This window comes from Rhodanobacter sp. FW101-FHT13A11, from assembly GCF_058790335.1.
The window spans coordinates 1-56973 of record NZ_JBYTCN010000010.1; the positions used below are offsets into that span (position 1 = coordinate 1).

50 protein-coding genes and 2 pseudogenes (1 of these 52 only partly in view) are annotated in these 56973 nt (G+C 67.7%); 17 read left to right on the top strand and 35 right to left on the bottom strand.

Annotated elements, in window-relative coordinates:
- Positions 1-400: 400 nt before the first annotated feature.
- The 7 genes and pseudogenes from AC3WRN_RS12020 to AC3WRN_RS12050 all read right to left on the bottom strand — a co-directional run.
- Positions 401-806 (bottom strand): annotated as a pseudogene (locus tag AC3WRN_RS12020) (methylmalonyl-CoA mutase family protein); the annotation flags it as partial.
- Between the two features lie 5 nt (positions 807-811).
- Positions 812-1102 (bottom strand): HigA family addiction module antitoxin, encoded by a 291-nt coding sequence (locus tag AC3WRN_RS12025; protein ID WP_492623132.1) that lies wholly within the window; start codon positions 1100-1102, stop codon positions 812-814.
- 16 nt (positions 1103-1118) lie between these two features.
- Positions 1119-1400: a type II toxin-antitoxin system RelE/ParE family toxin gene (locus tag AC3WRN_RS12030; RefSeq protein WP_492623133.1), complete on the bottom strand. Its 282-nt coding sequence runs from the start codon at positions 1398-1400 to the stop codon at positions 1119-1121.
- A 97-nt stretch (positions 1401-1497) separates the two neighbouring features.
- Entirely contained in the window at positions 1498-1704 is a 207-nt protein-coding gene (locus AC3WRN_RS12035) for a hypothetical protein (RefSeq protein ID WP_492623134.1), read from the bottom strand.
- A gap of 132 nt (positions 1705-1836) precedes the next feature.
- On the bottom strand, positions 1837-5397 hold the full coding sequence (locus tag AC3WRN_RS12040) for a methylmalonyl-CoA mutase family protein (RefSeq protein WP_492623135.1): 3561 nt from the start codon (positions 5395-5397) through the stop codon (positions 1837-1839).
- 117 nt (positions 5398-5514) lie between these two features.
- A complete protein-coding gene (locus AC3WRN_RS12045) occupies positions 5515-6432 on the bottom strand; it encodes an alpha/beta fold hydrolase (RefSeq protein WP_492623136.1) in 918 nt (305 codons plus the stop codon).
- A gap of 27 nt (positions 6433-6459) precedes the next feature.
- Entirely contained in the window at positions 6460-7062 is a 603-nt protein-coding gene (locus AC3WRN_RS12050) for a TetR/AcrR family transcriptional regulator (RefSeq protein ID WP_492623137.1), read from the bottom strand.
- A gap of 109 nt (positions 7063-7171) precedes the next feature.
- Between AC3WRN_RS12050 and AC3WRN_RS12055 the strand changes: the two genes are divergently transcribed.
- The 4 genes from AC3WRN_RS12055 (at position 7172) to AC3WRN_RS12070 (ending at position 11018) form a co-directional block, all read left to right on the top strand.
- Entirely contained in the window at positions 7172-7969 is a 798-nt protein-coding gene (locus tag AC3WRN_RS12055; protein WP_068095659.1) for a M48 family metallopeptidase, read from the top strand.
- 110 nt (positions 7970-8079) lie between these two features.
- Positions 8080-8406 carry a YXWGXW repeat-containing protein gene (locus AC3WRN_RS12060; protein WP_068095660.1) on the top strand — a complete coding sequence of 109 codons (327 nt, stop codon included), beginning with the start codon at positions 8080-8082 and terminating at the stop codon, positions 8404-8406.
- A gap of 228 nt (positions 8407-8634) precedes the next feature.
- Entirely contained in the window at positions 8635-9738 is a 1104-nt protein-coding gene (locus AC3WRN_RS12065) for a Glu/Leu/Phe/Val dehydrogenase dimerization domain-containing protein (RefSeq protein ID WP_492623138.1), read from the top strand.
- Between the two features lie 122 nt (positions 9739-9860).
- A complete protein-coding gene (locus AC3WRN_RS12070) occupies positions 9861-11018 on the top strand; it encodes an isovaleryl-CoA dehydrogenase (RefSeq protein WP_068095662.1) in 1158 nt (385 codons plus the stop codon).
- A gap of 5 nt (positions 11019-11023) precedes the next feature.
- Here AC3WRN_RS12070 and AC3WRN_RS12075 read toward each other — a convergent pair whose 3' ends face one another.
- The 6 genes from AC3WRN_RS12075 to AC3WRN_RS12100 all read right to left on the bottom strand — a co-directional run bounded on the left by AC3WRN_RS12075 (position 11024) and on the right by AC3WRN_RS12100 (position 21616).
- Positions 11024-12895, bottom strand: coding sequence for a beta-galactosidase (locus AC3WRN_RS12075; RefSeq protein ID WP_492623139.1), 1872 nt, complete (start codon positions 12893-12895; stop codon positions 11024-11026).
- Positions 12896-12985: 90 nt separating this feature from the next.
- Complete coding sequence (locus AC3WRN_RS12080) at positions 12986-14944, bottom strand: alpha-galactosidase (RefSeq protein WP_492623140.1); 1959 nt, start codon at positions 14942-14944, stop codon at positions 12986-12988.
- A gap of 246 nt (positions 14945-15190) precedes the next feature.
- Positions 15191-18334 carry a TonB-dependent receptor gene (locus tag AC3WRN_RS12085; protein WP_492623141.1) on the bottom strand — a complete coding sequence of 1048 codons (3144 nt, stop codon included), beginning with the start codon at positions 18332-18334 and terminating at the stop codon, positions 15191-15193.
- A gap of 143 nt (positions 18335-18477) precedes the next feature.
- Entirely contained in the window at positions 18478-19407 is a 930-nt protein-coding gene (locus AC3WRN_RS12090) for a 1-phosphofructokinase family hexose kinase (RefSeq protein ID WP_492623142.1), read from the bottom strand.
- Positions 19404-20327, bottom strand: coding sequence for a carbohydrate kinase family protein (locus AC3WRN_RS12095; protein WP_492623143.1), 924 nt, complete (start codon positions 20325-20327; stop codon positions 19404-19406). Before AC3WRN_RS12095 ends, AC3WRN_RS12090 begins: the two co-directional genes overlap by 4 nt.
- Positions 20324-21616, bottom strand: coding sequence for an SIS domain-containing protein (locus AC3WRN_RS12100; RefSeq protein WP_492623144.1), 1293 nt, complete (start codon positions 21614-21616; stop codon positions 20324-20326). The genes AC3WRN_RS12095 and AC3WRN_RS12100 overlap by 4 nt, the downstream gene beginning before the upstream one ends.
- Here AC3WRN_RS12100 and AC3WRN_RS12105 point away from each other — a divergent pair.
- The 3 genes from AC3WRN_RS12105 to agaR all read left to right on the top strand — a co-directional run bounded on the left by AC3WRN_RS12105 (position 21608) and on the right by agaR (position 24643).
- Positions 21608-22525 (top strand): class I fructose-bisphosphate aldolase, encoded by a 918-nt coding sequence (locus tag AC3WRN_RS12105; RefSeq protein ID WP_492623145.1) that lies wholly within the window; start codon positions 21608-21610, stop codon positions 22523-22525. The two genes, AC3WRN_RS12100 and AC3WRN_RS12105, sit on opposite strands and share 9 nt — an antisense overlap.
- Positions 22526-22637: 112 nt before the next feature.
- Positions 22638-23849, top strand: coding sequence for an amidohydrolase family protein (locus AC3WRN_RS12110; RefSeq protein WP_492623146.1), 1212 nt, complete (start codon positions 22638-22640; stop codon positions 23847-23849).
- Entirely contained in the window at positions 23846-24643 is a 798-nt protein-coding gene (gene agaR / locus AC3WRN_RS12115; protein ID WP_492623147.1) for a transcriptional repressor AgaR, read from the top strand. The genes AC3WRN_RS12110 and agaR overlap by 4 nt, the downstream gene beginning before the upstream one ends.
- 24 nt (positions 24644-24667) lie before the next feature.
- Here the strand turns inward: agaR and AC3WRN_RS12120 are convergent, their stop codons facing one another.
- Positions 24668-27490 carry a S8 family serine peptidase gene (locus AC3WRN_RS12120; protein ID WP_492623148.1) on the bottom strand — a complete coding sequence of 941 codons (2823 nt, stop codon included), beginning with the start codon at positions 27488-27490 and terminating at the stop codon, positions 24668-24670.
- 223 nt (positions 27491-27713) lie between these two features.
- On the opposite strand from AC3WRN_RS12120, the gene AC3WRN_RS12125 reads away from it, so the two are divergent.
- The 3 genes from AC3WRN_RS12125 (at position 27714) to AC3WRN_RS12135 (ending at position 31182) form a co-directional block, all read left to right on the top strand.
- Entirely contained in the window at positions 27714-28898 is a 1185-nt protein-coding gene (locus AC3WRN_RS12125) for a thiolase family protein (protein WP_492623149.1), read from the top strand.
- 162 nt (positions 28899-29060) lie between these two features.
- A complete protein-coding gene (locus AC3WRN_RS12130; protein WP_492623150.1) occupies positions 29061-29420 on the top strand; it encodes a hypothetical protein in 360 nt (119 codons plus the stop codon).
- 154 nt (positions 29421-29574) lie between these two features.
- Entirely contained in the window at positions 29575-31182 is a 1608-nt protein-coding gene (locus AC3WRN_RS12135) for a carboxyl transferase domain-containing protein (protein WP_068095669.1), read from the top strand.
- Position 31183: 1 nt separating this feature from the next.
- On the opposite strand, the gene AC3WRN_RS12140 is transcribed toward AC3WRN_RS12135, so the two are convergent.
- The 6 genes from AC3WRN_RS12140 to AC3WRN_RS12165 all read right to left on the bottom strand — a co-directional run bounded on the left by AC3WRN_RS12140 (position 31184) and on the right by AC3WRN_RS12165 (position 35095).
- Positions 31184-31984: an FTR1 family iron permease gene (locus AC3WRN_RS12140; RefSeq protein ID WP_492623151.1), complete on the bottom strand. Its 801-nt coding sequence runs from the start codon at positions 31982-31984 to the stop codon at positions 31184-31186.
- A 4-nt stretch (positions 31985-31988) separates the two neighbouring features.
- Positions 31989-32312: a cupredoxin domain-containing protein gene (locus AC3WRN_RS12145; protein WP_068095672.1), complete on the bottom strand. Its 324-nt coding sequence runs from the start codon at positions 32310-32312 to the stop codon at positions 31989-31991.
- Between the two features lie 190 nt (positions 32313-32502).
- Positions 32503-33582: an Obg family GTPase CgtA gene (gene cgtA / locus AC3WRN_RS12150; protein WP_492623152.1), complete on the bottom strand. Its 1080-nt coding sequence runs from the start codon at positions 33580-33582 to the stop codon at positions 32503-32505.
- Positions 33583-33759: 177 nt separating this feature from the next.
- On the bottom strand, positions 33760-34017 hold the full coding sequence (gene rpmA, locus AC3WRN_RS12155) for a 50S ribosomal protein L27 (protein ID WP_068095676.1): 258 nt from the start codon (positions 34015-34017) through the stop codon (positions 33760-33762).
- A 19-nt stretch (positions 34018-34036) separates the two neighbouring features.
- A complete protein-coding gene (rplU, locus tag AC3WRN_RS12160) occupies positions 34037-34351 on the bottom strand; it encodes a 50S ribosomal protein L21 (protein ID WP_068095677.1) in 315 nt (104 codons plus the stop codon).
- A gap of 18 nt (positions 34352-34369) precedes the next feature.
- Positions 34370-35095: a DUF2059 domain-containing protein gene (locus AC3WRN_RS12165; RefSeq protein WP_492623153.1), complete on the bottom strand. Its 726-nt coding sequence runs from the start codon at positions 35093-35095 to the stop codon at positions 34370-34372.
- 148 nt (positions 35096-35243) lie between these two features.
- On the opposite strand from AC3WRN_RS12165, the gene uvrA reads away from it, so the two are divergent.
- Genes uvrA through AC3WRN_RS12180 form a run of 3 tightly spaced genes read left to right on the top strand, consistent with a single transcriptional unit; the run spans position 35244 to position 39307 of the window.
- Positions 35244-38204: an excinuclease ABC subunit UvrA gene (gene uvrA / locus AC3WRN_RS12170; RefSeq protein WP_492623154.1), complete on the top strand. Its 2961-nt coding sequence runs from the start codon at positions 35244-35246 to the stop codon at positions 38202-38204.
- Complete coding sequence (locus tag AC3WRN_RS12175) at positions 38201-38662, top strand: acyl-CoA thioesterase (protein ID WP_492623155.1); 462 nt, start codon at positions 38201-38203, stop codon at positions 38660-38662. Before uvrA ends, AC3WRN_RS12175 begins: the two co-directional genes overlap by 4 nt.
- A 6-nt stretch (positions 38663-38668) precedes the next feature.
- Positions 38669-39307 carry a helix-turn-helix domain-containing protein gene (locus tag AC3WRN_RS12180; RefSeq protein ID WP_492623156.1) on the top strand — a complete coding sequence of 213 codons (639 nt, stop codon included), beginning with the start codon at positions 38669-38671 and terminating at the stop codon, positions 39305-39307.
- On the opposite strand, the gene AC3WRN_RS12185 is transcribed toward AC3WRN_RS12180, so the two are convergent.
- A complete protein-coding gene (locus tag AC3WRN_RS12185) occupies positions 39304-39804 on the bottom strand; it encodes a GNAT family N-acetyltransferase (protein WP_492623157.1) in 501 nt (166 codons plus the stop codon). The genes AC3WRN_RS12180 and AC3WRN_RS12185 overlap by 4 nt on opposite strands.
- 194 nt (positions 39805-39998) lie before the next feature.
- On the opposite strand from AC3WRN_RS12185, the gene AC3WRN_RS12190 reads away from it, so the two are divergent.
- Together AC3WRN_RS12190 and AC3WRN_RS12195 are read left to right on the top strand one after the other, a co-directional pair.
- Positions 39999-41462 carry a DUF4139 domain-containing protein gene (locus AC3WRN_RS12190; RefSeq protein WP_492623158.1) on the top strand — a complete coding sequence of 488 codons (1464 nt, stop codon included), beginning with the start codon at positions 39999-40001 and terminating at the stop codon, positions 41460-41462.
- Positions 41463-41480: 18 nt separating this feature from the next.
- Positions 41481-42239: an enoyl-CoA hydratase/isomerase family protein gene (locus AC3WRN_RS12195; protein ID WP_492623159.1), complete on the top strand. Its 759-nt coding sequence runs from the start codon at positions 41481-41483 to the stop codon at positions 42237-42239.
- Between the two features lie 88 nt (positions 42240-42327).
- On the opposite strand, the gene AC3WRN_RS12200 is transcribed toward AC3WRN_RS12195, so the two are convergent.
- From AC3WRN_RS12200 to bamJ, 3 genes and pseudogenes are all read right to left on the bottom strand, one after another.
- On the bottom strand, positions 42328-43176 hold the full coding sequence (locus tag AC3WRN_RS12200) for a sulfurtransferase (RefSeq protein ID WP_492623160.1): 849 nt from the start codon (positions 43174-43176) through the stop codon (positions 42328-42330).
- Positions 43173-43954 (bottom strand): annotated as a pseudogene (locus tag AC3WRN_RS12205) (NUDIX hydrolase). Before AC3WRN_RS12205 ends, AC3WRN_RS12200 begins: the two are co-directional and overlap by 4 nt.
- A 26-nt stretch (positions 43955-43980) precedes the next feature.
- Positions 43981-44709, bottom strand: a complete 729-nt coding sequence (gene bamJ, locus AC3WRN_RS12210; protein WP_492623161.1) for a BamJ family beta-barrel-assembly machinery protein — start codon at positions 44707-44709, stop codon at positions 43981-43983.
- A 167-nt stretch (positions 44710-44876) separates the two neighbouring features.
- On the opposite strand from bamJ, the gene AC3WRN_RS12215 reads away from it, so the two are divergent.
- Positions 44877-45659, top strand: a complete 783-nt coding sequence (locus tag AC3WRN_RS12215) for an enoyl-CoA hydratase-related protein (RefSeq protein WP_492623162.1) — start codon at positions 44877-44879, stop codon at positions 45657-45659.
- Between the two features lie 75 nt (positions 45660-45734).
- On the opposite strand, the gene AC3WRN_RS12220 is transcribed toward AC3WRN_RS12215, so the two are convergent.
- From AC3WRN_RS12220 to AC3WRN_RS12245, 6 genes are all read right to left on the bottom strand, one after another.
- Positions 45735-46646 carry a DUF1684 domain-containing protein gene (locus tag AC3WRN_RS12220; protein ID WP_492623163.1) on the bottom strand — a complete coding sequence of 304 codons (912 nt, stop codon included), beginning with the start codon at positions 46644-46646 and terminating at the stop codon, positions 45735-45737.
- Positions 46630-47535, bottom strand: coding sequence for a DUF1684 domain-containing protein (locus tag AC3WRN_RS12225; RefSeq protein ID WP_492623164.1), 906 nt, complete (start codon positions 47533-47535; stop codon positions 46630-46632). The genes AC3WRN_RS12220 and AC3WRN_RS12225 overlap by 17 nt, the downstream gene beginning before the upstream one ends.
- A gap of 32 nt (positions 47536-47567) precedes the next feature.
- Positions 47568-49364 carry a DNA mismatch repair endonuclease MutL gene (mutL, locus tag AC3WRN_RS12230; RefSeq protein ID WP_492623165.1) on the bottom strand — a complete coding sequence of 599 codons (1797 nt, stop codon included), beginning with the start codon at positions 49362-49364 and terminating at the stop codon, positions 47568-47570.
- A gap of 44 nt (positions 49365-49408) precedes the next feature.
- A complete protein-coding gene (locus AC3WRN_RS12235; RefSeq protein ID WP_492623166.1) occupies positions 49409-50920 on the bottom strand; it encodes an N-acetylmuramoyl-L-alanine amidase in 1512 nt (503 codons plus the stop codon).
- 164 nt (positions 50921-51084) lie between these two features.
- On the bottom strand, positions 51085-51558 hold the full coding sequence (tsaE, locus tag AC3WRN_RS12240; protein WP_492623167.1) for a tRNA (adenosine(37)-N6)-threonylcarbamoyltransferase complex ATPase subunit type 1 TsaE: 474 nt from the start codon (positions 51556-51558) through the stop codon (positions 51085-51087).
- Complete coding sequence (locus AC3WRN_RS12245) at positions 51551-53050, bottom strand: NAD(P)H-hydrate dehydratase (RefSeq protein ID WP_492623168.1); 1500 nt, start codon at positions 53048-53050, stop codon at positions 51551-51553. The genes tsaE and AC3WRN_RS12245 overlap by 8 nt, the downstream gene beginning before the upstream one ends.
- Positions 53051-53065: 15 nt before the next feature.
- Between AC3WRN_RS12245 and queG the strand changes: the two genes are divergently transcribed.
- Positions 53066-54160, top strand: a complete 1095-nt coding sequence (queG, locus tag AC3WRN_RS12250; protein ID WP_492623169.1) for a tRNA epoxyqueuosine(34) reductase QueG — start codon at positions 53066-53068, stop codon at positions 54158-54160.
- A 17-nt stretch (positions 54161-54177) separates the two neighbouring features.
- Here queG and panD read toward each other — a convergent pair whose 3' ends face one another.
- From panD to pcnB, 5 genes are all read right to left on the bottom strand, one after another.
- Positions 54178-54570 (bottom strand): aspartate 1-decarboxylase, encoded by a 393-nt coding sequence (panD, locus tag AC3WRN_RS12255; protein WP_492623170.1) that lies wholly within the window; start codon positions 54568-54570, stop codon positions 54178-54180.
- A gap of 102 nt (positions 54571-54672) precedes the next feature.
- Entirely contained in the window at positions 54673-55518 is an 846-nt protein-coding gene (panC, locus tag AC3WRN_RS12260; RefSeq protein WP_068096703.1) for a pantoate--beta-alanine ligase, read from the bottom strand.
- A gap of 16 nt (positions 55519-55534) precedes the next feature.
- A complete protein-coding gene (gene panB, locus AC3WRN_RS12265) occupies positions 55535-56365 on the bottom strand; it encodes a 3-methyl-2-oxobutanoate hydroxymethyltransferase (protein ID WP_492623171.1) in 831 nt (276 codons plus the stop codon).
- A 56-nt stretch (positions 56366-56421) separates the two neighbouring features.
- Positions 56422-56901, bottom strand: a complete 480-nt coding sequence (folK, locus tag AC3WRN_RS12270) for a 2-amino-4-hydroxy-6-hydroxymethyldihydropteridine diphosphokinase (protein ID WP_492623172.1) — start codon at positions 56899-56901, stop codon at positions 56422-56424.
- Positions 56898-56973, bottom strand: the final stretch of a protein-coding gene (pcnB, locus tag AC3WRN_RS12275) for a polynucleotide adenylyltransferase PcnB (RefSeq protein ID WP_492623173.1). Its footprint extends 1280 nt past the window's final position; 76 of the gene's 1356 nt are visible here — the last part of the coding sequence; its start codon lies off the right edge, out of view; it ends in the stop codon at positions 56898-56900. The genes folK and pcnB overlap by 4 nt, the downstream gene beginning before the upstream one ends.

The following is a 56973-nucleotide window of genomic DNA, read 5'->3' on the forward strand; positions in this document are numbered from 1 at the left end:
AACAAAAGCGTGCGTTTGGCGTGTGCCGGGCTCAGTCGCATGCCGAAGTGGCTGGACGGCGATTGATCAGATGATCCCTAGGGTCCATAGGATCGAACATGCGCTCGGAGATAGATGCGATCGGGGACCAGTATTTGCAGGAATCTGGCATCAATGTCGAAACACTAGGACTGGAGACAATTCTTCGCGATGGCCAGCTCTACGCTGCGCGCATGGAGTTTATCCCGTAGCGCCAATTTTAGGATTTCCGCACAACCGGAACAAACGCAGCGTAACCGGAACCTCACGAAACGCGACAGAGCCAGAAATTAAACGAGCCTGGAAACCGCGCTTACCTTACCCACGCCATCATTGAAACAGCCCGTATCATCGGACACTCCATTTTGCCTATAGGCTTTGATTACATATTCCTCCGATACTCCCCCCGCCTCATACAACGCATGACTGATCTGCCCCAACGAGTTGTACTTCACCGCCTCGATCAGCTGCTCGAACACGTTGCGCCGGTCGCGCGCCGTCACCTGCAGCACCTTGAGGCTGTCTGAGGCCAGCGCATTCCGCGCCTCCCCATACCGCTTCACGTTGGCGATCTGCTGCCCCTTCTCTCCCTCCGTCGACCGGATCAGCTCGATCTCGGTAGCAATCTCCCCACCATGATCCTTCGGCAGGAACGTATTGACCCCGATCAGCGGCAGCGAACCGTCGTGCTTCTTGTGCTCGTAGTACATCCACTCTTCCTGGATCTTGCCGCGCTGGTACATGGTGTCCATCGCGCCGAGCACGCCGCCGCGCTCGTTAGCGGCCTGAATTCTCAAGCCGCAATCCGCTCAATCTTGTCAGCGGCCTTGCCAAGCACGCGATGTGCCTCTTCCAGATCGTAGTCTGCCTGGAGCCCCAGCCAGAAGCGCTCGCTCGTCCCCAGAGCAGCAGCCAGACGCACCGCGGTATCCGCCGTGACACCACGCTTGCCAAGCACGATCTCGTTGATACGGCGCGGCGGCACGCCAGCAGCGCGCGCCAAGGCATTCTGGCTGATGCCCATCGGCGTCAGAAATTCCTCAAGCAGCACTTCGCCGGGATGGATGTTGGGCAGGCTCTTCATGATCGACTCGCTCGCGTCAGTGGTAATCGACGATTTCCACGTCGTGGGCGTCACCGTCGATCCATCGAAAGCAGATACGCCATTGATCGTTGATCCGGATGCTGTACTGGCCTTTGCGATCGCCCTTGAGGGCTTCGAGCCGATTGGCCGGCGGAACGCGCAGATCATCCAGCACGGAAGCGTTGCCAAGCATGCGCAATTTGCGGCGCGCCACGGATTGGATATCGGCGGGCAAGTGCCGGGATGGCGTTCCGCCCCAGATCTTTTCCGCTTCCTTGTCGGCAAAGTTCCTGATCACAAAGAGACCATAACGCGTTCCGTCATATGACGCAAGTCGTCATAAAGACAGGCCAGGGCTTCGATCAGTTCCGCAGCGTCCATGTCGCGTGGAAGTTTCATGCGGCGAGGACTTCATCCTTGACGTAGTGCAGCCGGATCATGGTCGGGCGTTCGCTGGCGTCGAAATGGCACCGCACGGCATCGCGCACCTGCTGGCGCAATTGATCGTAGCTGTCGGCATCTGTGTGGATGGAATGCCCGAGGGCGCGCGCCACCAGACCGCCTTCGACGGCATCTTCAACAAGGAATACGATTTTGCTCATGGGGTTACCTCAGCTTTGTGTTGATAGCACGGCCAAAGGCGGAACAACCCAAGCTATCTCTTCCAAGGTTTCCCGAACGCCAACCCCTCACCCTGCCCTCTCCCCGGCGGGGAGAGGGTTCAAGAGCGTGGCTTACATGTTGCGACGGTATTCGCCGCCGACTTCATACAGCGCATGCGAGATCTGCCCCAGCGAGTTGTACTTCACCGCCTCGATCAACTGCTCGAACACGTTGCGCCGGTCGCGCGCCGTCACCTGCAGCACCTTGAGGCTGTCCGAGGCCAGCGCATTCCGCGCCTCCCCATACCGCTTCACATTGGAGATCTGCTGCCCCTTCTCTTCTTCGGTCGACCGAATCAACTCGATCTCGGTAGCGATCTCCCCGCCATGATCCTTCGGCAGGAACGTATTGACCCCGATCAGCGGCAGCGAGCCGTCGTGCTTCTTGTGCTCGTAGTACATCGACTCTTCCTGGATCTTGCCACGCTGGTACATGGTGTCCATCGCGCCGAGCACGCCGCCGCGCTCGCTGATCGCCTCGAACTCCTTGTACACGGCTTCCTCGACCAGGTCGGTGAGGGTGTCGACGACGTAGCTGCCCTGCCACGGGTTCTCGTTGAAGTTGAGGCCGAGTTCCTTGTTGATGATCATCTGGATCGCCACGGCGCGGCGCACGCTTTCTTCGGTGGGCGTGGTGATGGCTTCGTCGTAGGCGTTGGTGTGCAGGCTGTTGCAGTTGTCGAACAGCGCGTACATCGCCTGCAGTGTGGTGCGGATGTCGTTGAACTGGATTTCCTGGGCGTGCAGCGAGCGGCCGGAGGTCTGGATGTGGTACTTCATCATCTGGCTGCGGCTGCTGGCGCCGTAGCGCTCGCGCATGGCGCGGGCCCAGATGCGGCGCGCGACGCGGCCGATCACGGTGTATTCCGGGTCCATGCCGTTGGAGAAGAAGAAGCTGAGGTTCGGCGCGAAGTCGTCCACCTTCATGCCGCGGGCGAGGTAGTACTCGACGATGGTGAAGCCGTTGCTCAGGGTGAAGGCGAGCTGGCTGATCGGGTTGGCGCCGGCTTCGGCAATGTGGTAACCGCTGATCGACACCGAGTAGAAGTTACGCACCTTGTGGTCGACGAAGTACTGCTGGATGTCGCCCATCATGCGCAGCGCGAATTCGGTGCTGAAGATGCAGGTGTTCTGCGCCTGGTCCTCCTTCAGGATGTCGGCCTGCACGGTGCCGCGCACCTTGGTGAGGGTGTCGGCCTTGATGCGGGCGTAGGTTTCCGCGTCGACCAGTTCGTCGCCGCAGACGCCGAGCAAGCCGAGGCCCAGCCCGTCGTTACCCTTGGGCAGCTCGCCGTGGTACTGCGGGCGCGGCACGTTCTTGTAGAGCTTGTCGATGTACTGCTGCGCAATGGCCCAGCGCTGGTCGTCTTCCTTCAGGTACTTCTCGACGTTCTGGTCGATGGCGGTGTTCATGAACATCGCCAGGATCATCGGCGCGGGGCCGTTGATGGTCATGGAGACCGAGGTGCTGGGCGCGCTGAGGTCGAAGCCGGAGTACAGCTTCTTCATGTCGTCCAGGGTGGCGATGTTGACGCCGGAGTTGCCGATCTTGCCGTAGATGTCCGGGCGCGGCGCGGGGTCTTCGCCGTACAGGGTGACCGAGTCGAACGCGGTGGACAGGCGCGTGGCGGCGCCGCCCTGGCTGAGGTAGTGGAAGCGGCGGTTGGTGCGCTCGGGCGTGCCCTCGCCGGCGAACATGCGGGTGGGGTCTTCGCCGCTGCGACGGTACGGATACACGCCGCCGGTGTACGGGTAGTGGCCCGGCAGGTTCTCGCGACCGAGGAAGCTGACCAGTTCGCCCCAGTCCTTCGACTTCGGCGGCGCCACCTTGGGCACCTTCTGGTGGCTCAGCGATTCGCGATAGTTCTCGACGCGGATAACCTTGTCGCGCACCTTGTATTCGTTGACGTCGGCGGTGACGGATTGGTACAGCGCCGGCCATTCGCGCAGCTGGTGGATCGCTTCGTGGCTGAGCTCCTTCAGCGCGGCGTTGTAGCGCTGGCGCAGCAGGAGGATGGAGCGGTCGACGTGGTGCGGCGCTTCGACTGCGCCCTGCGGGCTACGCTCAGCGTGATCGGGTGAGGAGGCGTGCAAGTCGGCGCTGCTGTACAAATCCAGCGGACGCGGCAGTTTCGGATCGCTCAGCTCCTTCAGCGCTTCGTAATAGTGCTGCGCCTTGCTGGCGAACTCGGCCTGGCGCGCGATGGCGCTGTTGATGGCGCGGCCCTGTTCGGCGATCTCGGCGAGGTAGCGCACGCGGCTGCCGGGGATCAGCACGGTGGCGCGCGGCTCCTTCAGGGTGGTGTCGAGCTGGGGTTTCCAGTCGCAAGGTACGGCAAGAGCGACCCCACCCTGCCCTCCCCTTGAAGGGGAGGGTTCAAGGTGGAGTTTTTCGCGCATCAGCCGGCACAGGTTGGTGAACATCCAGGTCACGCCCGGGTCGTTGAACTGGCTGGCGATGGTCGGGTAGACCGGCACGTCCTCGTCGGCCACCTTGAACGCGGTGTGGTTGCGCTTCCACTGCTTGCGCACGTCGCGCAGCGCGTCCTCGGCGCCGCGCTTGTCGAACTTGTTCAGCACCACCAGGTCGGCGAAGTCGATCATGTCGATCTTCTCCAGCTGGCTGGCGGCGCCGTAGTCGCTGGTCATCACGTAGACCGGGAAGTCGACCAGGTCGACGATTTCCGAATCGCTCTGGCCGATGCCGGCGGTCTCGACGATCACCAGGTCGTAGGGCTGGCTCTTCAGGAAGTCGATGCAGTCGTGCAGCACCACGCTGGTGGCGGCGTGCTGGCGGCGGGTGGCCATCGAGCGCATGTAGACGCGATGGCTCCGCAGCGAGTTCATGCGGATGCGGTCGCCCAGCAGCGCGCCGCCGGAGCGGCGGCGGGTGGGATCGACCGCGAGCACGGCGATGCGCATGGCGGGGAAGGCATGCAGGAAGCGCAGCAGCAGCTCGTCCACCACCGACGACTTGCCGGCGCCGCCGGTGCCGGTGAGGCCGAGCACCGGGGTGTGCTTGCCGGCCAGCTTCCACTGCTTGCGCTGGTGCTCGAGTTCGCCGTCGCTGAGCTTGCCTTCCTCGATCGCCGAGAGCATGTGGCCGATCGAGATCTCGTCGTCGATGTCGACCTTGGGCAGCGCGTTGGTTTCGGACTCGGCGCGCTTCGCGGCGGCGCTGCCGGCGCGCTGCATCACGTCCTCGATCATCTCGACCAGGCCGAGCTTCATGCCGTCGTTCGGATGGTAGATGCGCTCGACGCCGTAGGCCTGCAGCTCGCGGATTTCTTCCGGCGTGATGGTGCCGCCGCCGCCGCCGAACACGCGCACGTGGCCGGCGCCGCGCTCGCGCAGCATGTCGACCATGTACTTGAAGTACTCCACGTGGCCGCCCTGGTAGGACGACAGCGCGATCGCGTCGGCGTCTTCCTGCAGCGCGGCGCGCACCACGTCCTCGACCGAGCGGTTGTGGCCGAGGTGGATCACCTCCGCGCCCTGCGACTGGATGATCCGCCGCATGATGTTGATCGCCGCGTCGTGGCCGTCGAACAGGCTGGCCGCGGTGACGAAACGCAGTGGGGTGGTTTCCGTCTGCGGGGCGCTGGCGGGGACGTGCTTGGCGGGGGAACTCATGGCGACTCCGGACATCGTGTGCTTGAACCCGCCAATTCTAGTGCGATGCAGTGCACAAACGCTGGTGCGCCGCGACATACGGGCATGAATGTCCGCGCGCGGCCTTTGCGCGCCGCCTCAGGCCACGCCGTACGGCAGGTTGGGCGAGCCCACCACGCGTTCGCCCACCGGCTCGCCGCGCGCGAAGGCGAGCGCGGCCTCGACCACCTCGGGCGCGTCGAGCACGCGGCGATGGCCCAGCCCCTGCGTGGTGTACAGCCGCGCACCGGGCCAGCAGCGGGCGTAGCGCTCGCCCTCGCCCCACGGTACGTCCTCGTCGTCGAGATCGTGCACGATCAGCGCGGGCAGGCCCAGCGCCGGCAGGTGACGATGCACCTGCAACTGCTCGACCGAGACGCCGGTGCGTCGCAGCAGCCAGTCGTAGAAGGTCTCGCGCAGGTGCTCGCCCAGGCGCACGAGGCGGAAGTAGCGGCCGGCCGCGTCGGCCATGTCGGCGGCGGGCGCCACCAGCACCAGGCGTCGCGCATGCCAGTCCTCGTCCTGGGCCAGCGTCAGCGCGGCGCCGCCCAGCGAGTGCCCCACCGCCAGCGCGGCCTCGCCGTAATGGCGGCCCACCGCACGGAGGGTGGCGGTGAATTCGGGCAGCGTGCACAACCGGCCGCTGCTGCGGCCGTGGCCGGGCTGGTCGAACGTCACCACCGCGTAGCCCAGCGCGCGCAGGCCTTCCACCCACGGCAGGAAACGCAGGCCGAAGCTGGACCAGCCATGCGCCAGCAGCGCGTAGGGCTGGCTGGCGGGGTCGCCCCAAACGTAGGTGGCGATGGTCTCGCCGCCGATGCGCAGTTCGCCGCGCTGCATCGCCGTGTCGTCCGGTGCCGCCAGCGCACGGCTGCGGCTGCTGGCGAACGGCGTGGCGAACAGGCGCGCAGCGCGGTCGGCGGTGTGTTTCGGCGCCAGCCGGCCGCCCAGCACGAAACTGGCGCGCAGCGCACCGAGGCGCAGGCGGGTGGAAACAGAAGCGGCATGCAGGGACATGGGATGCTCCTCGGATCTCAAGTGGGGTCAGGGCTGCCAGCTGCGCCACAGGCGCTCGAACGCGGCGGCGGCATGGCGCTGGGCCTCGGGGTAGCCGAACAGCCCGCCATCGTGGTGCAGGCCGAGCAGCAGGGCGTAGATCTCGAAGGCGAGCTGGCCGGCATCGGCGTCGGCACGCAGGTGGCCCTCGCCCACCGCCTGCGCGACCGCCTTCTGCAATTCGCGGCGCCAGCCGGCCTGCTGCGCCACCACGGCGTCGTGCAGCGCGCCGTCGCGGCCGTCGTACTCGCTGGTGGCGGAGAGCAGCACGCAGCCGCTCTGGAAGCGCTGCGCCCAGTCGAACCAGTTCGCCACGATCGCGCGCAGGCGCGGCAGGCCGCGCGGCTGCTTCAGCGCGGGCAACAGCACGCCGGCCATGAAACGGGCCGCACCCGCCTCGAGCACGGCCAGCTGCAGTTCCTCGCGCGAGCCGAAGTGGGCGAACACGCCGCTCTTGGACATGCCCACGTCGGCTGCCAGGGTGCCGATCGACAGGCCTTCCAGCCCGTCGTTGCAGGCCAGCGCGTAGGCGTGGTCGAGGATGGTGTCGCGGGTGGCCGCGCGCTTGCCGGGATGGGTGGCGATCGTCATGGTAGTGAAAATAGCACGATCGTTCGTTCTATATCAAGCGGAAGATCACGCGGCCTAGGCAAACCCTGCGGGTATGCTTTGCCGCTGCCAGCCAAGGAGGATCCCCCGCATGAAAATCCGCAACCTGACTATCCCGCTCGCCACCGCCCTGCTGGCCGCCTGCGTCACCTCGCCGACCGGCCGCTCGCAGTTGATGATGGTGTCGGACAGCCAGATGAGCCAGATGGGCCTGAGCGCGTTCAACGACATGCGCAAGCAGGGCAAGTTCGTCGACGCGCCGCGCGAGCGCGCCTATGCCACCTGCGTGTCCAACGCGCTGATCGCGGTGCTGCCGCCGCCGTGGAACACCCAGCAGTGGGAGGTGCAGATCATCGGCGACGACACGGCCAACGCGTTCGCCCTGCCCGGCGGCCGGATCGGCGTGAACCGGGGCATGTTCAAGGTCGCCACCGACCAGGACCAGCTGGCCGTGGTGCTGGGCCACGAGCTGTCGCACGTGGTGTCGCGCCACGGCGCCGAGCGCGTGTCCGACAACATGGCGGCGCAGGCGGCGGTGGCTGCCGGCACGATCTACGCCGGTTCGCGCGGCACCGACGCCGGCAACGCCGCGGCCCTGCTCGGCGTGGGCGCGGAGGTGGGCATCCTGCTGCCTTTCTCGCGCACCCAGGAGAGCGAGGCCGACACGCTGGGCCAGCGCTACATGGCGCAGGCCGGTTTCAACCCGCGCGCAGCGGTGACGCTGTGGGACAAGATGGGCGCGCAGGGTGGCAGCAAGCCGCCGGCGTTCCTGTCCACCCACCCGTCTTCCGGCAACCGTGCGCAGGCGCTGGACAAGCAGGCGCAGCAGCTGATGCCGGTGTACCAGCAGGCGCGCGCCAGCGGCCACGCGCCGAACTGCCGCCTGTGAGCGTCCGCCCGGCCCGCGGCTGAACGGGCCGGGCGGGCGGGTCAACTGCGCGCGCGGCCCGTCGTTTCCGGTCCTGCCTGCCGCATGCCGCGGCGCAGACGGAGACCTCCATGAGAAATACCCTGCTCCCCAAGCTGGCCCTGTTCGCCGGGATCGGCCTGACCTTGGTCGGCATGGCCTATGCGCCACCCGCCGCGGCGCAGGTTTCCGTGGGCGTGGCCGTGCGCGTCGGGCCGCCGCCGCCGCGCTTCGAGCGTATGCCGCCACCGCGACGCGGCTACGTCTGGGCACCCGGCTACTGGCGCTGGGACGGACATCGCCACCTCTGGGCCGGCGGGCATTGGGTACGCGTCCATCGTGGTTATCGCTACGTGCCGGCGCGTTGGGTCCACGGCCGCGACGGCTGGCGCTTCCGTGACGGCTACTGGCGCCGCTGAGCGGATCGCGCCGCCGCCGGCCGTGCGCCATGCGCCCGCGGCTTGCTGCGCCGCGTCACGACCGCCCGGAGCGACGTACTAAACTTGACGCTTTGATTCATCGCCCCGGCTCCCGTCGGGGCGATGAGTTTCAGGCGTTTTCATCACCCTCCGGCGGATTCCCGCGGCCTTTTCCGCCACCCTCTGTAGATGCCCACCGGCACCGTAAATCATGGAGTCACCGTTCCAATGATCTTTGAAACCATCGCCAACACGGGTCACGAAGAAGTCGTCTTCTGCCACAACAAGGACGCCGGCCTGAAGGCCATCATCGCGATCCACAACACGGTGCTGGGCCCTGCGCTCGGCGGTCTGCGCATGTGGCCGTACAAGACCGAGCAGGAGGCGGTGAACGACGTGCTGCGCCTGTCGCGCGGCATGACGTTCAAGAACGCCGTGGCCGGCCTGAACCTGGGCGGCGGCAAGGCGGTGATCATCGGCGATCCGAGCAAGGACAAGTCCGAGGCGCTGTTCCGCGCGTTCGGCCGCTTCGTCAACTCGTTGAACGGCCGCTACATCACCGCCGAGGACGTCGGCATCGACGTCAACGACATGGAATACGTGTTCCGCGAGACCGAGTACGTCACCGGCGTGCATCAGGTGCACGGCGGCTCGGGCGACCCGTCGCCGTTCACCGCCTACGGCTCGCTGCAGGGCCTGATGGCCGCGCTGCAGTTCAAGCACGGCAACGAGGACGTGGGCAAGTACAGCTACGCCGTGCAGGGCTGCGGCCACGTCGGCGGCGAGTTCATCAAGCTGCTGCGCGAACAGGGCGCCAAGGTGTTCGTCACCGACATCAACAAGGAAGCGGTGCAGCGCTGCGTGGACGAGCTGGGCTGCGAGGCGGTGGGCCTGGACGAGATCTACGACGTCGACGCCGACGTGTACTCGCCGTGCGCGCTGGGCGGCACGCTGAACGAGCAGACCATCGACCGCATCAAGGCGAAGATCATCTGCGGCCCGGCCAACAACCAGCTGGCCACCGACGCGATCGGCGACGAGTTGAACCGCCGCGGCGTGCTGTACGCGCCGGACTACGCGGTGAACGCCGGCGGCGTGATGAACGTGTCGCTGGAGATCGACGGCTACAACCGCGAGCGCGCGATGCGCATGATGCGCACGATCTACTACAACCTGGGCCGCATCTTCGAGATCTCCAAGACCGAGAACATCCCGACCTACAGGGCGGCCGACCGCCTGGCCGAGGAGCGCATCAGCGCGATCGGCAAGCTGAAGCTGTCACACATGGGCAACGGCGGCACCCGCTTCCAGGGCCGCATGCGCGGCCAGTAAGCGACGCGCCAACCCACGGAAAGCCGCCAGTCCACCGGCGGCTTTTCTTTTGCCCGGCGTTCGCCGCAGGCCGGCATGCCGTAGGCTAAAATCGTCACCCTGCACACCCTAAGGAGTCCGCGATGCGCCCGTTCCCGCTCGGAGAAGACATCGACCTGCTGCGCGAGTCCGTGCATGCGTTCGCGGAAAAGGAGATCGCCCCGCGCGCCGACCGCATCGACCGCGACAACCTGTTCCCCGCCGACCTGTGGCGCAAGTTCGGCGAGATGGGCCTGCTCGGCGTGACCATTCCGGCCGAATACGGCGGCTCTGGGATGGGCTTCCTGGCGCACATGGTGGCGATGGAGGAGATCTCGCGCGCGTCCGGCTCGGTCGGCCTGTCCTACGGCGCGCACTCCAACCTGTGCCTCAACAACATCCACCACAACGGCAACGAGGCGCAGCGCCGGAAGTACCTGCCGAAGCTGTGCAGCGGCGAGCACGTCGGCGCGCTGGCGATGAGCGAGCCGGGCGCCGGTTCCGACGTGGTCGGCTCGATGAGGTGCAAAGCCGAGCTGCGCGGCGACGTGTGGGTCGCCAACGGCAACAAGATGTGGATCACCAATGGGCCGGATGCTGATGTGCTGCTGGTCTACATGCGCACCGCGCCGCGCACCGCCGGCAGCCGCTGCATGACCGCGTTCATCGTCGAGAAGGGCATGAAGGGTTTCAGCACGGCGCAGAAGCTGGACAAGCTCGGCATGCGCGGCTCGAACACTTGCGAGCTGGTGTTCGACAACTGCGAAATCCCGGCCGAGAACATTGTCGGCGAGGTGAACGAGGGCGTGCGCGTGCTGATGAACGGGCTGGACACCGAACGGCTGGTGCTGTCCGGCGGGCCGATCGGCCTGATGCAGGCGGCGCTCGACATCACCCTGCCCTACGTGCGCGAGCGCAAGCAGTTCAACGCGCCGATCGGCACGTTCGAGATCATGCAGGCCAAGGTCGCCGACATGTACACCGCGCTGCAGAGTTCGCGCGGCTTCGCCTACATGGTGGCGCAGCAGTTCGATGCCGGGGTGAAGTCGCGCATCGACCCGGCCGCCTGCCTGCTCAACGCCTCGGTCAACGCGGTGCAGGTGGCGCTGGAGGCGATCCAGTCGCTGGGCGGCAACGGCTACATCAACGAATTCCCCGCCGGTCGGCTGCTGCGCGACGCCAAGCTGTACGAGATCGGCGCCGGCACCAACGAGATCCGCCGCATGCTGATCGGCCGCGAGCTGTTCCACGGCAAGGCTTGATGCGCTTACACATGCAGCGTCTTCACGCCATGAATCGGCGCGGCGACGGTCTGATGCAGATCGAAGATCAGCAATTCGTTGTCACCGTGCCGGAACCATGAAGCGGGACAGTACAGCCGTTGCTGCGGACCCAGGTTCCAGTAGCGGCCAAGCAGCTGGCCGTTGACCCACAGATAACCCTTCGCCCAGCCCGACATGTCGATATAGCTGTCGCCGAGCTGATCGAGTCGCAGGATCGCCTTGAAGAAGATGCCCGGGCGCAACGGCGCCGTGATCACCGGCTTCAGTTGACGAACATAACCTTCGTCCAGCGGCAGGCTGTGGACACTCCAGTCTTCGAGTTCGTCACGGTCAAGACGAATACTGCCGACGATGCCTTTGCGGTCGGCCATCGCGTGCCCGTAACCGACGTGACCAAAGCTGTCGACGAGGATGTCGAGCCGCGATTCATCGTCTTCCACGATCACCGGAAGAGCAACCCGGTCACCTTGCCGCAGCCGCGAGTGCTGCACACGCGAAACGTAATCGACATAGTGCCCGTCGCGGAACACGGTGGCGTAATCGCGCACTCCGTCGATCGTCAGTGCGGCAGCGGCCGCATGGATCTTCCTGCGATACAGCACCAGACCGTGATCCTGGGCGAACAGCAGTTCATTCGCCTGCGGCTTCCGCACGGCCTTGGCGGTCGGCAGGTTGTCCCACAACGAGGCATGCGCCACCGGCGTGATCGCCGCGAAACGGATCGCGGGCGGCGGCACCGGCACATCGGGCAACGGTTGCGTTGCATGCGCGGCAAGCAATGCGCGGAACGTGTGATAGTCGGGCGTGGCTTCACCGCGTTCATTGATCGGCGCGCCGTAGTCGTAACTGGTGATCACCGGTTCGAATTGCGAGTAGTCGCCCTTCGCGTTGGCGCCGGCGGTAAACCCGAAATTGGTGCCGCCGTGCACCACATAGAGATTGAACGAACGCCCCTGCTGCAACAGCTTGCGCAGTGTCGCCCTGTAATCGATGCGCTGAAAATCCTTGTCGCCCCAGTGCGTGAGCCAGCCGGGATAGCCTTCACCCACCCATACCGGCGCCTCGCCGGCGATCGCCCGCGCCGTGACGAAGTCGGTATCGCCATCCAGACCCAGAGCAGTGCCGGGCAGATAAGTGTGCTGTTGCTGAAGCTGGCCAAGACCATCCGAAATCGAGAACGGGCCATGGATGCCATGCGCTTCCCACAGCGCCTGCAACTGCTTGAGGTAATCCAGATCATGGCCGAACGAGGCGTATTCGTTCTCGACCTGCAGCATCAGTACCGGGCCGCCGTTGTACGCCATCAACGGATGGATGAGCGACGCGATCGTGTCGATGTAACGCCGCACGGCGGCCATGTAGTCGGGATCGTCCTTGCTGCGCACGCGGATATCCGGCTTGCGCAGCAGGTAAGGCGGCAGACCGCCGTAATCCCATTCGCCGCAGATATACGGACCGGGCCGCAGATAGACCCACATGCCTTCGCGCTGGCACAGGCGGATGAAGTGGACGAAATCCCGGTTGCCTGTTTGCAGATCGAACACACCGGGCTCGCGCTCCAGGTGGTTCCACATAAGGTAGATGGAAATCGTGTTGAGACCCATCGCCTTCGCCATGCGGATGCGATGCAGCCAGTACTCGGCGGGAATCCGCGCCGGATGCATCTCGCCGCTGCGGATCTGCAGCGGCTGGCCGTCCAGCATGAAGTTCTGCGTGGTCAGCTCAAGCCGATGCGGACGGCCATCCGGGAGCTGTTCAACCAGCGTGCCGGGTGACGCTGGCGCGGCATACGCGCGCAGACTCAGCGCGGCCAGTGGCGTCAGTGCAGTCAGGCGCAGGAAATCCCGTCGCAGCATGATGCTTTCCTCGGTCAGTCAATGATCGGCGGCGGCAACCATCTCATGGCGGACGGCGACGTACACCCTCCGCCATGAGCGATCCCGCACTCAGGAGCCGGATTTTGCCGGCGTCAGTTCCAATGTCAGCACCTCGAACGGCGCGAGTCGGATCGTACTCACATGATCCGCGTCGAGCCTGGCCGGTACTGCGCTACCGCCGGCCTTCCAGACATCCTGCACGCTGAAGCTGCGCGCAGCCCCTTGCGGCAGTTCCAGCTGGCGCTCCAGGTCGATCACCGCCGTCTGCACGCGTGCATCGGGATTGCGCAGCGTGATGATCGACTTCTTCGGCGACCACGCGCCCCAGCCGTAAACGTCGAGTCGGCCCGGATCGCCACCGATCCAGTGCGTGTCGCGCAGCACACCGGCATTTTCACGCGACCATTTCGCCGCCTCGGCCAGCGTGTCCCAATCCTGTGTGCTGAGCAGCGATGGCGTGATGTACAGCTCCTGCAGCTCGGTGCCGGTGGCGAAATACGAGTGCACCTCGTTGGTGAAATCGTGACCCGGGTCGGTGTTGAGCTTGCGGTTTTCCTTCGCGTAGATGATGCCGTGAAGCATCAGCGAGTTGATCGGGAACAGCGGCCCCTTCAGCACGATGTTGCGGTAGGTCTGTGCATCGCGGTAAGTGATCCACTGCTCGCGCGTACTGCCGACGCCGGTTTCGCTGTCGTCCTCGCCGTCGCGCCAGATGGTGTCGGCATAGTGCAGCCAGAACGGCGACGCCCAGGTACCGGTGGTGAGGTTGATGAAGGTGTTCGGCTTCGCCGTGCGGATGTCATCGATCAGCTGGATCGCCGCGGCAAAGTCGCTGTCGAAGCGGCTGCCGGGAAACACGCTGCTGACGTTGCCGGTGCCGTCGAACTTGAACTGGTTGATGCCGTCCTTGTTCAGCAGGTCGAGCACCACGTCGTGAAAGCGCTGGTAGTACTTAGGCCCGGACAGCTCGAAGCCGCCGTCGTTGATTTCGTAACCCGCCGCCTTGCCGTTCTTGATGCGCTCCTGCTGCGGCTTGCTGTAGCCGCCCCAGGGCGACAACCACACGCCCGGCGCGGCGCCGTACTTCGCGGCCGCCTCGCGCAACGGCACGAAGCCGCGCGGGAAATCCTTGCTGAAGTTCCAGCTGCCGCTGCGGTCATCCCAGCCATCGTCGAACAGGAAGGAATCCAGCTGCACGCCACGCTTCACGTGCAATTCGTTGCCGATCGTGTTGATCCGATCCAGTGCCTGCGCTTCCGTGTACGGCGTGAAATAACCGATGTCGTACCACGAGTTGTAATGCAGGAAGGGACGATACGGATGTGCTCGCTCACGCTCGACATAGACGGCGAAATCGCGACGAAGCTGGCCTTCGCGCGTTACCCCGGCCACCGCCGAATAGGTGATCGACTGACCCTTCGGCAACGGGAGTGCCCGGTCAAGCCACAGCTTGATCTGCTTGTGGCGCACTTCGCTGCTGGACAGCGGCTGCTCGAAGCCGAAGTAGTCGCGCCCGGCCACCACCGGCGACCCCTGCACTGTGCCTACCACTTCGGCATCTGACGCCTGCACCTGCAGCAGATCGACCTTCGTGATGTGTTCGTCCTGCTTCAGCGCCGTGATCGTGACCACCTCGCGCAGATAATCCGAACCCTCGCGCTGTATCCACTGCCAGTCGATGCGCAAGCGTCCGGTCGCATCGCCGAAGCTCGCCCGCACCGCGCTGCCGGGAATACGTTCGACAAGACGCGGCGCCTTCGGGTCAACTGGCAACGCCACCTGCTTCGGTGCGACGAGCACCCGCAGATCGTCGATGGCGAGCTTGCTGCCATCGGCGAAGGTGAGCGCGAACGGTGCGGTCACCGGAAATGTCTGCCGGTTGAGCTGATCAGTCAACACCATGTCGCTGAGCTTGTCGCCGGCAAATTTCCAGTTCACCACCAGCATGGCGTTGCCGAATTGCTCCGTATCGCCGTTGTGCTGAAAGCCAGTGGCGTCGGTGGCAGGTTGCGCCTGCACAGCACCCACGACAGCACATGCTATCAGCGCGAACAACGCCGTCCGGCAGGATGCGCAGCGTGAGCGCCAACGTACCGCGGCATCGCGCGGCGGGGAAGGAATCGAATTCAATGACATGCCTCGAATCTCTCTGGCAATCCGGATATGCGTCGCCGATCTTCCCTGCCGACGCCGACATCCTGATGAGCTTGCTCCGCGGTGATCCTGCCACGGAAATGAACGGGCAGCGGCCGTAGCGCCGCTGCCCGTGGCAGATCACTGGAAGGTGTAGCGGAACACCAGCGACGTGGCGCGTGGTGACTGCCACGAGGGCAAGCCGTAGTGGATGTCGTGTGGCGGCAGGCCGCCAGCCGGAATGTAACCCTGGTCGTAGGTCTCGTTCCTGTTGACGACTCCCCTGCGGTTGGTCACGTTCTGTACCTGCAGATCGATGCTGAGCTTGTTGCTCGGATCGATGTTCCAGTCGTAGCCGAGCGAGAGGTTCAACGTCCAGAAGAGCGGAAGGCGTCCGGCCGACCCCAGCGGACTGAGTTTGCCATCGCAGTAATGGACCGACGAACCATAGTTGTTCGCGACGTAGCTGTTCGGGTCCGCCGTATAGGTGCCTAAGCAGCTCAGCGGCCCGCCTGTATGCAAGTTCACGATGGCGCCGGTACGCAATCCATTGCTGAAGTAGTAGACCCCCGAGGCGGTGAGGCTGTGGCGGATGTCACCGGCGAGATTGCCGGTGGACCCCTCCATCACGGCCGGAAAATCGAACTGTTCGGTCTGTCCGATGTAGCCGGCGTTCTGGCGACCCAGATCGAGGTAGCCATCGGTGTTGCCGTACAGGTGGGACCACGTGTAACTCAGATCCAGATAGTAGGGCTCGTCGGGGGTGCGACTGTGCGCCAGCTCCAGGGTCATGTGGTAGTACTTGTGACTGGCTGAAGGCATGCCGAAGACACTGTTCGGAATGCTCAGGGTCTGGGTGCCGCCGGTGCCGGCAAAGTCGCGACGCAGGTTCAGCGACGCGCCCGGGTTGAAATCGATGCAGGTGAACTGGTTCGACCCGTCCAGATCGTAATTGGGGTAACCATGGCTCCGTGCATAAGCGTCGATGGGATCGGTGTTGCAAGTGTCATCGATGATCCGCTTGAGATTCGCATAGCCCAGATCGACCTGGCCGGTCCATGCCTCCGTGAGTTTCTTTTGCACATAGAACTGCGCCTCGTATTGATACGGCGCCTTGATGTTGGTGGTTGCGATCTGGTACGCCGGTGGTGGAATGCCGTAGTGGGTCTGGTTGGTGCCACCGATCTGGGCCAGACCGGTGGGAGCCTTGGTGACGGGATCCATGCCGGTATAGGTGTAGTAACGGTCCCACGAGGTCTGGGTCTCGGCCACGCCGAAGCTGAAGTTGGACGGCATCGACAGTGAGTACTTGCCGAGATTGGCGCCGACCTTGAGCGAGCTGTCGCCGTTCACGTCCCAGGACAGACCCAGTCGGGGCGACAGGTTCGGCAGGCGCAGGAAGTTCTGGCCGAGGCTGTCCTTGTTGATGTAGGTGTCGAAGCGCAGGGCACCGTACAGCAACAGGCGATCCGTGGTCTGCCAGTAGTCTTCCAGATAGGCCGCCTTGTTGATCGAGAGCATCTGGCCGCCCTCCTTGTCGTAAGACTGATCCACATAATGGCCGTCGGCCGGAGCGACTGCACCGTTGCCCAGCTGCGCATTGGGCCTGACGTAGTAGGTCCAGAAACCCGCACTGGGCGATCCCCATTGCTGGGACAGAAAATGCTGGTAGTACTCAGCGCCAGCGACGATGCGATGGTCACCGATCTGCCAGTTCAGGTCACCCTTGAAGCCGCGCCGCCAGTAGCGGTCAGGGTCGCGCGTCTGGTCGATCGGGTTCTGGCCGATATTGCTGGTGGCTCCGGTGACCGGATCGACCGACTGAACATAAGGCAGGCCAGCGTACTGGCTGGCGGGATTGAAGTGGAAGTCGGTTTCGCCAAGGAAGCCGCCCATCAGGCGAAAGCTCAGGTTGTCGGTGGCTTGCCAGTGGTAGTTGCCAATCAGGAAACGTGTGTTCACGGGACTGGACGACCAGCCGATGTATTTGCCCGCCGAGCTCGGGTCGTAGTGACGCTTGAGCCGGTAGTTGTTGTTGAAATTGCTTCTCCAGTCCTTGTAACCCACCACGTTGACGGACTGGTTATCGGTCAGATTCCAGGTGACGTTGAGCAGGGCGCTCTTGTCGCGATCGCTTCTGGCAGTGTGCGTCTGCATGCTGTTTCTTTGCGAGCGTGTCGGCGGTTCGTTGCCGAGCAGCGCGAAGAAAAACAGCTTGTCCTTCACCACCGCACCGGACGCCCACAGGTACTGGTTGGCGACCGTCGAGTGGGTGTTGGCCGAGACGTAGCTGTAGTACTGGCCGGTGGAATCGACCACGTTGTGTTGACGTGGTTCCAGCAGGCGCGAGGTCGGCGGCGTGATGTACAGCGAATAGCCAGCCTTGAAGTCGTTGCTGCCCTGACGCACGGTGGCCGCCATGATGCCGCCGGTGGCATTCGTCCACGACGCGCCGAAGTTGTTGGTGAGCACCTGGGTGCTGCCAAGCGCCTCGGCAGGCAACCGTTGCGCACCCAGTGAGGTGCGATCGTTGGTGGTGTCGAACTCGTTGTAGTAGTAGCGGTTCTCTGCCGGCGTGGCGCCGCCCATCTGGACCAGGCCGGTGGTCTGGTTGTCATAGCGCACGTTCGACTTCAGCAACGCGATGCTTTCCATGCTCCGCCCGGTGGGCAGCTGGTTGACCAGGCTCATGCTGTAGGTGCTGACCAGCTCCGGCGTTTTGACATCGATGGGAGCCACGTCCGTGCTGCTTGCCAGCCCGGTCACCTGGACTGCGGCCAGGTTGGCAGCGTTCGCGGTTGCCGTGGCGGAAGCGGTGGCGCCGGATACCGACGGCACCGCTGTCTGCACGTTTGCGGTCACCGTGACCGTGCGCGCACCAATCACCTGGCCATCCTGCGAGATGGTCACCGTGTACTTGCCCGGATTGAGGCCGCTCAGGTTGTAACGCCCGTCACTGCCCGGATGCAGTTCCCTGCTGAAGCCCGTGGCCGAGCCTGCCACATCGACCGTGACATTCTTGCCGCCGGATTCCTTGCCGTACAGACCGCCGGTGATCGATTGCGCCTGCACGACATTCGCGCCAAGCGCAAGCAGCAACCCCATGGCGAGCATGGTTCGCCTGAAACCAGCAGCCTTGCCTCCCCCGCTTGCCTTGCTTCCAGCTTCTTGATGCCCGACAGCAGCCAGGAATTCACTGCTCTTGCCTTCGACGGCAAAACCGCCATTCTTTTCAGCTCGCATTGATTGCCCCTCTCGTAGTTCGTTATCGCCCTGCGCAGACATGGCCCTCCCCTCTGCTGCAGGCGGTTGTGGTTACCCGTGGAAACGCCTCCTGCCCACGAACTTGTTCGCACCTTCATCAAAATTTCGACACAAGCGTCCCCGCCGGACCGGTTGCTGGTCCGGTTTGACTCCCTGCTTTTCAGTCAAGCCAGGCGGTGCACTCGAACCTGAGAGAGCAACGCCTCCACCGTTCGCCGTTCGACGAACCCGGTTTCCTCACCTTGCGCATTGGCGGCGCCGCAAGCGACACCTAGGCGCAAGGTTTCTTCCAAATTCATGTCCCGCGTCATGCCCACCGTCATGCCGGCCAGCAGGCAGTCACCCGAGCCCACCGCGTTGCGCACCTGCGCAAGTTCGATCGCGGCGTGCCAGATGCCGTTCGCATCGGCGGCCACCGCACCCAGCGCGCCCATCGTCACCACCGGCATCGCGATGCCACGCGCATGCAGTTCGCGAACCGCATCCACGGCTGCAGCAAGATCGCCAATCGGGCGATCGAGCAGCTCGCTGATCTCGTCGCGATTGGGCTTGACCAGAAACGGCTGGGCCTGCACGGCGCGTTGCAGCAGCTCGCCGCCGGCGTCGACCAGACAACGCTTGCCGGCATCACGCACATGCGTGGCCAGTTCGGCGTAGGTGGCCGGCGGAAAACCGCGTGGCAGGCTGCCGGACAGCACGACCAAGTCACTGTCATCGACGCCACGCCGGAACGCCCGCAGCAGGGCCTCCTGCTGTGCGCTGTCCAGCAGCGGCCCCTGGCCGAGAATTTCGGTGATCTGGCCGTTCGCGTCCTGCAGCGCGATACAGGTGCGCAGGTTGTCGGTGACCTCGATGCCGTGGAACAGCACACCGCGCTCGCACATCAGCCGACCGATCATGTTGCGATGGGCTGGATCGACCAGGCCGACCAGCTGTACGCGCTCGCCCAGCGCGGCGATCGTCTGCGCCACGTGCAAGCCCTTGCCGCCGGGATATGCCTGTTCGTCGAGTGCGCGACTGACTTCGCCGGGACGCAGCGCGTCCAACCGGATGAACCGGTCGATCGCCGTGTTGAAACCGATGACCGTGATCACGGCACGTTCGCCAGCAGAGTGTCCACTTCCGACACGCTGGCCTGGCCGGCCGTACCGCCGGTGCGTCGCGTGGAGAGGCTGCCGCAGGCACTGCCCCAGCGCATGCAGTCATGCAGCGTCTGGCTGCGCAGCCACGCATGCAGAAAACCGGCGTCGAACGAATCGCCGGCGCCGGTACTGTCGACCGGGTTGACGGCGAACGCCGGCACTTCGAGCAGCTGTCCCTGATCCAGGCTGGCGCAGCCGAGTTGTCCGCGCTTCACCACGGTCTGCGTGCGTCCGTTGTCGAGCGCACGCAGACCGGCAAGCACGCCGTCACGTCCGGTGATGGCCGCCAGCTCCAGCTCGTTGGGCAGGAACAGGTCGACTTCGGTCAGCGTATCGAGCAGGTCGGATGCCCACGTCTGCTGCGGATCGAAACCGGGGTCGAGCGAGGTACTCAGACCGGCGGCATGCGCTCGTGCGAACAGCGCGCGGCAATCGGGCCGCAGCGCACGCTGCAGGTAGTACGAGGAAACATGCAGGTGATCGGCACCAGCCAGCAACGCGTCGTCCACTTCGTCCGCACGCAGCGCGGCGATCGCGCCGGGGAACGTCACCAAGGCGCGATCCTGCGGCGTCGACAGCGAGACGGTGACGCCGGTGCGCAAGGTCGCATCCGGCTGGACGGCGGTGATGTCGATGCCGGCGGCACGCAGCGCATCAAGACAATAGGTGCCCCAGCTGTCGGCACCAAGCTTGCCGCGAAATGCCACGGGATTGCCCAGCCGGGCCAGCCCCATCGCACAGATCATCGATGAACTGCCCGGCGTCATGCAGAAGTCGTCGGCCAGCACTTCGCGGCCTGGCGTGGGCAAGGCATGGCAATGCTTGAAGACCAGATCGACGTTGATTTCGCCGACGACCAGGATGCGCTTCATGCGCCCTCCCCATGCCCATTTTTCGAGCTGCGCTCGCTGTGCATCGGAAAGTGCTCAACCACGCGGGTGAGTACGCCTTGCGAGGGCGTGTCGGGCTTGCTGCCCAGCTCCAGGCAACGGAAGAAGGCGAGCAGCTGACCCACCGCCACATCGGCCAGCAACGGCAGCGCATCGTCCGCCGCATCGAGGCCTGCCAGCTCCACCGCCACGTCGTGCGGGCCCAGCACATCGGCCGGAATAGCTTCGCCCACCAGCACCCGGGTCATGCCCAACTGCTTGCGTGATAGTTCACGCAGCAGGTCGAGTTCGTACGCGCGCACCGCCGGGTCCGGCGACAGGAAACCGACCACCAAGGTCTGCTCGTCCAGGCTGGACATCGGGCCATGGCGCAGGCCGAGATAGGTTTCCGCCATGGTGACCACTGCGCCGCCGCTCATTTCCAGCATCTTCAGCGCAGACTCGTGGGCCGCGCCGAACGCACCGCCGCTGCCGAGATAGACGACGTTGCTGAACTCGCTGCCGGCAATCGTCGCGAGCGCATCAGCCTGCTCGTCGAAGACGTGCTGGACGCTGCTTGCCAGCCGCTTCACTGCGACGATGGCGTCGTTGCCTTCGCGCTGAACCAGACCGAAGCCGGCCAGCAACAGATTGGTGAAGCTGCTGGTCATCACCAGGCTGCGGTCATTGGTGCGCTCGTCCAGCACCAGCACGGTGACGCGCGGATCGCCGCGATAGCTGGTGGCGAGCTTGCCGTTGGCGTTGCAGGTGATGACCAGATGGCGGTAGTCAGGAGCATCCACCAACAGGCGATCCACTACACCGCAGCTTTCCGGGCTGTCTCCCGAACGCGCCACCGAAATCAGCAAACCGGCACCGGGTGGTAGCACACTGCGCCAATGCGTAAGCAAGCTGCCCGCGGGGATCGCCTGGGCCGGGATGCCCAGGCCAAGTTGCAGACTGGGCGCCAGGCATTCGCCGATGTACATCGAGCTGCCCGAACCGGTCAGCACGATGTGGCTCGGTCGCGGTTCCAGCGCCGTCTGCAGTTGCTCGCGCAGCTGAGGCTGGCGCAGTTGGTCGGCCGTGCCAAGCCATGTCGCCGGCTGCTGCAGGATCTCACGCAAGGTGTCGGCATAGCCGCGCGCCTGCTGCTCCGCCAACGGAGCGGCACGCAGCGCATCCAGCGCGATCAATTCTTTCGTTTTCTTGTTTAATTTTGACATTTTGCCAAATATAATCGAATGTGAAAGTATGAACCTACTGAACCGAGAGTATTCGAAATGAAACAAAACTTACAAGGGGTTTCGAACACTGGCAGCCAACTTTCCCGGCTCGCCCTGTCCCACGGCAAGCGCACCCGCCTGTGGCGGCTGCTTTACGGCCACGGTCCGCGCAACGGCAGCCTGCTGGTGCTGCCGCTTGACCAGGGACTGGAGCATGGTCCCACCGATTTCTTTCCCCACCCACCGGCCGTCGATCCGGGCTACCAGTTTGAGCTCGCCGCGGCCGGGGGGTTTTCTGCCATCGCGCTGGGCATCGGCCTGGCCGAGAAGTACATGGGCGAGTACTGCGGCCGGGTGCCGCTGATCCTCAAGCTCAACGGCAAGACCAATATCGCCAGCGACGCCGAGGCCACCTCGCCGCTGTTCGCCTCGGTCGAGGATGCGGTGCGCCTCGGTGCCGACGCGGTCGGCTACACCATGTACGTGGGCTCGCCGCGCCAGCACGACGAGTTCCGCCAGTTCGAGAAGGTGCGCCAGGATTGCGAGCGCTACGGCATGCCGCTGGTGATGTGGGCGTATCCGCGTGGCAGCGCCGTCAATGCCAAGGGCGGCACGAACACCTTGTACGCGCAGGATTACGCCGCCCGCGTGGCATTGGAGCTGGGTGCCGACATCGTCAAGCTGCACGAGCCGAACGACAGCGTGGCCAATGTGCCGGCGCCCTACGACAAGCTGCAGGAAGACGCCGGCGCCCGCTGTGCACGCGTGGTGCGTTCCGCCGGCCGCACGATGGTGCTGTTCTCCGGCGGCGAGAAGAACGACGATGACGCGGCGGTACTGCGCAAGGTCGAGTTCTACATGCAGTCCGGCGCCAACGGCGTGATGTTCGGCCGCAACATGTGGTTGCGCCCGTTCGATCAGGCGGTGGCGTTGACGCGGCAGGTGCATGACATCATGGCGAAGTATCCGCGCTGAAGCCGTCCCCGGTAGGAGCGCACCCTGTGCGCGATGCTTTTCATGACGTGAAGAAGAACATCGCGCACAGGGTGCGCTCCTACAATCAAGGCCATTGGGCTGGTAACTATCGATGAACCATCGCCAATCCTGCCTGTGCTGCGCCCCGCCCACCGGCGCCGGCACGGTCAAGATCGAAAGTAGCAAGAATCCGCTGCAGACCCAGCCGGACGCCGGCAAGAGCGGGCTGCGGTTGAAGGACTTCCGGCCGCGCAGCATGCTGCATGTACCGCAGACGCGCATCGAACGCCCGCGCTTTCCGGTGATCGACGTGCACGCGCACCTGACCTGGTCGAGCCATGTGCGCAACGGCATCTCGGTAGGCGAAGAGGTCACCCTGTTCGCCCAGCCCGAGGACCTGCTGCCGGTGATGGATCGCAAGGGTGTGCGCACCCTGGTCAACCTCACCGGTGGCGTCGGTGCCGGTCTGGAGCAGAGCATCCGCAGCTTCGACCAGGCCGCACCGGGGCGTTTCCTCACGCTTACCGAACCGTCGTACGAACACTTCCCCGAGCCGAACTACGCGCAGCTGCAGGGCGACGCGATCGCGCATGCCAAACGTGTCGGCGCACGCGGTTTGAAATTACTGAAGACGCTGGGCCTGTATCTACGCGAGCGGATCGACGAAGGTCCGCTGGTGGCGGTGGACGACCGCCGCTTCGATCCGATGTGGGAAGCCTGCGCCGCCTACGACATGCCGGTGTTCCTGCACGTCTCCGATCCGGAGGCGTTCTTCCTGCCGACCGACGAGACCAACGAGCGCTACGAGGAACTGGCCAACCATCCGGACTGGTCGTTCTACGGCCCGGAGTTCCCCAGCAATGCGGAGCTGCTCGCTGCGCGCGACCGCCTGATCGCGCGCCATCCGAAGACCACGTTCGCCCTGTTACACGTGGGCAACAACGCCGAGAACCTGGCTGCGGTCGCCGCCTGCCTGGACCGCTACCCGAACACGGTGATCGACATCAGCGCCCGCGTCGGCGAGCTGGGCCGGCAGCCGCGCATCGCGCAGCGTTTCTTCGACCGCTACCAGGATCGCATCCTGTTCGGCACCGACGCGGTGCCCTCGCCGTACGGCGACGACGTGCCGCAGCAGCTGTTCGGCGACGAGCTGTACGAGATCTACTACCGCTTTCTGGAAACCGAGGACGAGTACTTCGATTACGCGCCGGCGCCGACGCCACCACAGGGGCGCTGGTCGATCTACGGGCTGGGATTGTCGGACACGATCCTCCGCAAGATATACCATGACAACGCCGCCCGACTCCTGCATATCGACTCATGACTCAAGCCCCCACCGCCTCGCGCCGACTGCTGGTTGAAGAACGCCGCCGCCTGATCGTCGAACTGGTGGAACAACAGGGCCGCGCCACGGTGGAGGAGCTGGCGACGCGGTTCGGCACATCCACTGTCACGATCCGTGCCGACCTGGACACACTCGCACGCAACTCGATGATCGCCCGCTCGCACGGCGGCGCGCTGCCGGTCTCGGCGGCCATGAACGACACGCCGCTCAATATCAAGGAAACGCGCTGGCACGCGCAGAAGCTGCGCATCGGCCAGGCCGCGGCGAAGATGATCCGGGACGGCGAGACGGTCATCCTCGACTCCGGCTCGACCACCGTGGAGATCGCCCGGCAGATCCGCCAGATGAAATTCGAGGCGCTGACGGTGATCACCAATGCGCTGAACATCGCGATGGAATTGTCGGGATTGCCGCAGATCCGCGTGATGATGCTGGGCGGCCTGCTGCGGCAGACGTCGTACTCGCTGGTCGGCCCGGATGCCGAGCAGGCGCTGGCGAAGCTCTCCGCCGACCGGTTGTTCCTCGGCGTGGACGGACTCGATCCCGAGGTGGGCGTGACCACGCCCGACCCGCTGGAGGCGGCGTTGAATGCCCTGATGATCCGCGTCTCGCGCCAGACCATTGCCGTGCTCGACGCCAGCAAGCTGGGCCAGCGCAGCCTGTCGGTGATCACGCCGGTGCAGAACCTCGACATCGTGATCAGTGACAGCAGCGCCCCGGCCGAGACCGTCGAGGCGCTGCGCGCTGCCGGCGTGCAGGTCGTGCTGGTCTGACGTTCTTCCCGCCCGGGCGAGGGTTCAGAACGCCCAGCTGAAGTTTGCCGTGGCCGTCTGCGCCTGGCCGCGTTGGCCGAGGTAGCGGTCGTAGCCGAACTGCAGGCCGGCGCGCGGCGTGAGCTGCCAGTCCAGCGTGCCGCCGAGCACGCCACCGTAGCGCGACAGGCCGATGCCGCCCACCGGCGCATACTGGTCGAGACCGCTGAAGCTGGCATCCACCACCTCGCCACGCAGGCCGAACGAGCGCTGCCACAGCGCGTGCGCCTGCAGCGCGAGATGGCTGCCGCCGGCCAGCGTCCAGTCACGGCTGGCGCGCAGGCCCGCGCCGGCCTGCCAGCGGGCGGTGATCTGCGCGGCGGACTTCAGGCCGAAGCCGTAGCCGCCCCGCTCGACGAAGCCGTCGCGGCGGATCTGCGCGTACTGCACGTTCACGTACGGCGTGAGTCGGGTGCCGCCGAGGTCGAGGCGATAGCCGCTCTCGCCGTAGGCCACGCCATAGCGGCCATCGTCACTGCTCTCCACGTTGCTGGCCTCGCTGCCCAACAACAGCTGGCGGCGCATCAACTCGCGGTAGCGGCCGAGGCCGAAGCGGCCCATGCCGTACCACGCGCCGCGCACCACACCGCCGTACAGCATGCCTTCCAGCGCGTGGCTGCGGCCCTGGTCCGCGCTCTCGGCCAGCCGTCCCAGGCCTTGGCTCTGGCTCAGCGCGTAGCCGACGAAACCGCTGCCGCCGACCCGCCGGTCCGCGCCGACCAGGGTGCCGCCGAGGTCGTAGCCGACGTTGCCGTAGCCTTGGCGGGACATGTCGCCGTGGTAGCCGAGGTTCTGCACCCAGCTGCCGGCCTGCGGCGCATCGAGCAGCTGGTCGAAGCGTCCGGACAGCGCGCGCGTGCCGGCGTCGATCGCCTCGAACGTCATCGCCGCGCTGGCCGCATGCAGCTGGCCGGACAGGCTTTCCAGCGAACGGCTCAAGGCAGCGACGCTGGCCGACTGCTGCAGGCTGGCCGCACTTTGGATGAAACCGGCACTGACCGGAGCGGTCGTGCCCGACGGCCCGCTTGGCGCGAGCTGGGTGTCGATCAGCCCGAACGCGCCCTGCACACGCTGCGCGGCGCCGAACGAGGCGGCGGTGTACGCCATCCCCTGCACCGCGGTGACCTGCACCTGCTGCACATTGAGCCAGGCGTTGTTCGCGTCATAGCCGAGCGATGCGGCCAGCAGGACATTGGGGGCCGTGTTCAAGGCGCTGAAGGTGCCGCTCAGGCCGCCGCCGGCGCTGAGCACGTTCGTGTGCGAACTGACCACGTAGCCCGGGTTCGTGCCCGTCACGAACAGGTCGCCGCCGCCCAGGTGGGCCGTGCCGGCGACATTCAGCGCCGAACCCAGCGACACCGCCAGCCGGCCGTTGCCCTGCTGCGTGTAGTTGCCGCCCACCGTGACATTGCTGCCGCCGACGCCGAGCACGCCGGCATTGGTCACGCTGCCGCCGATGGCCTGGGTGCCGCTCACCGTGGCGCCGGCGCTGATGCTGATGCTGGACGCCAGCGATTTCGCGGTCAGCGTGCCGCCCTGCACCTGGGTCAGGCCGGTGTAGCTCGACGGCTGCGTCAGGTTGAGCGTGCCAGCGCCCTGCTTGATCAGGCCGCCGGCACCGGAAATCGGGTTGTTCCAGCTGGAGCTGCCGCTGAAGCTGACCGTGACGTCGCCCCAGTTGAATTGCATGGGCCCGTTGACCGCCCTGCCGACATCCAGCTCGCCGTAACCGAAGGTCGGGTTCGGTTGCGGGCCGCCGAGCGGGTCGGCGGTGCCCAGCAGCGTCTGACGCACCAGGTCGTTGCTGAAATACGGATAGGCCTGCCACACCAGCGCCGCCGCACCCGATACCTGCGGCGCGGCAAACGAGGTGCCCTCCACGATGTAATAGCTCGGGCTGGTGGTGCTGGCGGTGGCGCTCTTGTCCAGCACGATCACGTCGCCCGGCGCGGCCAGGCAGTAGTTCATCGCGACACCGCACTGGTTGGAATAGCCTTCCAGCTGGGTCGGGCTGTTGCTGTTGACCGCAACCGCGACCAGCCAGCCTTTCTCCAGTTCCGGCGCCAGACTGGGCAGCGCCGCGATGTTGCTGGGAGCAGTCTTCGAATCGTTGCCGGCCGCGAACACGACCAGGCCGCCACGCTGCAGCACGAACGGATCGTAGGCGGCGGCGAACGCCTGGTTGATCGAGGCGTTGGTGGTATCCCAGTAGATGCCGCCCCAGGAATTGTTCATCACCTGCACGCCGGCGTTGATCAGGGCGGGATTGAGGGTCTGGGCGAAGAACGTCGCGTCGGCAGCCGTGACCGGATTGCCTTTGCCCGAGCCGTCGTCCTTCGGCGCGACGTCGCTGATGATGCGCGCCGACACCAGGCTGGCACTGGGCGCGATGCCGCCGGGGAACTTCGCGAACGGCTGGCCGGCGGCAATCCCCGCAACCCAGGTGCCGTGGCCGACCACGTCGTCGATCGCCGTGTTGTTGGTCGTGGGATCGACGTAGATCAGTTCGTGGGTGACCCGCCCGGCCACCGTGGGATTGCTGCGCATGATGCCGCTGTCGACCACGCCGATGGTCACGCCGGCGCCGGTATAGCCCTGGGCATGCGCGGCGTAGGTGCTGGTGAGCGCGAGCTGGGCGTCCAGCGGCGGCTGGGGGGGCGTGGGCGGGGGCGGGGGCGCCGCGGGCGTGGCCGGGGGCGGCGTGGGCTTGCTGCCGCCGCCACCTCCGCAGGCACTCAGGCCCAGCGCCACGGCCACCAGCCACGCCAGCTCGCGGCGTCGCCAACCCCGATCGAACGTTTTCACCATGCTCCCCACCCCCCTCTCCACACTTGTCTCGCCGGCGCGGCCAATGCGCGGCGACCGGTCCCCCTTGTCATCTTGGCACAACGAAATCCCAATGAAACAGCACGCAAGTTGCTACGTGGCAAGGATATTGCCGCGGTTTGCCGAGCCTCGCGGCGGGCTGCGATAATCCAAAGGTTTCCTGCCAGGCGTTCGCGCCCCTCAAGTCTTGCAAGCGGAGTTATCCATGTCGGATGTCAGTGTCGTCATCGTCGGTGCCAAGCGCACCGCCATCGGCTCCTTTCTCGGCCAGTTCACCGGCGTGCCCACCCCGAAGCTCGGTGCCGCCGCGATCCGCGCGGTGCTGGAACAGTCGGACGTGGCTCCCGCCGACGTCGGCGAGGTGATCATGGGCTGCGTGTTGCCCGCCAACCTGGGCCAGGCGCCGGCGCGTCAGGCCTCGCTCGGCGCCGGGCTGCCGGCCAGCACCGGCTGCACCACGATCAACAAGGTGTGCGGCTCGGGCATGAAGGCGATCATGCTGGGCCATGACCTGATCAAGGCCGGCTCGGCGGCCGTGGTGGTCGCCGGCGGGATGGAGTCGATGACCAATGCGCCGCACATGGTGCAGGCGCGTACCGGTATCCGCTACGGCGACGGCCAGTTGGTCGACCACATGGCCTGGGACGGCCTGACCAACCCGTACGACGGCAAGGCGATGGGCGTGTTCGGCGAACTGTGCGCCGACAAGTACCACTTCACCCGCGAACAGCAGGACGCGTTCGCGATCGAGTCGGTCAAGCGCGCCCAGGCGGCGCAGCAGAACGGCGCCTTCGCCGGCGAGATCGTTCCGGTCACGGTGAGCGGCCGCAAGGGCGACGTGGTGGTCGACACCGACGAGCAGCCCGGCCGCTCCGACATCGCCAAGGTGCCCTCGCTGAAGCCGGCCTTCCGCAAGGAGAACGGCACGATCACCGCGGCCAGCTCGTCCAGCATCTCCGACGGTGCCGCCGCCGTGGTGCTGCTGTCGGCCGACGACGCGGCCAAGCGCGGCCTGAAGCCGCTGGCGCGCATCGTGGCGCACGCCACCCACTCGCAGGAGCCGGAGTGGTTCACCACCGCGCCGGTCAGCGCCATCCAGAAGGTGCTGGACAAGGCCGGCTGGAAGGTCGCCGACGTCGACCTGTTCGAGGTCAACGAGGCGTTCGCGGTAGTGGCGATGGCGCCGATGAAGGAACTCGGCATCCCGCACGACAAGCTCAACGTCAACGGCGGCGCCTGCGCGCTCGGCCACCCGATCGGCGCCAGCGGCGCGCGCCTGGTGGTGACCCTGCTCAACGCCCTGAAGACGCGCGGCCTCAAGCGCGGCGTGGCCTCCCTGTGCATCGGTGGCGGCGAGGCGACGGCGATCGCGGTGGAGCGCATCGACTGATGCGCACGGCGCCGGCATGACCGGCGCATGATATTCAGATGACGGCCGGATAAATCAGTTTTTAATGTGTCCTGAAACGTCGTCATAAAGATGTGGCGCAATTTCCGCGAAAGCGCTATTAATACACGGCCAAACGGCATTCCACGGCAAAGGAGATCCACCATGAAGTTTACGCGTACCCTACTCGCCGCCGCGCTCGTCGCGCTGTTGGCGGCATGCAGCAACGGCGCGCAGGATTCCGCGCAAGACGCACAGAAGTCGGCCGATACCGCCCAGCAGGCTGCCGATACGGCGCAGAAGGCTGCGGCGGCTCCGGCTCCGGCGGCAGCTCCGGCTTCCACCGCTGCCGCTCCGGCTGCGGCTCCGGCTTCCACCGCTCCGGCGGCGGCTCCGGCCTCCACCGCTGCCGCTCCGGCAGCCGCAGTCGACGCAGCCGCCAAGGCCGCCGACGCTGCCAAGGACGCCGCCGGTGCTGCCAAGGACGCGGCTGACAAAGCCAAGGACGCCATGAAGGGGCATTGATCCCCTGCTGGCTTCCAGAAAAAACGGCCGCCTCGCGCGGCCGTTTTTTTTCGCCCGTGTATCGCCGTTTCGTCCGCCGATTTTGGCCGCCGGCCGACGCCCGCTATCATCCGTGGCTCGGCCTTGATGGCAGCCTATCCGTGAGCCCGCATCCATGAGCGTCATTGCATCGCAGATCGATCCGCGTTCCGCCGAATTCCAGGCCGGCAGCCACCAGCTGCGCGCCGTGGTGGACGATCTGCAGCGCGAACTGGCGCGCAGCGCGGAGGGCGGCGGCGCGAAGGCCCGCGAGAAACATGTTGCCCGCGGCAAACTTCTGCCGCGCGAGCGCATCCGTGCCCTGCTCGATCCCGGCTCGCCGTTCCTGGAGCTGTCGCCGCTCGCTGCCCATGGCATGTACGACGGCGCCGCGCCCGCCGCCGGCCTGATCACCGGCATCGGCCGGGTCAACGGCGCCGAGGTGGTGGTGGTTGCCAACGACGCCACGGTCAAGGGCGGCACCTATTTCCCGATCACGGTGAAGAAGCATCTGCGCGCCCAGGAAGTGGCGCTGGAAAACCGCCTGCCCTGCATCTACCTGGTCGACTCCGGGGGTGCTTTCCTGCCGTTGCAGGACGAGGTGTTTCCGGACAAGGAGCATTTCGGCCGCATCTTCTACAACCAGGCACGGATGTCATCGCTCAACATCCCGCAGATCGCGGTGGTGATGGGCTCGTGCACCGCCGGCGGCGCCTACGTGCCCGCAATGAGCGACGAGACCATCATAGTGCGCGAACAGGGCACGATTTTCCTCGGCGGCCCGCCGCTGGTGAAGGCCGCCACCGGCGAGGTGGTGGACGCCGAGACGCTGGGCGGCGCGGACGTGCACACGTCGATCTCCGGCGTGGCCGACCACTACGCCGAGAACGACGCGCACGCGCTGTCGATCGCCCGCGACATCGTGGCCAGCCTCAATCGCCGCAAGGACATGCCGCTGGCGCTGCGCGCGCCGGTCGAGCCGAAGTACCCTGCCGAGGAGCTCTACGGCGTGATCCCGCCGGATACCCGCCGCCCGTTCGACATCCGCGAGGTGATCGCGCGCATCGTCGACGGCTCGGAATTTCACGAATTCAAGGCGCGCTACGGCAAGACCCTGGTCTGCGGCTTCGCGCACATCCACGGCTACCCGGTGGGCATCGTCGCCAACAACGGCATCCTGTTCGCCGAAAGCGCGCTCAAGGGCGCGCACTTCATCGAGCTGTGCAACCAGCGCAACGTGCCGCTGGTGTTCCTGCAGAACATCACCGGCTTCATGGTCGGCAAGAAATACGAGCAGGCCGGCATCGCCAAGGACGGTGCGAAGATGGTCACCGCGGTGGCCTGCTCGCACGTGCCGAAGTTCACCGTGGTGATCGGCGGCAGTTTCGGCGCCGGCAACTACGCGATGTGCGGCCGTGCCTATGGCGCGCGCTTCCTGTGGATGTGGCCGAACGCGCGCATCAGCGTGATGGGCGGCGAGCAGGCCGCGTCAGTGCTGGCTACGGTGAAGCGCGACGGCATCGAGGCCGCCGGCAAATCATGGAGCGCGGAGGACGAGGAAGCCTTCAAGGCGCCGATCCGCGAGCAGTACGAGCGCCAGGGCCATCCGTACTACGCCAGCGCGCGGCTGTGGGACGACGGCATCATCGACCCGGTGGATACCCGCCGCGTGCTCGGCCTGGCGATCTCCGCCTCGCTCAACGCCCCAATCGAGCCGCAGCGCTACGGCGTGTTCCGCATGTAGTTCAGCGCGCCCTGCCGGTGCCCAGCCGCGCGCCGGCCCACAGCGCCAGCAGGGTCAGCGCGTAGAACACCATCTGCATGCCCGCCGGCTGCGCGTCGTAGCCGACCAGCACGTGCGCGGTCTGCCCCAGCAGCGAGCGGTTGCCAAGCAGCCACGAGCTGTCCCACAGCTGGTTGCCCCACGCCGGCAGCAGGTCGGCCTGGATCAGGTAGCGCGCGGCCGTCGAGGCCAGCCCCGCGGCAAGCAGCACCAGCATGGCGTTGGTGACGCCGAAGAAATGCCGCATCGGGATGCGCAGCAGGCCCGCGTACAGCGCGAAGCCCAACGCCGCGCCGGCCACCACGCCGATCGCCAGGCCCGCCACCAGGTGTTCCGCGCCGCCGGCGCGCATGCCGTACAGGAACAGCACCACCTCCGAGCCCTCGCGCAGCACCGCCAGCGCCACCACCGCCAGCAGCAACCCCAGCGAGCTGGCGCCGCTGTGCACCGCACTGCCCAGCTCGCGCATCTGCCGGCTCAGTTCGCGGCCGTGGCTGGACATCCACAGCACGTGCCAGCCGATCATCAGCACCGCGGCCAGCAGCACGGCGGCATTGAACAGTTCCTGCCCGGCGCCGCTGAAGGCCGCAGCCAGCAGGTCGGCCGACAGCGCCACCAGCAGCGCGCCGCAAACCCCCAGCGCGATCCCGCCGCCCACGAACCAGCCGCGCCGCGACACGCCGCGGGTGGCCGCCGCCACCACGCTGACGATCAGCGCCGCCTCCAGCACTTCCCTGAACACCAGCAAGGCCACTGCCCACATACGCCTACTCCACGATCAACACGCCCTGCGCCGTGGGCTGATGGAAATCACCGTAGAAGCGGTAGCGCCCCGGCTTGAACGGACCGATGAACAGGCTGGTCGAACTGTTCGGCATCACGATCTTCTCGGCCGGGAAGTCGTCGCTCTCGAACTCCTCCGGCGAGGAATCCCGGTTGACCAGCTCCAGCTTGACCCGGGTTCCCGCAGGCACGCGCAGCTCGCTGGGCTGGTAGCGATGATCCTTCAGGGTCAAGGTGTAGCTGGGCGCGTCGGTCGCGCTCGCCAGCAACGGCAGCAGCATGGCGAGGGCAAGCAGCAGGTGTTTCATGGGCCGATCCGATGACTCGTTACTGAATAATAGTCATTCTCATATATGGAAGGCAAGCCGCCCCACTGGCGGCGCATGCCGCCGATCGCCCGGCAACATGCCGCGGGGCCATTCTGGCAGCCGCCGGCCACCCGCCCCATGACCGGGATCAGCGCCGGCGGCCATTGCCGGCCGGCGCCGGGACAGCAGGCTAGTCCTGCGGTTCCTCGCCGCGCAGGCGCACATCGTTCGGCGGCATGCCGGTGCGCTCCACGCTGGCCTCGCGCTGCGACTCGAAGAAGCGCTGCACCTGCTGGCACACGGCCATGGTGCCCTCGCGCGCGATCGCCGAAACCAGGAACCACGGCCGGGTCCAGCCCAGCTCGGCGATGATCTTTTCCGCCACGGCCTGGCGCTCGTCCCCGGCCAGCATGTCGGCCTTGTTCAGCACCAGCCAGCGCGGGCGCTCCAGCAGTTCCGGGTTGAACTTCTCCAGTTCCTGCTCGATCGCGCGCACCTGGCCGGCCACGTCGGAGCCGTCGATCGGCGCGATGTCGACGATGTGCAGCAGCAGGCTGGTGCGCGCCACATGGCGCAGGAACTGGATGCCCAATCCGGCGCCCTCGGAAGCGCCTTCGATCAGGCCGGGGATGTCGGCGATCACGAAGCTCTGGTCGGTGCCCAGGCTGACCACGCCCAGGTTCGGATGCAGCGTGGTGAACGGGTAGTCGGCCACCCGAGGCGTCGCCGCCGACACCGCGCGGATGAAGGTGGACTTGCCGGCATTGGGGAAACCGAGCAGGCCGACGTCGGCCAGCAGGCGCAACTCCAGCTTCAGCTCGCGCACTTCGCCCGGCGTGCCCGGCGTGGCCTTGCGCGGCGCGCGGTTCACCGAACTCTTGAAGTGGATGTTGCCCAGTCCGCCCTTGCCGCCCTGCGCCACCAGCATGCGCTGGCCGTGGGCGGTGAGGTCGCCGATCACCTCGTCGGTGTCGACGTTGGTGACCATGGTTCCCACCGGCACCCGGATCGTGGTGTCCTCGCCGCCCTTGCCGTACATCTGGCTGCCCATGCCGTTCTCGCCGCGCTGCGCCTTGAAGCTGCGCTGGTGGCGGAAGTCGATCAAGGTGTTGAGGCCCTCGTCGGCCACCAGCCAGACCGAGCCGCCGAAGCCGCCGTCGCCGCCGTCGGGACCGCCGAACGGGATGAACTTCTCGCGGCGGAAGCTGATGCAGCCATTGCCGCCGTCACCGGCCTGGACACGGATTTGGGCTTCGTCGACGAATTTCATGAGAGGACCGGGAGTGGGGAATGGGGGATCGGGAACAGGAAGAGCGGGCAATCAGGATAGGGTACGGGACTTGCGGAAACCCCGCTTTTTACCATTCCCGGCTCCCCATTCCCGATTCCCTGCCGCAAACGAAAAGCCCCGCCGAAGCGGGGCCTTCGCTGCCGCACCGCGGAAGGCTTATGCCTGCACGACGCTGACGAAACGGCGGTTCTTGGCACCGCCGACCTTGAACTCGACCTTGCCGTCGACCAGCGCGAACAGCGTGTGGTCACGGCCGAGGCCCACGCCGGTACCCGGATGGAACTGGGTGCCGCGCTGGCGCACGATGATGTTGCCGGCCTCGATGGCCTGGCCACCGTAGACCTTGACGCCGAGGTACTTCGGGTTCGAATCGCGACCGTTGCGGCTGGAACCTACGCCTTTTTTATGTGCCATGACTCAATGCTCCAGTTGCTCAGGCGTTGATGCCCGTGATCTCGATTTCGGTGAAATGCTGCCGATGGCCCTGCTGGCGCTTGTAGTGCTTGCGGCGGCGGAACTTGATGATGCGGATCTTGTCGGCGCGTCCGTGCTTGCGGACGGTGGCGCTGACGGTGGCGCCCGCGACGACCGGCGCACCGACGGTGACCGACTCGCCGGAACCGACCAGCAGCACCTGGTCGAAGCTCACGGTGGCGCCTTCATCGGCGGTCAACAGCTCCACGCGCAGCACGTCGCCCTGCTGCACACGGTACTGCTTGCCACCGGTCTTGATGACTGCATAACTCATGGAAATGCCCTTCTGTCGTTATTCTCTTGGGTGTTTCGCCCCGAACCGGCCGGAACGAACGCAGAAGTATAGCGAGGCCACGGGTCGCTGGTCAATTCCTGACCAGCCGGTCAGGACTTGGGCTGCAGCCGGCGCCGCGGACTTTGCCGGAACCGGTGCCGCCGACTTGGGCTCGGGCTTGGCTGCCGGCTTGTGATGGTGCACCGGCTTGTGCCGGACGTGCTTCTTCGCCGGCCGGGTCGCGGGTCTGGCCTCGCCCTCGTCGGCCGCCTCCGGCGCCGCCGGGCAGCGGCCCTGCGCATCGAGGCTGCCCTTCTTCTGCAGCTCCTGCAGCATCGTGCGGGCGCGCTCCTGCCCCCACTGCTGGCCGGCCTGGGTCGCCTCGGCCATGGCCGCCGGCATTTCGGTCAGCACCTTCTGGCCCAGCGGCGAGCGGTAGAACTTGAGCAGCCCGTCGATCTCCTCGCCGCTGAAATGGCGCTGGAACACCGGGGCCATGCGCTGCACCACGGCGGTGGCGCCGTCGCCGTCGATGAACCCCTGCCAGTATTCCGCCGGCACGCAGGGAAGCTTCTGCCGCATCTGCGCGGCCATCTGCGTGTTCATCTGGCCGAGGGTCTGTTCCACCCGCATCACCTTGAACAGGTCACGCACCTGCTGCTCGCTGGGCGCCACGACGGCCGCGGCCGACCCGCAGAAAGCGAGCAGCCACAGCAGGGCGCCGATCCGGATCCGGCTACGCATGGGGGTGATCTCCGACGAAGCGGCCTCGCGGCCGGGGAACCGTGCATTAGGCCATACGTTGCCGCCGATCGGAACTTTCCGGCTGAAGCGGCAATAACTGACCTGCCCAGGTTGGTATAGTGCACGTTCCCCCCCATATCCGGCGTCCATGGACACCATTCGCATCCGCGGCGCTCGCACGCACAACCTCAAGAACATCGACATCGACCTTCCCCGCGACCGGCTGATCGTGATCACCGGCCTGTCCGGCTCGGGCAAATCCTCGCTGGCGTTCGACACCATCTACGCCGAAGGCCAGCGCCGCTACGTGGAATCGCTGTCGTCCTACGCGCGACAGTTCCTGTCGATGATGGAGAAGCCCGACGTCGACCACATCGAGGGCCTGTCGCCGGCGATCTCGATCGAGCAGAAATCCACCTCGCACAACCCGCGCTCCACCGTCGGCACGATCACCGAGGTGTACGACTACCTGCGCCTGCTGTACGCCCGCGTCGGCACGCCGCGCTGCCCCGACCACGGCATTCCGCTGGAGGCGCAGACGGTAAGCCAGATGGTGGACGCCACCCTCGCGCTGGACCCGGAGCGGCGCTACATGCTGCTGGCGCCGGTGGTCCGCGAACGCAAGGGCGAGCACGTGCAGGTGTTCGAGCAGTTGCGTGCGCAGGGCTTCGTGCGCGCCCGCGTCGACGGCACCGTGTTCGACCTGGACGCGGTGCCGCCGCTGTCCCTGCGCCAGAAGCACACCATCGAGGTGGTGATCGACCGCTTCCGCCCGCGCGAGGACATCAAGCAGCGCCTGGCCGAGTCGTTCGAGACCGCGCTGCGGCTCGGCGACGGGCTGGTGATCCTGGCCGACATGGATGCCGCGCACGGAAACGCGGGAGCGGCCGCGCCGGAGGCGCCCGAGCAGCTGCTGTCCTCGCGCTACTCCTGCCCGGTGTGCGACTACTCGCTGCCGGAACTGGAACCGCGGCTGTTCTCGTTCAACTCGCCGGTGGGCGCCTGCCCCACCTGCGACGGCCTGGGCGTGACCCAGGTGTTCGACCCGGCGCGCGTGGTCAGCCATCCGGAGCTGTCGCTGGCCAGCGGCGCGGTGCGCGGCTGGGACCGGCGCAACGCGCACTACTTCCAGCTGATCCTGTCGCTGGCGGCGCACTACGGCTTCGACGTGGACGCCCCGTGGAACAAGCTGCCCGCAGCCGTGCAGAAGGCCATCCTGTACGGCAGCGGCAAGGAGCAGATCGCGTTCCGCTACATCACCGAGCGCGGCGGCAAGGTCACCCGCGAGCACCCGTTCGAGGGCATCCTGCCGAACCTGGAACGGCGCTACAAGGAAACCGAATCGGTCGCCGTGCGCGAGGAGCTGGCCAAGTACATCAGCGACCAGCCCTGCCCCGCCTGCGAAGGCCAGCGGCTGAACCGCTCGGCGCGCAACGTATTCGTCGCCGACCACGCGCTGCCCGCGCTCACCCACCGCTCGATCGACGACGCGCTGGCGTTCTTCGACGGGCTGAAACTCACCGGCTGGCGCGGCGAGATCGCAGTGAAGATCGTCAAGGAGATCCGCGAGCGGCTGAGCTTCCTCAACGACGTGGGCCTGAACTATCTCACCCTGGACCGCCAGGCCGACTCGCTCTCCGGCGGCGAGGCGCAGCGCATCCGGCTCGCCTCGCAGATCGGCGCCGGCCTGGTCGGCGTGATGTACGTGCTGGACGAGCCCTCGATCGGCCTGCACCAGCGCGACAACGAGCGCCTGCTCGGCACGCTGACCCGCCTGCGCGACCTCGGCAACACGGTGATCGTGGTCGAGCACGACGAGGATGCGATCCGCATGGCCGACCACGTGCTCGACATCGGCCCCGGCGCCGGCGTGCACGGCGGCGAGGTGGTGGCGCAGGGCACCGTGCAGGACATGCTCGACTCGCCGCGCTCGGTCACCGGCCAGTTCCTGTCCGGCGTGCGCGCGATCGAGGTGCCGAAGGAACGCCGCCAGCCGATCGACGACGATTCGTGGCTGCACCTGAAAGGCGCCAGCGGCAACAACCTCAAGCACGTCGACCTGGCGATCCCGGCCGGCCTGTTCACCTGCGTCACCGGCGTCTCCGGCTCGGGCAAGTCGACCCTGGTCAACGACACGCTGTTCCGCCTCGCCGCCGTCGAACTCAACGGCGCCAGCGCGCAGCCGGCACCGTACGCCGCAGCGGAAGGCCTGCAGCTGTTCGACAAGGTGGTCGACATCGACCAGTCGCCGATCGGCCGCACGCCGCGCTCCAACCCCGCCACCTACACCGGCCTGTTCACCCCGCTGCGCGAGATGTTCGCGCAGGTGCCGGAAGCGCGTTCGCGCGGCTATACGGCGGGCCGCTTCAGCTTCAACGTACGCGGCGGCCGCTGCGAGGCCTGCGAGGGCGACGGCATGCTCAAGGTGGAGATGCATTTCCTGCCCGACGTCTACGTGCCCTGCGACGTCTGCCACGGCAAGCGCTACAACCGCGAGACGCTGGAGATCCTATACAAGGGCCACACCATCGCCGACGTGCTCGACATGACGGTGGAGGATGCGCTGAAGCTGTTCGAGAACGTGCCGGTGATCGCGCGCAAGCTCGACACCTTGCGCGCCGTCGGCCTCGACTACATCAAGCTCGGCCAGAGCGCGACCACGCTGTCCGGCGGCGAGGCGCAGCGCGTGAAACTGTCCAAGGAACTGTCCAAGCGCGACACCGGCAACACCCTGTACATCCTCGACGAGCCCACCACCGGACTGCACTTCCACGACATCGAGCAGTTGCTCGACGTGCTGCACCAGCTGGTCGACCAGGGCAACACCGTGGTGGTGATCGAGCACAACCTGGACGTGATCAAGACCGCCGACTGGATCGTCGACCTCGGCCCCGAGGGCGGCGCGGGCGGCGGCCGCATCCTGGTTTCCGGCACGCCGGAGACGGTGGCGGCCACGCCCGGCTCGCATACCGGCCACTTCCTCGCGCCGCACCTGAAACCGGCCAGGCCCGCCCGGCCGGACGCCGCCAAGCGGATCAAGGCCGCCACCAAGCACATCGCCTCGGCCGACAAGTACAAGCCGATGCGCGGGAAGAAGAAAACTTCATGAGTCCACGCAAGTCCACCAGGCCGGCCGATGCCGCCAACGCGACCGCGCTGGAAACCGAACCCGGCAAGCCGCTGTACGTCGCCTCGATCGGCGTGCGCTGGCGCGACCTCGACGCGTTCAACCACGTCAACAACTCCAACTACCTCACCTACCTCGAAGAGGCACGGCTGCAGTGGCTGAGCCACGTGCCCGGGCCGTGGTTCGACGACCACGCGATGCCGGTGATGGCCGCCAGCCAGGTCAACTACCGCCGCCCCATCGCCTGGCCCGCGCAGTTGCAGGTGCAGCTGTACTGCGAGCGCGTGGGCAACAGCTCGATGACGATCGCGCACCGGGTGATCGATGCCGAACACCCCGACCGGCCGTACTGCGACGGCCACGTGGTGATGGTGTGGATGGACCCGGCCAGCGGCAAGCCGGTGCCGTTGCCCGAGGCGATCCGCAACGCCGTCGGGTAGCGGCCCATGCGCGCCGCGGCCGCACGCACGTCCTTCACGATCAGCGCAACCGGCGCCGACCGGGTCGAGACGATCGCCGGTGCGCGCCATGCCTGGCGCTTCCAGCCGCATGTCCATGCCGGCGACGAGATCGTGCGGGTGCTGGCTGGGCGGGCGCGGCTGCGCCTTCCCGATGCCTGCCGCGCGGTCGTCGCCGGCGATACCGTCGTGGCGCCGGCAGGCGTGCTCCATCGTTTCGAACCGGTGGACGGCAGCAGCTGGGCCTTCAGCTCGCGCTTCGTGCCGCCCGCCATGAACAACATCGCAACTCCCGGCCCACACGATACGCTCGGCGCACGGGCCATGGCCTTGCTGGCCGGGCGGCTTTCGCTGCACACCGACGTGGAAGCGATCGCGCAGGCCTGCGCGGTTTCCGCTGGCCACCTGGCACGTGTGTTCCGCCGCGAGACCGCCACCAGCCTGCACAACTTCCACGTCCTGCTGGCCCTGCACAAGGCGAAGGCGCTGCTGCGCCACCGCGCGCCGATCGTCGAGGCGGCGCTCGACGCCGGCTTCTACGACCAGGCCCACCTCAACCGCGAATTCGTGAGGACGTTCGGCCTGACCCCGGCCGCCTTCCGGGCCAGCTGGGCGGTGACAAACTAGGCGCCGCCCGACCCGAGCTCCAGCGCCATGTACCACGTACCCGGCACCGGGTTGTCGTAATACGGCGCCACCGCGCGAAAACCCAGCGCGACGTAGAGCTGCCGGGCCGCCTGCATCGAGGCCAGCGTATCCAGCAGCACGCGCACGTAGCCGGCCCGGGCGGCCCACGCGATCACCGCTTCGGCCAATCGCCGTCCCAGCGCCTGCCCGCGCGCCGCGGGCCTCACATAGAGGCGCTTGATCTCGCACACGCCCGGTTGCCGCCAGGGCCGCAACGCCACGCAGCCCAGCGCCGCTCCCGCGCCATCGCGCGCGACCAGGATCACGCCCCGCGGCGGCGCGTACTTGCCGGGCAGTTGCGCCAGTTCCGCGCCCACGTCCTGGAAGGAGAGATCAATGCCGAGGCTGTCGATGTACTCCGCGAACAAGCCGCGCACGGTCTCGATGTCGTCCGGCAGGCGGGCAGGTGCGATATCGATGGTCGAGGATGCAGACATGTCCGGTCACCCGCGGGAAACGGCCGCGTCACGATAGCGAACCCATGCCGCCGACGCTTGGACAATCCTGACCGGCGGCGCGCGGAACCGGCACGGATGGCGGCATCGCCTGGCACGCGGTGATGCGGTCGGCGCACGGGGTGCACGTGCCGTCGCTATGATGGCGGTCCGGTCCCCACGATGGAATGCGCCTCATGACGACAGCACATCGCCCCGCCCTGGCCCTCGCCTGCATCGCCGCCCTGGCCGGCGCGTCGACGGCCCAGGCCGCCGACACCACGGCACTTACCCTGTATCGCAGCGACAGCCCCGCGCTGTACGCCGGCAGCGGCGGCGGCAGCGTGGGCGACGGCTACGCGGTGGTGCGCGAACAGCGCCTGCTGGATCTTGCGGCCGGCACGCACGACGTGGTGGTCGGCGACCTGCCGGATTCGCTGGACGCCGAGGCGCTGGCGCTGGGCTTCCCCGACGGCGGAGCGAAGGTGCTCTCGCAACGCCTGTTGCTGGCGCAAGGCGCGAACGCCGCGCTGACCGGCCTGGTCGGGCGCGACGTGGCCGTGCTCGGCGGCAATGGCGAGTCGCTGGCCAGCGGCAGCCTGCTGCGCGCGGGCGATGGCCTGCTGGTGCGCGACGCATCCGGCCGCAGCACCCTGGTCACGCACTATGCCGCGGTCCGCGCCACCGGCGCGGACTTTCCCAGCGGTTCCAGCCTGCGCCTGCGGGTGGACGCCGCCCGCGCCGGCCCGACCCGCGCCGTGCTCAGCTATCCCACCTCCGGCCTCGGCTGGCGCGCCGCCTACGTGGCCACGCTGCAGCCCGGCACGGGTTGCCGCGTGCAGTTCGAATCGCGCGCCAGCATCGCCAACCGCAGCGGCCGCGACTGGCACGACGCGCAGGTCACCCTGGTCGCCGGCCAGCCGAACATGGCCAGGGCCACGGCGCCGCGGCCGATGGCGTCGATGGCACGCGGCTTCAGCGCCAAGGCCGAAAGCGCCGACCTGCCGCAGCAGGACAGCCTCGGCGACTACCGCAGCTACACCCTGCCCGGCGCGGTCGAACTGCCCGACGGCAGCGTCAGCCAGGTACCGCTGTACGCCAGCCGCGCGCTGGACTGCGAACGCACCGCGCTGTACGAGAACGGCAGCATCTTCCAGCCGCCGCGACCGATACTGGAGCGCGATTACAACCCGGGCGGCGGCAGCGCCATCATCAGCACGTTGAAGTTGAAGGCGTTCGACAGCCTGCCGGCCGGCTACCTGCGCGTGCTCGCCGCCGACCGCCACGGCACGCCGCAGTTCGTCGGCGAGGGCCGCATCGACGACACGCCGAAGGGTGGCGACGCCAGCATCACCCTGGGCACCGTTTTCGACCTGCGCGCAACGCGTGAGCGCACTGCCTTCCACGTCGACAAGGGCGGCCGCACGCTGGACGAGGCGTTCCGCATCAGCCTCGACAACGCCGGCGACAGCGCGCGCACCGTGACCGTGCGCGAGCACCCCGGCCGCTGGCGCCAGTGGACGCTGGTGTCGTCCGGCAGCAAGCCCAGCCGGCAGACGACGGATACGCTGGAGTTCCGCGTCGAGGTGCCGGCCAACGGCAAGGCCGTGCTGGACTATGCGGTGCGCTACAGCTGGACCGCCGACGAACAACCACAGTAATTCCGACCGGAGTTCCCCATGCTCGACCTCACCAACCACGACGACGGCATCCGCGAGATCCAGCTTGCCCGGCCGCCGGTCAACGCGCTGAACCTGGAGCTGCTGCGCGCGCTGCACGCCGCCATCGACGACGCCGTGCACGACGGCATGCGCGGCATCGTGCTGTCCGGCGCGCAGGGGCTGTTCTCGGCCGGCGTCGACGTGCCGGCCCTGATCGGCCGCGACCGCGCCGGCGTGCGCGAATACTGGCGCGAGTTCTTCGCGCTGTGCGCCACCCTGGCGCGGGCGCCGATCCCGCTGGCGGCGGCGATCACCGGCCACAGCCCGGCCGGCGGCGCGGTGCTGGCGCTGTTCTGCGACTACCGGGTGATGGCCGAAGGCCCGTACCGGATCGGCCTCAACGAAGTGCAGGTCGGGCTGATCGTGCCCGAGGCGATCCAGCTGGCGCTGCGCCGCGTGGTCGGCACCTATCGTGCCGAGCGGCTGCTGGTCGCCGGCGCGATGATCGAGTCGTCCGAGGCGCTGGCCTGCGGCTTCGTCGACGAACTCACCGGCGTCGACCAGGTCGCCACGCGCGCCCTGCACTGGCTGGGCGGGTTGCTGGCCCTGCCGTCGCACGCGATGCTGGCCACCCGCACGCTGGCCCGCGCCGACCTCGCCGCCGCCTACGCCGACCCGGACGCGCTGCCGCTGGACGACTTCGTCGACGCCTTCTTCCATCCCGAGACGCAGGCGGTGCTGCAGCAGTTGGTCGCGCGGCTGAAGAGCAAGAAATGAGTGGACTGTAGGAGCGCACCCTGTGCGCGATGGCTCTTGGTTCGTGTCGACATCAGAGCCATCGCGCACAGGGTGCGCTCCTACACGATCAGCCTTTCGCCACGGGCCGCGACGGGTCGCTGACCCAGCCGCTCCACGACGGCGCGTACAGCCGCGAGCCGTGCAGGCCGGCGTATTCCATCGCCAGCAGGTTGTAGCAGGCCGTGACGCCGGAGCCGCACATGTGCACGACCTGGTCGGGCGTCGCGCCGCCCAGCACCGCGGCGAATTCCTCGCGCAGCTGCGCCGGCGGCTTGAAGCGGCCATCAACGAGCAGGTTGTCGAGGTACGGCCGGTTGCGCGCACCGGGCACGTGGCCGGCGGCACGGTCCAGCGGCTCGGCTTCGCCGCGGTAGCGCACGGCGGCGCGGGCGTCGACCAGCAGCGGTGCCGGCGTGGCGTGCAGCGCCGTGTGGTCGACGATCACCTGCCGCGCGTCGTAGGCCAGCGCCACCTCGGTGGGCACGCGCGGGCGGACCGCGGTTTCCACCGGCTGCCCGGCGGCCTGCCAGGCGGCGAAGCCGCCATCGAGCACGGCCGCTTCGCGTATGCCGGCCAGCCGCAGCAGCCACCACAGCCGCGCCGCCGCCAACGCGCCCGGCCCGGCGTCATAGCTCACCACCTGCCGGCCCGGCACCCAGCCCCAGCGGCCGAGTAAGGCGCCGAACGCCGCCACCGAGGGCAGCGGATGCCGGCCCAGCCCTTCGGCTACGCGCGACATGTCGGAAAGGTCGCGCTCGAGATCGGCGAACGCGGCGCCGGGAACATGCCCGGCCAGATAGCTGCGCTCGCCCTGCGTGCGATCGGCCAGGTCGACGCGGCAGTCGACGATGAGCACCTCGCCCGCCGGCAACGCGGCCAGCGCGGCGACATCGATCAGGGTGGTCTTCAGCGTCATGTCCGTCCCATCCTCTCAAGCAGGTTGTACAGCATGGCGGCGGTGGCGCCCCAGATACGATGGCCGCCGTGGACGAATTCCACCATCGGGCGGCGATGGCCGCGGAACTCCATCACGTAACGGCGAAGGTTCGCCGGTTCGAGCAGGAACGCCAACGGCACCTCGAACACTTCGGCCACCTCGTCCGGCGCCGGATACAGCCGGGCCTCGGCGGCGATCTGCGCCACCACCGGCGTGATGCAGTAGCCGCTGATCGTCTCGAAACGGTCGAGGTAGCCCAGCGGCGTCACCAGCTTGCGGTCGAGGCCGATCTCCTCCTCGCTCTCGCGCAGCGCGGTGGCCAGCGCGTCGTCGTCGCCCGGCTCGCTGCGCCCGCCGGGAAACGCCACCTGGCCGGCATGCGCCTGCAGGTGGTCGGTGCGCACGGTCAGCACCAGCCGCGGCTGCACGCCTTCGCGAAAACCGACCAGCACCGCAGCGGGCTGGCGCCCGCTGCTGCCGAGCAATTCGGTCATGTCGGCATGGTTCCAGCCCGGCCCGGTCGGCGGCGTCGACAACGGCCGCAGCGCATTGACCACGTCGTCGATCATGGAACCCCGCGCAGCGGCAGGACCTCGCGCATCACCCGCAGCCGCTCGGTGTCGCTCATCGCGCGCCAGCGGCCGATCTCCTCGCCGGTGCGCAGGCAGCCGATGCAGTAGCCGCGCACGTCCAGCCGGCAGATGCCGATGCAGGGAGTCAGGGGCGGGGTTTCGGTGGGGTTCGGAACGCTCGACATGCCACGCCATGCTACCACCGCGACGCTCAGGGCTTGCCCGCTTCCGGCTTGATCGCGAGCAGCTCGATCTCGAACACCAGCGCCTCGTTCGGACCGATCCGCGGCAGGGCGCCGGTCTCGCCGTAGGCCAGTTGCGGCGGGATCACCACCTTCCAGCGATCGCCCACGTGCATGCGCGGGATCACGTCCTGCCAGCCGCGGATCACCTTGTCGACGCTGAAGCTGACCGGCGCGCCATGCGCCCAGGTGCTGTCGAACTCGGTACCGTCGACCAGCATGCCGCGGTAGTTCACGGTGACGATGCTGCTGACCGTGGGATTGATCTTGCCGTCGCCCTGGCTCAACACCGCGTACTGGATGCCCGACGGCAGCTGCACCACGCCGGGCTGCTTGCGGTTGCGCGCCATGAACTCGGTACTCTTGCGCGCGTTGGCGACGGCGATCCGCTTGAACTCGGCCAGCGCCTCGGCGTGCATCTGCTGGTCGAGGCGCTGCAGCTGCAGGTGCATTTCCTGCATCGGGACGCTGGGATGGCGCTTGGCGTACGCATCCTGGATCGCCCGCACCAGCACGGGAATCTCCACGTCCGGCCGACCGTCGGCGAACTGGCTGCCGATCTGGTAGCCGATCGCGTACGACAGCTTGGCCTTGTCGGGCTTCAGCGGCGCAGCTGCCGCCCTGGCGCCGCTCTGCGCATGCGCCGCACCGCCCAGCACCAGCAGCATGCCGAACAGCCCGCCACGCAGATGTGTCATGCCTTTCTCCACCAATGCCTTCCCTATCGCGACCGTCTCGATCCCGCCGGGTCATCCTAAGCGGTTCGCCGGCTTCGTGCAGCGACGGCGTCTCGGCTTGAGAAACCCGGCGGCAACAAAGGTTCCCGCTGCTACCATCGCGGCTTCGCATCCATCGGGAGCCGCTCATGGCCTATCGCAACCTGGAAATCGGCAATCGCGGCGCGGTGCGCACGATCGTCGTCAACCGCCCCGACAAGCTCAATGCGCTCAACCGCGACACCCTCAACGAGCTGACCATCGCCTTCGCCCAGGCCGCGCAGGACGACGCCGTGCGCGTGGTGGTGCTGGCCGGCGCCGGCGAGAAGGCCTTCGTGGCCGGCGCCGACATCGCCGAGATGAACGGCTACACGCCGGTGCAGGCGCAGGGCTTCTCGCGCGCCGGCCAGCGCCTGATGACGTCGATCGAGCGGCTGGGCAAGCCGGTGATCGCGCGCATCCAGGGCTTCGCGCTGGGCGGCGGCATGGAGCTGGCGATGGCCTGCCACCTGCGCGTGGCCAGCGAGAAGGCGAGGTTCGGCCAGCCGGAAATCAACCTCGGCCTGATCCCCGGCTTCGGCGGCACCCAACGCCTGCTGCGCCTGGCCGGCCGCGGCGCCGCGCTGGAGCTGTGCCTGACCGGCACGCCGATCGGCGCGGCGCGCGCGTACGAACTGGGCATCGTCAACCGCGTGGTGGCGCCCGAAGCGCTCGACGAGGCGGTGAACGCGCTGGCCGACCAGCTCGCTGCCACCGCGCCGCTGGCCGCCGCCGGCATCCTCGACGCGGTGCTGCAAGGCGGCGAGACCGGCCTCGACCAAGGCCTGGAATTCGAGACGCAGGGCTTCGCCCTGGCGTTCTCCACTGAGGACATGCGCGAAGGCACCACGGCATTCCTGGAGAAGCGCAAGGCGGTGTTCAAGGGCGCCTGACCGCGTAGGAGCCCGCTGGCGGGCGATGCTCTTCGGCATGTCGGAAGGCATCGCCCGCCAGCGGGCTCCTACGTGCTACTCGTTGTCGGGCCCGCGGAACTTCATTTCGCCCGCGGTCACCGGCAGTTTCAGGCGGTTTTCCGGCGGCGCCAGCGGACAGACCACGTGCGGGGTGATCGCGCACGGCGGGTTCTCGGCCAGGTTGAAGTCAAGCAGCACCTTGCCGTCCTTCGGCGCCGCGGCGTACAGGAAGCGCGCGCCGCCGTAGGTCAGCTTGCCGGCCGTGCGGTCGCTGAACACGAAGAACAGCCGGCCGTCCTCGTCGATCGGCAACAGTTCGTAGGTATGGCCGCCGCGCCGGAACACCGCCTTGCCGACGACCGGCGTATCGCTCTCGGTGCCGGTGACGTAGGCGATCCTCAGCGCGTGCGGTTGCGCGAACGGCACCCAGTCCGCCTCGATCCGCCACGAGGGATCGATCGGGAAATAGTCGAAGCCGGGGAAGTGCGTGCGCAGCGGCGCAGCGTTGTCCTTCACCCGCAGGCCGCGTTGCGCGCCGTTCTCGATCACGTACAGGTAGCTGCTGCCGAAACCCACCCGGGTCGGCGGCCGACTGCCTTCACGGCCCTGGGCGTGCAGCACGTTGACAGGGGCCGCCGGCCGGCCGTCGACGGTGATGTCGTGGGTGTCGGGCAGCCGCAGGCTGACCTGCCCGTCCGTCGCCAGTTCCAGGGTGCCCAGGTGCGCGGGCGCATCGGGGACAGTGAAGCGGTTGTCGGCGGCGCTGCCCACGCTGTTCGCGCCGGGCAGCAGCCAGCCCGATGCGGTGAGCGCGAGATAGCCGTCCGCCTGCCTCAGCTGCTCGACGCGCTCGATACGCGCCTGCTCCACCGAGGCGGCGTAGTCCTCCGGTGCGGCGGCCGCGGCGGAAAACGCGGCCAGCAGGCCCAGCGCGGCTAGCGCACCCCAGTCAGCGATGCGAGCCACGATAGTTCTTCTCGCCGGCGGTGACGCGCAGGTCCAGCCGGTTCTCCGGCGGCGCCAGCGGGCAGGTGGCGAACGGAGTGAATGCGCACGGCGGGTTGTAGGCCTTGTTGAAGTCCAGCACCACCTTGCCGTCCTGCGGCGGGTCGACGTACAGGAAGCGCGCGGCACCGTAGGTTTCCTTGCCGCTGGTGCGATCGGCGAACACGACGAAGTACTGCGCATCGCCCGGCACCTCGATCACCGGCAGGATCTCGAAGCGCTTGCCGTCGCGGGTGAATTCCAGCTTGCCCGGCACCGGGTACTTGTCGATGGTGCCGATCACCGTGCCCATCTCCAGCGTCTCGCCCGGCTGCGCCGGCACCCATCTCGCCTCGATCCGCCACGACGGGTCGATCGGGAACGCATCGATGCCGAGGAAATGCTTGCGCGTCGGCGCTTCCGCATCCTTTACCCGCAGCCCCTTGCGGCCGTCGCGGTCGATCACGTAGAAGCTCGCGCTGCCGAAGGCCACCCTGGTCGGCGCGGCACCGGCGGCGTGCGCGTCGTCCACCAGCGCCGCTTCGGCGATGGCCTTGCCGTCGATGGTGGCGCCGCTGTCCTTGTCCAACGCGATGTGCAGGCCGCCGTCGGCGGCAAGCGTTAGCGTGCCCAGGTGCGCAGGGCCGGCGCCCAGCACGATGTCGTTGTCGGCCGCGCTGCCGATGCGGTTCGCACCCGGCTGCAGCCACTCCAGGCCGATCAGACTGAGCCAGCCGTCCGCTGCGGTGAGCCGCTCGAGCCGGCCGGCACGCCACTGCTCCACACTTTGCCTGTAGTTGTCGAGGTTGGCGGCTTGCACGGTAGCGACTCCCAAAATGGCGGCGACGACAAACAGGCTGGTACGTATCATCGATATCTCCAGCAAAACTTTCCGAAGGCGCGTCAACGGCCGCGCATGAACAACCTGTCCAGCTCGGCAAGGCCGAGCTGGACCCAGGTCGGACGCCCATGATTGCATTGCCCGGAGCGTTCGGTCGCCTCCATCTCGCGCAGCAGTGCATTCATCTCGGGAAGGGTCAGGCGGCGCCCCGCGCGCACGGAACCGTGGCAGGCCATGGTGGAGAGCAATTCGTTCTCCAGCTCCTGCAGGCGGCGCGAGCTGCCGTGCTGGGCCAGTTCGGACAACACGTCGCGGCTGAGCTGGCCCACGTCGGCGCCTTCCAGCAGCGCCGGGATGCGCCGCACCACGATCGTCGCCGGACCGCTGCGCGACAGTTCCAGGCCCCATTCGGCCAGCGCCTCGGCATGTTCCTCGGCGGCCGCCGCCTCCTTCGCGCTGACCGCGATGGAGAGCGGCACCAGCAGCATCTGCGAGCGCAGGTTGCTGCAGGCGCGGCCGGACTTCAGCTTCTCGTAGGTGATCCGCTCGTGCGCCGCGTGCATGTCCACCAGCACCAGGCCGTGCGCATTCTCGGCCAGCACGTAGATGCTCTTGAGCTGCGCGATCGCGTAGCCCAGCGGCGGCGCCTCGCCCTCCTCCGCGGCCGGCATCGGCGCGACAGCGACGGGCGGCGACGGCGCGCCGAGCAGCGCGGCGTATTCGGCCATCGGGCTCTCGCGCGTGCCCAGGCTGAGCCTGCTCTGGCTGAACTGGCCGGACCAGCTCGCCGGAGCGGACGACGCGTACGCATGACCGGCAGCCGGCGAGGTTTCCGGCGCCGGCGGCGTGCCCAGCCCCGCGCGCGTCTGCGCCAGCGCCTCGTGCAGGGTGCGGAACAGGAAGTCGTGCACTAGCCGCTGCTCGCGAAAGCGCACCTCGTGCTTGGCCGGATGCACGTTCACGTCGACGCCGGCCGGGTCGAGCTCCAGGTACAGCACGAAGGCCGGATGGCGGCCATGGAACAGCACGTCGGCGTACGCCTGGCGCACCGCGTGCGCGACGATGCGATCGCGCACCAGCCGGCCGTTGACGTAGAAGTACTGCGCGTCGGCCTGTGCCCGCGACGCCGTCGGCAGGCCGACCCAGCCGGACAGGTGCAGCCCGGCCGCTGCGTGGTCGATGCGCAGGCTCTGCGCCGGGAAATCCTCGCCGAGCACCTCGGCCACCCGCTGCAACTGCGCCTGCTCGTCCCGCGCGGCCTTCCAGACGCGCACCGGCTTGCCGTTGTGGCCGAGCCGGAACTCCACCGAGCTGCGCGCCAGCGCCAGCGACTTCAGCAGGTCGTCGATGTGCGCGAACTCGGTGCGCTCGGCGCGCATGAACTTCTTGCGCGCCGGCACGTTGTAGAACAGGTCGCGCACCTCGACGCTGCTGCCCGGCGGATGCTGCGCCGGACGCGCCGCGTGCAGCCGGCCGCCATCGACCTCGATGCGGAACGCGCCATCCTCGCCGCGCACGCGCGAGACGAGCGCGAAGCGCGACACCGACGACATCGAGGCCAGCGCCTCGCCGCGGAAACCCATGCTGGCGACGTGCTCCAGGTCGTCGAAGCTGCCGATCTTGCTGGTGGCGTGCGCAGCCACCGCCAGCGGCAACTCGTCGGCATGGATGCCGCCGCCGTCGTCGCGCACGCGGATCAGCCGCGCCCCGCCGGCCTCGATGTCCACCTCGATGCGCGTGGCGCCGGCATCGAGGCTGTTCTCGACCAGTTCCTTGACCACCGAGGACGGCCGGTCGATGACTTCGCCGGCAGCGATCTGGTTGATGAGTTCGGGGGAAAGCGGACGGATGACTGCCATCCGCCAACTTTAGCAGCGAACGCGGGCCATGCCGCGGGCGGCGGTCAGCCGGCAGGGATGGTCAGCGTGGTGCCGGCGCGGACCGTGTTGCTGTTGATCTGGTTCGCGCTCTTCAGCGCGCTGACGCTGACGCCATACTGCCGCGCGATGCTGCCCAGGCTTTCGCCGCGGCCGACCTTGTGCACGTCGCGCGCGGGCGACCCGGCGCGCTGCGCGACATCCTCCGCAGCGCCCGCATCGTCGCGGGACGCCAGCCTGACGCCGCTGCGGCGGGCAGCCTCGGCGGCAAACCAGGTACCCGGCGGCGGGGTGGATTCGAAGTAGTTCTTCACGCCGTCCATCACCGCCTCGGCCAGCTTCCTCTGGTGCGTCGGATCGCGCAGCTTGCGCTCCTCGGCCGGATTGCTGATGAACGCGGTCTCGACCAGGATCGACGGCACGTCGGGCGAGCGCAGCACCACGAAGTTCGCGCGCTCGACATAGCCGCGGTGGGTCGGCCCCAGCTGGCCCAGCGCCTTGAGCACGTTGCCGGCGACCACGTCGCTGGCCTGCATCGCCCAGCCCTGCTGCAGGTCCAGCAGCACCTTGGCCAGGCTGTCGTCCTTGTCGTCCAGCGTGGTGCCGCCGATCAGGTCGGCGCGGTTCTCGCGGTCGGCCAGCCAGCGCGCGGCCTCGCTGGTCTTGCCGCGCGGCGACAGCACCCAGACCGACGAGCCGCGGGCGTCGTCGTTGACGAAGGAGTCGGCGTGGATCGACACGAACAGGTCGGCGTTGTGCTCGCGGGCGATCTGGTAGCGCCGTTTCAGCGGAATGAAGTAGTCGCTGTCGCGGGTCAGCACCGCCTTCATGCCGGGCTGGCGATTGATCTCCGCCGCCAGGTTGCGGGCCACCGACAGCGTGACGTTCTTCTCGAGGGTGCCGCCGGGGCCGTGCGCGCCCTGGTCCTTGCCGCCGTGGCCGGCATCGATCGCCACCACCACCTGGCGCTGGCCGTTGAGCATCGCCGCCGCCTGCTCGGCCGCCACGCGGCGGCTGTGCGTCGGGTTGCTGTACTGCGGAACCGGTGCCGCGACCGCTGCGGAAACGGCCGCAGGCGCCGGTGGAGCAGCCTTGTCGGCAGCCTTGGGCGCGGCCTCCGCGACAGCGGCCGTGGCACCGTCGTTGCCGGGGTACAGATCCAGCACCAACCGGTAGTCCGAACCGCTGGCCGGCTTCAGCACGAAGCTTTTCAGCTTGCTGGCGGGGGCGACCTGCGCGGTCAGCTGCAGGCTGTCGCCGATGCGGGCATGGCTCATGCCGCGGAACAGGCCCTGCGCGGCCGGACTGGAGAAATCACGGGCGGCACGGCTGCCGGGCAGGTCGACCACCACCTGGCCATCCTTCCGGTCGACCGTGTAGCGGAGCGGGCCGGTGGCATCGAGTACCACGCGGGTGTATTCGGGGCCAGCCCAGACCCGGGCGCCTTTCACGTCGGCGGCGCGCAGCGCGCAGAGCGGCAGCGCCGCCATGATCGCGACGACGACAACCCCACCCCAGTTGTTCAGGCAGCCCCTCATGGGCCGCATTGAAACGCAGCGCTGCATGGAATGCAAGAGGGTTTTCCCTTGAATATCCATGACCTGCAAGCTATTTGTCAGGTCGTGTCAAGTTACAGGCCACCGGCCGCATCTCTCCGGCAGTTCCTCGCCGGCACCGTCGGATCGACAATTTCCAAAGAAAATCAGCACTTAGCCAGGCGCGCCAGCAAGCGCTCGCCACGGCCGGTGAACGCCCGCCAGGCGGCCTGCCGGCCCGCGCCGGCATAGTCGAGCTGCAGTTCGAGATCCGCCGCCGGCAGCGCGCCTGTACCGCGCTCGGGCCACTCCACCAGCACCAGCGCGGCCGGGTCGGCCAGCGCATCCAGGCCCAGCCACTCCAGTTCGCCGGGATCGGCGATCCGGTACAGGTCCAGGTGCCAGGCCGGCCGGTCGCGCGTCGCATAACCCTCGATCAGGCTGTAGGTCGGGCTCTTGACCCGCTCGCCCACCCCCATGGCCGTCAGCAGGGCGCGGGCGAAGCTGGTCTTGCCGGCACCCAGCGGGCCGTGCAGGTAGAGCACCAGGCCAGCGTCCAGCGCCTGTGCCAGACGCGCGGCCAGCGCGGCGGTGGCGGCCTCGTCGGGCAGCGGCCACGGTCCCTCGGCTTGCTCAGTCATGCCCGAACCCGCTTTCCGCCAAGCCATTGCCCAAGGCCCGCAGCGGGGCCAGCAGGTCGCCGGCCAGCATGCCGCGTTCGCCCTGCCGCGCGGCGCAATCGCCGGCGCGCGCGTGCAGGCCCACGCCGAGGCAGGCAGCCTGCCATGCGCTGCAACCTTGCGCCAGCAAGGCAGCCACGACGCCGGTGAGCAGGTCGCCCATGCCACCCGAGGCCATGCCTGGGTTGCCCCACGGACAGACGTCCAGACGTCCATCCGGATCGGCGATCAGGCTGCCGGCGCCTTTCAGCACGACGACCGCGCCATGCCTGAGCGCCAGTTCGCGTGCCGCGGCGAAACGATCCTGCTCCACGGCGGCGGTGGCCACCCCGAGCAGCCGCGCCGCCTCGCCCGGGTGCGGCGTCAGCACGGTCGGCGCGCCGAATCGGCGCGGCTCGCGGGCGAGCAGGTTCAGGCCGTCCGCGTCGAGCACCAACGGCTTGCCCGCATCCAGTGCGGTGAGCCACAGCGCATGGCCCCAGGCGGCCTGCCCCAGGCCCGGCCCCAGCGCCAGCACGCTGGCGCGTTCGAGCAGCGGGGCCAGCGACTGCGGCCCGTCCACCTCATGCGCCATCAATTCCGGCCGCGCCGCATTCAGCGCAGACACATGCGCGGCGCGCGTCGCTACGCTGACCAGGCCGGCACCGGCGCGCAGCGCCGACTCGCCGGCCAGGCGCACCGCGCCGGCCATGCCGTGCTCGCCGCCGATCACCAGCACGTGGCCGTAGTTGCCCTTGTTCGCATAGCGGGCGCGCGGCGGCAACGCCTCGGCGGCCAGCAGTTGCGCGTCGGGCGACGCGCCGGCGTAGACGCTGTCGGGCACGCCCAGCGTGGCCAGCTCGACCGCGCCGGCCTGGTCGACCGCGCGGCCGGTGTACAGCCCGCGCTTGCCGGCGATGAAGGTGACGGTGGCGTCCGCGCGGATCGCCGCGCCGGGGCAGCTGCCGCTGTCCGTATTCAGCCCGCTGGGCACGTCCAGCGCCAGCACCGGACGGCCGCTGCCGTTGATCGCCTCGATCAGCTGCGCCGCCGCCGGTTCGGGAGCACGGTTGAGGCCGATGCCGTACAGCGCGTCCACGTGCAGCTCGGCTTCGGGCAACACACTTTGCGCGTCCCACAAGCGTATCCGGCCGCCGCCCGCTTCCCACGCCGCGCGCGCCGCGGCGGCATCGCCGTGCGAGGCGCCGGTCAGCGCCACCAGCTCGACCTGCAGGCCCGCCTCGCGCGCCAGCACGCCAAGCAGGAAACCGTCGCCGCCGTTGTTGCCGGGGCCGCCGTGGATGCAGACCTGCCGCACTTGCGGCCAGCGCCGGCGCAGGCTGTTCAGGGCGGCAAGGGCGGCGCGGCGCATCAGCTCGGGACCGGAAATGCCCAGCGCCGCCAGCGCGGCGCGCTCCATCGCGCGCAACTGCCCGACGGTATGGAGATGGCGGCTGTACGGGTGGACTGGCATGCGCGGATTATAGGCATGCGCCACGCCTACAATAGGCCGATGTCCAGCACCGAGATCCACCCTCCCGATTACGCCACCCTCGCCCGTGACATCAAGCGCTGGGCGATCGAGCTGGGCTTCGCCGAGGCCGGCATCAGCGGCACCGGACTGGGCGAGGACGAACAGCACCTGCTGCGCTGGCTCGAGCACGGCCATCACGGCGAGATGGAATACATGGCCCGCCACGGCACCCGGCGCAGCCGCCCGGCCGAGCTGGAGCCGGGCACGCAGCGGGTGATCTCGGTGCGCATGGACTACATCCCGCCTGGTACCGCGAACGCCTGGGAGGTACTCGGCGACGCCGAGGCCGGCTACGTGTCGCGCTACGCGCTGGGGCGCGACTACCACAAGCTGATGCGCGGCCGCCTGCAGAAGCTGGCCGAGCGCATCCACGGCGTGGTCGGCGACTTCGGCTACCGCGCCTACGTGGACTCCGCGCCGGTGCTGGAGAAGGCACTGGCGCGCAACGCCGGGCTGGGCTGGATCGGCAAGCACACCGTGCTGATCAACCGCCATGCTGGCTCGTACTTCTTCCTCGGCGAGCTGTACACCGACCTGCCGCTGCCGGTGGATGCGCCCGCCACGGCGCACTGCGGCAGCTGCACGCGCTGCATCGAGGTGTGCCCGACCCAGGCGATCCTGGGGCCGTACCGGCTCGACGCCAAGCGCTGCATTTCCTACCTCACGATCGAGCTGAAGGGCAGCATTCCGGAAGAGCTGCGCACGCCGATGGGCAACCGCATCTTCGGCTGCGACGATTGCCAGCTGGTATGCCCGTGGAACAAGTTCGCGCAGGCCACCGCCGAGCCGGATTTCGCGCCGCGGCACAGCCTGGACGGGGCGAAGCTGGTCGAGCTGTTCGGCTGGAGCGAGGAAGAATTCCTCAGGCGCACCGAGGGCATGGCGATCCGCCGCACCGGCTACGCGGGCTGGCTGCGCAACATCGCGGTGGCGCTGGGCAATGCGCCGAGGTCGGCGGCGGCGATCGAGGCGCTCAACGCCCGCGCCGACCACCCTTCGGCGGTCGTGCGCGAGCACGTCGCGTGGGCGCTGGCGAAGCAGCGCGGCTGAGAGTCCGTTCGAAGGCCTCAGGCCGCGGCCATCTGCTTCGGGATGGAATGGTTGGTGTGGCTGATGCGGTTGCCCGGACCCGGTGCGATGTAGACACAGGTGGGCTGGTACTGCTCCAGCTCCGCCTCGCTCAGCTGCACGAACGCGGCAATGATGATGATGTCGCCCGCCTGCGCGCTGCGCGCGGCGCTGCCGTTGACCGAGATGATGCCGGAACCTTCCTCGGCGCGCAGCGCGTAGGTGACGAAGCGCTGGCCGCTGTTGACGTTCCAGGCGTGGATCTGCTCGTACTCGCGGATGCCCGAGGCATCCAGCAGCAGACCGTCGATCGCGATCGAGCCTTCGTAGTGCAGCTCGGCGTGGGTCACCGTGGCGCGGTGGATCTTGGCCTTGAGCATGTTCAGGTGCATGACGTTACTTTCCGGCAGGGACAGCCTGCAAAGTCGGCGATTATCGAACCGATGACATTGCACCGCAACATCGACGGTACCACGCCCCGATATGCGGGCGGCTCAGTCGAACAGCAAGTTGTCGATCAGGCGGGTGCCGCCAAGGCGCGCCGCGACCAGCGCCACCAGCCCCTCGCGCTCGCCGTCGGCCGGTTCGGCCAGGTCCTCGACGCGGCGGATCGCCACATAGTCGGGCACGAAACCCGCCCGCGCCAGACGCGCCGCGGCGGTCTGCTCGACCGCCTGCCACGGGTGGCCCTGCGCCAGCAGCCCGCGCATCTTCTGCAGGGTATCGTGGATCAGCGGAGCGCGCGCGCGCTCCTCGGCGCTCAGGTACTGGTTGCGCGAGCTCAGCGCCAGGCCGTCGGCGGCGCGCAGGATCGGCGCCGCCACCACCTTCACCGGCAACCCGAGGTCGCGCACCATCCGCTCGACCACCTTGAGCTGCTGGAAATCCTTCTGGCCGAACACCGCCACGTCCGGCTGCACCAGGTTGAACAGCTTGCACACCACCGTGGCCATGCCGTCGAAATGCCCGGGCCGATGCGCACCCTCCAGCGTGTCGGTGATCTGCGGCACGCGCACGCTGACGCTGTGTTCGGGGCCGAACGGATACATCGTGGCCACGTCCGGCGCGAACAGCAGGTCGCAATCCTGCTCCGCCAGCGCCGCCTGGTCCTGCGGCAGGGTGCGCGGATAGCGGTCGTAATCCTCGTTCGGGCCGAACTGGGTGGGGTTGACGAACACGCTGGCGACCACCCGCTCGGTGCGCGCCCGCGCCAGCCGGATCAGCGACTGGTGGCCGGCGTGCAGGTTGCCCATGGTCGGCACGAAGCCCACCGTCTGGCCCTTCTCGCGCCAGCCGCGGATCGCGGCGCGCAGGGAGGGGGCGTCTTGTACGGTCTGCATGCGGCGGGCTCGCTGGTCAGTTGAAGCAGTGCTCGGGGGCCGGAAACGCGCCGCTGCGCACGTCTGCGGCATACGCGGCGATCGCCGCGGCGACAGAATCGCGCCCGGCCAGGAAATCCTTGCTGAACTTCGGCCGCTTGCCCGGGGTGATGCCGAGCAGGTCGTGGATCACCAGCACCTGGCCGTCGCAATGCGGGCCGGCGCCGATGCCGATCACCGGGATCTGCAGCGCCGCGGTCACCCGCCGGCCCAGTTCCACCGGCACGCCCTCCATCACCAGCAGGTCGGCGCCGGCCGCCTGCACCGCCAGCGCCTCGGCCAGCACGCGGTCGGCAGCCTCCTGCTCGCGGCCCTGGATCTTGAAGCCGCCGAACTTGTGCACCGACTGCGGGGTGAGGCCCAGGTGCGCGCAAACCGGGATCGCGCGCGCGGTGAGCGCGGCGATCGCCTCCAGGATGTGCGGCGCGGCGCCCTCGATCTTCACCATCGCCGCGCCGGCCTCGCCGACCAGCCGCGCGCCCGCTTCCAGTGCGTGCGCCACGTCGCGGTCGGCCATGAACGGCAGGTCCGTCACCAGCAAGGTGGCCGACAGCCCGCGCGCCACCGCGGCGGTGTGGTAGACCATATGTTCCAGCGTCACCGGCAGCGTGCTGCCGTGCCCCTGCACCACCATGCCCAGCGAATCGCCGACCAGCGCGATGTCGACGCCGGCCGCCTCCAGCTGCCAGGCGAAGCTGGCGTCGTAGGCGGTGAGCATGACGATGCGCTGTCCCTGCGCCTTCATCGCGCGCAAAGCGGGTACGGTCACTGGCTTGCGCTCGGGAGCACTGGCGTTCTGCACGTACACGGCAATTCCTGAAAGTGGGGGAGACCGCCGATTATCCGGCGCGGCAACGCAAGGGCTCAAGCCACTCGTTCGCAGCCTGTCTGGTCGAGCCGTGACAGCAGCTCGGCCACCATGCCCTGCCCGGGCAGGTGCAGCGTGGGCGCAATATCGTGCAGCGGCAACAGCACGAACGCGCGTTCGGCCATGCGCGGGTGCGGCAGGCTCAGCCGCGCGTCGTGCAGCTGCACGCCATCGACGTGCAGCAGATCCAGGTCCAGCGTGCGCGGCCCGTTGCGCTCGGCGCGCACGCGGCCGGCGCGCTGCTCGATCGCCAGCAGGGCATCCAGCAGGGCGTGCGGCGACAACGCGGTATCCAGCTCCGCCGCCGCATTGACGAACGGCGGCTGCTCCGTCACGCCCCACGGCGGCGTGAGGTACAGGCGCGAGTGCTGCAGCAGGCGGGTTTGCGGCAGCCGCGACAGCTCGTCCAGCGCATCGAGCAATTGCTGCCGCGGGTTGCCGAGGTTGCTGCCCAGGGCGACGTAGGCCAGGGTCACGCGGAGCCCGACTTGTTACCCGACCGGCGTCGGCGCCGGCGCGGGCGCGGCGGCTTGGTAACTGCCGGTACC

Coding starts and splice junctions, on each gene's coding strand:
- AC3WRN_RS12025 (WP_492623132.1), bottom strand. CDS start 1,102: ATGAAGAGCCTGCCCAACATCCATCCCGGCGAAGTGCTGCTTGAGGAA.
- AC3WRN_RS12035 (WP_492623134.1), bottom strand. CDS start 1,704: ATGAGCAAAATCGTATTCCTTGTTGAAGATGCCGTCGAAGGCGGTCTG.
- AC3WRN_RS12040 (WP_492623135.1), bottom strand. CDS start 5,397: ATGAGTTCCCCCGCCAAGCACGTCCCCGCCAGCGCCCCGCAGACGGAA.
- AC3WRN_RS12045 (WP_492623136.1), bottom strand. CDS start 6,432: ATGTCCCTGCATGCCGCTTCTGTTTCCACCCGCCTGCGCCTCGGTGCG.
- AC3WRN_RS12050 (WP_492623137.1), bottom strand. CDS start 7,062: ATGACGATCGCCACCCATCCCGGCAAGCGCGCGGCCACCCGCGACACC.
- AC3WRN_RS12055 (WP_068095659.1), top strand. CDS start 7,172: ATGAAAATCCGCAACCTGACTATCCCGCTCGCCACCGCCCTGCTGGCC.
- AC3WRN_RS12060 (WP_068095660.1), top strand. CDS start 8,080: ATGAGAAATACCCTGCTCCCCAAGCTGGCCCTGTTCGCCGGGATCGGC.
- AC3WRN_RS12065 (WP_492623138.1), top strand. CDS start 8,635: ATGATCTTTGAAACCATCGCCAACACGGGTCACGAAGAAGTCGTCTTC.
- AC3WRN_RS12070 (WP_068095662.1), top strand. CDS start 9,861: ATGCGCCCGTTCCCGCTCGGAGAAGACATCGACCTGCTGCGCGAGTCC.
- AC3WRN_RS12075 (WP_492623139.1), bottom strand. CDS start 12,895: ATGCTGCGACGGGATTTCCTGCGCCTGACTGCACTGACGCCACTGGCC.
- AC3WRN_RS12085 (WP_492623141.1), bottom strand. CDS start 18,334: ATGTCTGCGCAGGGCGATAACGAACTACGAGAGGGGCAATCAATGCGA.
- AC3WRN_RS12095 (WP_492623143.1), bottom strand. CDS start 20,327: ATGAAGCGCATCCTGGTCGTCGGCGAAATCAACGTCGATCTGGTCTTC.
- AC3WRN_RS12105 (WP_492623145.1), top strand. CDS start 21,608: ATGAAACAAAACTTACAAGGGGTTTCGAACACTGGCAGCCAACTTTCC.
- AC3WRN_RS12110 (WP_492623146.1), top strand. CDS start 22,638: ATGAACCATCGCCAATCCTGCCTGTGCTGCGCCCCGCCCACCGGCGCC.
- agaR (WP_492623147.1), top strand. CDS start 23,846: ATGACTCAAGCCCCCACCGCCTCGCGCCGACTGCTGGTTGAAGAACGC.
- AC3WRN_RS12120 (WP_492623148.1), bottom strand. CDS start 27,490: ATGGTGAAAACGTTCGATCGGGGTTGGCGACGCCGCGAGCTGGCGTGG.
- AC3WRN_RS12125 (WP_492623149.1), top strand. CDS start 27,714: ATGTCGGATGTCAGTGTCGTCATCGTCGGTGCCAAGCGCACCGCCATC.
- AC3WRN_RS12130 (WP_492623150.1), top strand. CDS start 29,061: ATGAAGTTTACGCGTACCCTACTCGCCGCCGCGCTCGTCGCGCTGTTG.
- AC3WRN_RS12135 (WP_068095669.1), top strand. CDS start 29,575: ATGAGCGTCATTGCATCGCAGATCGATCCGCGTTCCGCCGAATTCCAG.
- AC3WRN_RS12140 (WP_492623151.1), bottom strand. CDS start 31,984: ATGTGGGCAGTGGCCTTGCTGGTGTTCAGGGAAGTGCTGGAGGCGGCG.
- AC3WRN_RS12145 (WP_068095672.1), bottom strand. CDS start 32,312: ATGAAACACCTGCTGCTTGCCCTCGCCATGCTGCTGCCGTTGCTGGCG.
- cgtA (WP_492623152.1), bottom strand. CDS start 33,582: ATGAAATTCGTCGACGAAGCCCAAATCCGTGTCCAGGCCGGTGACGGC.
- rpmA (WP_068095676.1), bottom strand. CDS start 34,017: ATGGCACATAAAAAAGGCGTAGGTTCCAGCCGCAACGGTCGCGATTCG.
- rplU (WP_068095677.1), bottom strand. CDS start 34,351: ATGAGTTATGCAGTCATCAAGACCGGTGGCAAGCAGTACCGTGTGCAG.
- AC3WRN_RS12165 (WP_492623153.1), bottom strand. CDS start 35,095: ATGCGTAGCCGGATCCGGATCGGCGCCCTGCTGTGGCTGCTCGCTTTC.
- uvrA (WP_492623154.1), top strand. CDS start 35,244: ATGGACACCATTCGCATCCGCGGCGCTCGCACGCACAACCTCAAGAAC.
- AC3WRN_RS12175 (WP_492623155.1), top strand. CDS start 38,201: ATGAGTCCACGCAAGTCCACCAGGCCGGCCGATGCCGCCAACGCGACC.
- AC3WRN_RS12180 (WP_492623156.1), top strand. CDS start 38,669: ATGCGCGCCGCGGCCGCACGCACGTCCTTCACGATCAGCGCAACCGGC.
- AC3WRN_RS12185 (WP_492623157.1), bottom strand. CDS start 39,804: ATGTCTGCATCCTCGACCATCGATATCGCACCTGCCCGCCTGCCGGAC.
- AC3WRN_RS12190 (WP_492623158.1), top strand. CDS start 39,999: ATGACGACAGCACATCGCCCCGCCCTGGCCCTCGCCTGCATCGCCGCC.
- AC3WRN_RS12195 (WP_492623159.1), top strand. CDS start 41,481: ATGCTCGACCTCACCAACCACGACGACGGCATCCGCGAGATCCAGCTT.
- AC3WRN_RS12200 (WP_492623160.1), bottom strand. CDS start 43,176: ATGACGCTGAAGACCACCCTGATCGATGTCGCCGCGCTGGCCGCGTTG.
- bamJ (WP_492623161.1), bottom strand. CDS start 44,709: ATGACACATCTGCGTGGCGGGCTGTTCGGCATGCTGCTGGTGCTGGGC.
- AC3WRN_RS12215 (WP_492623162.1), top strand. CDS start 44,877: ATGGCCTATCGCAACCTGGAAATCGGCAATCGCGGCGCGGTGCGCACG.
- AC3WRN_RS12225 (WP_492623164.1), bottom strand. CDS start 47,535: ATGATACGTACCAGCCTGTTTGTCGTCGCCGCCATTTTGGGAGTCGCT.
- mutL (WP_492623165.1), bottom strand. CDS start 49,364: ATGGCAGTCATCCGTCCGCTTTCCCCCGAACTCATCAACCAGATCGCT.
- AC3WRN_RS12235 (WP_492623166.1), bottom strand. CDS start 50,920: ATGAGGGGCTGCCTGAACAACTGGGGTGGGGTTGTCGTCGTCGCGATC.
- tsaE (WP_492623167.1), bottom strand. CDS start 51,558: ATGACTGAGCAAGCCGAGGGACCGTGGCCGCTGCCCGACGAGGCCGCC.
- AC3WRN_RS12245 (WP_492623168.1), bottom strand. CDS start 53,050: ATGCCAGTCCACCCGTACAGCCGCCATCTCCATACCGTCGGGCAGTTG.
- queG (WP_492623169.1), top strand. CDS start 53,066: ATGCGCCACGCCTACAATAGGCCGATGTCCAGCACCGAGATCCACCCT.
- panD (WP_492623170.1), bottom strand. CDS start 54,570: ATGCACCTGAACATGCTCAAGGCCAAGATCCACCGCGCCACGGTGACC.
- panC (WP_068096703.1), bottom strand. CDS start 55,518: ATGCAGACCGTACAAGACGCCCCCTCCCTGCGCGCCGCGATCCGCGGC.